The organism is Ferrovum sp. JA12 (genome assembly GCF_001431705.1).
Taxonomy (GTDB): Bacteria; Pseudomonadota; Gammaproteobacteria; order Burkholderiales; family Ferrovaceae; genus PN-J185.
This window is the reverse complement of sequence record NZ_LJWX01000002.1, coordinates 692,058-749,728: the sequence shown is the minus strand read 5'-3', so window position 1 is coordinate 749,728 and position 57,671 is coordinate 692,058. Positions and strand designations below refer to the sequence as shown.

Genomic DNA, 57,671 nt, shown 5'->3' with positions numbered 1-57,671 from the left:
CATGACGATAGGTTCTAAGACTTTGCCCATCTACCCAGGCTAAGGATACAGCATTTATAATCTCTTCCTTTGATAAGCCTAACAACTTAGCTACCACTGCGGTTGAGGCAACTTTAACCAATACCACATGATCAAGACCAACCCGATTAAAACTATTTTCTAAGGCCAATATGCCTTGGATTTCGTGGGCCTTAATCATGGCCTCTAACACCACACGCATAGTTAAAGGAGCTTTTCCTGAAGCCACTTGGTTACGTGATAGCCAATCAGCAACAGCAAGGATACCTCCCAAATTGTCCGAGGGATGTCCCCACTCTGCAGCAAGCCACGTGTCATTAAAATCTAACCAGCGAATCATGCAACCAATATTAAATGCCGCATGGATAGGGTCTAACTGAAATTGTGTTCCAGGTACTTTGGCCCCATGAGGAACAATAGTTCCAGGCACTATGGGGCCCATTAATTTGGTACAAGCAGGGTAAGAGAGAGCTTCTAGACCGCAGCCTAGAGTATCAATTAGGCAGCTACGAGCTGTGCTTAAGGCTTCCTCAGAAGAAATAGTATATTGATCGACATAGTTTGCAATATCCACTAACACTTGATCTGGTGCAGGCCTTTCATTTGAAATATGTGCTGACATAAGCGTTTCCTAAATTTAACGTAAGTCTATGGGGGTAAAGGTCTTAGCTTCTGGACCTATATAATTTGCACTGGGTCTGATAATTTTATTATCGATTCTTTGTTCCATAACATGTGCTGACCATCCGGCAGTTCTTGCTATAACAAAAATAGGCGTAAACATGGCTGTCGGGATACCCATCATGTGGTAACTGGAGGCGCTATACCAGTCAAGATTAGGGAACATTTTTTTCTCATTCCACATCACCTGTTCAATACGTTCGGAAATATCAAACAAGTTTAAGTACCCAGCTTCCTGACATAATCTTCTTGAGATTTCTTTAATGATTTGATTACGGGGATCGGAAATTGTGTAAACGGGATGACCGAAACCGATAATGATCTCTTTATTTGTAATGCGTTGCTGAATATCAATTTCGGCTTCTTCGGCACTGTGGTAGCGACGAATAATATCCATAGCTACTTCATTAGCGCCCCCATGTTTAGGCCCTCGTAAGGTCCCAATCCCGGAGGTGATCGACGAATAAATATCGGAGAGTGTGCCAGCGGTCACTCTGGCAGCGAAGGTTGAGGCATTAAATTCGTGTTCAGCGTAAAGGATCAGAGAAGTATCCAAGGCTTGAATATGGGAGGCGCTAGGTTGTTTGCCATGCAGTAAATGAAGAAAATGCCCTGCAATACTCTCATCGTTTGTTTCCACCTCTATTTGGCGCCCGTGATGAGAGAAATGATACCAGTATAGCAACATGGATCCAAAGGATCCCATAAGTTGATCAGCGATATCCCTTGCCCCAGTAATATTGTGATCATCTTTTTCAGGCAATAATGTGCCCAGCATTGAAACACCGGTTCGTAAGACATCCATAGGGTGAGCAGCCGCTGGAATTTGCTCTAAAACAATTTTTAGTTGAGCGGGTAAACCCCTCAAAGATTGTAATTTGTTTCGATATTGTTTGAGTTCAGACTTTGAGGGGAGATGGTCATGAATCAGTAAGTGAGCCACTTCTTCAAAAGTAGCGTGTTTTGCCAAATCAAGAATATCAAATCCTCGATAGTGTAAATCGTTTCCACTTACACCTACCGTACAAATACCTGTATTACCTGCCACAACTCCGGACAGGGCAACGGATTTTTTGACCTTACCTGTTGGCAAAAGATTAGTATCTGAACTCATTATATCTCCTCCTCCTTGTTAAATAGGGCATCGAGTTTTTGTTCATAAGAATGATAGTCTAAGAAATCATATAATTCCGCTCGAGTTTGCATGAGATTGACAACATTTTTCTGTGTGCCGTCATGGCGAATAGCTTCGTAAACCTTCAAGGCCGCTTTATTCATGGCTCGGTAAGCCCCGCAGCAATAGAGAACTATATCAACGCCCACTGATTTCAGTTCGGCTGTAGTGTAAAGAGGGGTTGCGCCGAATTCCGTAATATTAGCTAATATGGGTTGCTTTACTTTGTCTTTAAATTGTTGATACAAGCTCAACTCGGTAACGGCCTCAGGAAAGAGCATATCTGCGCCTGCTTCGATACAAGCTTGTGCTCTATCAATGGCAGCGTTGACTCCCTCCACAGCCAAAGCATCAGTTCGAGCCATGATCACGAAGGAATCATCTTGTCTTGCATCCACTGCAGCTTTAATACGATCCACCATCTCATGAAGACTAACAATGGCTTTATTGGGTCTATGTCCGCAACGTTTGGTTTGTATTTGATCTTCGATATGAAGTCCGGCGGCGCCAGCTTTTATCATACTTTTTACAGTACGAGCTATGTTAAATGCACCTCCCCAGCCAGTATCTGCATCCACGAGAAGGGGGAGAGTAGTGCTATCGGTAATTCTACGTATATCGATTAAAACATCTTCGAGACTAGAAATGCCAAGATCTGGCATGCCGAGTGAGTTTGCGGCAACCCCGCCTCCTGACAAATAAATAGCTTTGTATCCAACACGTTCTGCCATGCGAGCTGTATAGGCATTAATGGTTCCAACAATTTGCAAGGGCTTCTCTTGAATGATGGCGCTACGCAGTTTACTTCCCGGAGTAATATGTGCCATAAACTTTCACTTTTAGATAAAAAATATTGGATTTTTTTTTATAAATATATTAATGTATTAATGTTTTATATGTCAATTATTATATATCTTATATAAGATATATAATATTGAAAAATACTGCTCAAGCATGTTATATTCAAAAGGTGCCAAAGGAGCTGTAATGAATAGTCTAATGTCGCCAAGTTATAGGCCTCTTTACGATCAGATAAAAATATTAATAACGCAGAGTTTAATTGCGGGTGAATGGAAACCGGGTGATTCTATTCCAAGTGAAATTGATTTGGCTAATCGTTACAAAGTGAGTCAAGGTACTGTCAGGAAAGCCATCGATGAACTCGCAGCTGAAAATATTCTCATTCGTCGCCAAGGAAAAGGCACTTATGTGGCAAGTCACACCACGGAAATTTCATCAACCCGTTTTCTACGTATCAATCGTGATGATGGTAAAGTAGAATATCCTATTAGTCAGTTTTTATCAGTTACTCGTGAAAAAGCGCCTGAAGTTTCTGCTAATCTTCTTGAACTAAGAGTAGGTGCTGGTATCTACTGTATTAAGAGAATCTTAAGTTACAAAAATAAAGCACAAATATTTGATGAAATACATATTCCAGTTAATTACTTTAAGGGGTTAGATGAGAGTATGGTGAAAAGTTTTTCGGGTTCTCTTTATAGTTTTTTTGAAACCCGTTTTGGAATTACCATGATTCGAGCTGAGGAGCATATTAAGGCAGTGGCTGCCACCTCTGAAGTAGCGAAATTATTAATGGTACCTGAGCGCCAGCCCCTATTACAAGTTGATCGTGTCGCTTTTACTTATGGTGACAGACCAGTGGAATGGCGAAGAGGGCTGTGTAATACCGATAAATTTTCGTATGTGACAGAAATGAGCTAAGAGGATATTTATGTCAGTAATCACCAAGAAGAGACCTAAGAACTTAGATTTAACTACCATTAAACTTCCTGTGCCTGGGGTAGTTTCTATTTTGCACCGAATCAGTGGGGCGTTGTTGTTCTTAATCGGTATTCCCTTTCTTTTATGGGTTGTCCAGTCGGTAATTCATTCTGCGGCAGAGTACCAACAAATGGTTACATGGTTACAGCATCCACTGCTCAAATTATCGCTTTTATTAATGTTATGGTCTTTTTTACATCATTTTTGTGCAGGAATTCGTTATTTGCTCCTGGATTTACATATTGGTATTGAACTTGCAGGAGCTAGGCTCTCCAGCATGATTGTCTTGATGGTTAGTATTCTTTTAACCCTAATTATTGGAGTTAAATTATGGTGAAACGAGTTATTGTAGGAGCCCATTACGGTTTAAAGGATTGGATTATTCAACGTGTAAGTGCCGTTGTGATGGCCGTTTATGTGCTCGCTTTTGTGGCAGTTGTTTTTTTAATGGATACCTTTGGTTACCAAGAGATACATCAACTCTTCACTAATCGACTTGTCAAAGTTGTGACATTGATGTTTGTGATGTGTTTACTGTTTCATGCTTGGATTGGTGTTCGAGATATTTTCATGGACTATATCAAGCCCACATCTCTAAGATTCGCCTTACAAGTGAGTGTTGTTGTTGCCCTGATTGGCTATGGTGCCTGGGCATTACTGATTCTATGGAGTTAATGAATGGCCTTAACTAAACAAGTATTTGATACGATTATTGTGGGTGGTGGGGGGTCAGGTTTACGAGCCGCCCTTCAACTTGCCGAGGGTGGATACCGCGTAGCAGTATTTTCCAAAGTCTTTCCAACGCGTTCTCATACCGTAGCAGCACAAGGGGGAATTGGTGCTTCTCTTGGGAATATGCAAGAAGATAATTGGTTATGGCATATGTATGACACCATTAAAGGATCTGATTATCTAGGGGATCAGGACGCCATTGAGTACATGTGCCGAAAAGCCGCGGAAGTGGTTTATGAGCTTGAACACTTTGGTATGCCTTTTGATAGAAATCCTGATGGAACTATTTATCAAAGACCTTTTGGTGGTCATTCTCAAAACTTTGGTGAAAAACCCGTTCAACGTGCCTGTGCTGCGGCCGATAGAACTGGTCATGCCATGCTTCATACTTTATATCAACGTAATGTCAGAGCTCGCTGTCAATTTTTTGTGGAATGGATGGCCCTTGATTTGATTCGAGATTATGAGGGTGCGGTGGTGGGTATTGTGGCCATGGAAATGGAAACGGGTAATGTGGTGTTGTTCCAATCCAAAGCAGTGGTTCTTGCAACGGGAGGAGCTGGCAGAATATATCGTTCCAGTACTAATGCTTATATTAACACAGGTGATGGGATGGGGATGGCTGCCCGGGCTGGTATCCCTCTCGAGGATATGGAGTTCTGGCAATTCCACCCAACCGGTGTGGCAGGGGCTGGCGTACTAATTACTGAAGGGGTTCGCGGCGAAGGAGGTATTTTACTGAATTCACAGGGTGAGCGTTTTATGGAGCGTTACGCCCCTACGATGAAGGATTTGGCGAGTCGTGATGTGGTATCGCGAGCCATGGATCAAGAGATTAAAGAGGGTAGAGGTGTAGGCCCTGAGAAAGACTATGTGTTATTAAAACTTGACCATTTAGGCCCTGACGTCATTAATAAAAGGTTGCCCGGTATTCGTGAGATAGCCATTAAATTTGCTCACGTTGATCCAATCAAAGAGCCAATCCCTGTGGTTCCTACTTGTCATTACCAGATGGGAGGTATTCCTACCAACTATTATGGCCAAGTAGTGGTTCCAAAAAACGGTAACCCAAGTTCTATTGTCCCAGGGTTATACGCTATTGGGGAGTGTGCTTGTGTATCAGTGCATGGTGCCAATCGTCTGGGTACCAACTCATTGTTAGATTTATTGGTCTTTGGTAAATCTGCAGGAGACCATTTGGTTCAATGGTTAAAGACAAATCCACAGCATAGGGATTTACCTAAGGACGCTGGAGAGTTATCACTGTCACGTTTAGCTAGAATTGATGGTGCCACAAGCGGTGAGAGCGTTTATGAAGTGGGGCAAGATTTACGTCGTACTGTCCAAAATCACGCCGGTGTGTTTAGAACCAACGAGTTACTCACTGAAGGAGTTGAAAATATTAAGGAAGTGGCTGAACGTGTGCAAAGAACTTATGTGAAAGACAAGAGTAAAGTCTTTAACACAGCACGTATTGAAGCCTTAGAGCTTGAAAACCTGATCATTATTGCACAAGCGACTTTAGTGTCTGCCGAAGCGAGAAAAGAAAGTCGTGGTGCTCATGCTAGAGATGATTTTAAAGAAAGAGATGATAAGACTTGGCTGAAACACAGTTTATGGTATTTAGAACAAAACCGTATGGATTACAAGCCAGTTAACTTAAAACCACTGACGGTAGAATCCTTCGAGCCTAAAGTTAGAGTCTATTAATTTGGAGTGAACAATGAAATTTAGTATTTATCGTTTTAATCCAGAAGTTGATGAAAAACCCTATATGCAAGACTTTGATGTTGAATTGGCAACCACTGACAGAATGTTACTGGATGCAATTCTAAAAATTAAGTCTATTGACGACAGTATTGGCTTGAGAAAGTCATGCCGTGAGGGAGTATGTGGTTCTGATGGGATGAATATTAATGGTAAAAATGGTTTGGCCTGTATTACACCTCTTAAGGACTTAAAAGAGCCAGTGGTATTAAGACCGCTACCCGGTTTACCCGTTATTCGTGATTTAATTGTGGATATGGGTCAATTCTTTAAACAATATAATTCTGTAAAACCCTATTTGATTAATGATACACCGCCACCGCAAAAAGAGCGCCTGCAGTCCCCAGAGGATCGTGAAGAATTAAATGGATTGTATGAATGCGTGCTGTGTGCTTGTTGTACCACATCATGCCCCTCTTTTTGGTGGAACCCTGATAAGTTTGTAGGACCTGCAGGTCTGTTACAAGCCTATCGGTTTATTGCTGACACCCGAGATGAAGCCACTAACGAGCGACTTGACAATCTTGAGGACCCCTACCGCTTATTCCGATGTCATACCATTATGAATTGTGTGGATGTGTGTCCCAAAGGTCTTAACCCTACTAAGGCCATCGGTAAAATTAAGGATGCTCTGTTAAAAAGATCTGTTTAATATGACTTTAGACAGGAATAGAGTTGATAGAATCATTTGGCGCAGTCGTCGCGGATTACTTGAGATGGATTTGATACTTGAGAGATTCTTATCAAAGCATTTATCCTCCCTCACAGAGGAAGAAATTTTGGTGTATGACACTTTCTTATTACTGTCGGATAATGATCTTCTGGACTTGGCCATGGGAAGGCGTGAAGTTGAAGGTGCGGCAGAGATAGAGTTAATGAATAAAATAAGAACTTCTTAAGTTTATAGCGTATTTTGAATATTGGGAGAGTAATTCATGGATAGTACTAAAAGTGCAAAATTAATCACACCTGATGGCAATAGCGTTGATTTGCCTATTTATTCGGGATCAATTGGTCCTGATGTCATTGATATTCGTGCACTGGGCCAAACAGGGATGTTTACTTATGATCCAGGGTTTCTTGCTACAGCCAGTTGTAAATCTGAAATTACTTATATTGATGGCGATCAGGGGTTGCTCTACTACCGCGGTTACCCCATAGAACAGTTGGCTGAACATTCAGATTTTATGGAAGTATGCTTTCTACTCCTCAATGGTGATTTACCGACCCAAAAACAGCGTATTGATTTCGAACAAAATATTCGTCGCCATACTATGGTGCATGATCAGTTAACTAATTTCTTTAAGGGTTTCAGGCGCGATGCTCACCCCATGGCTGTCATGGTGGGTGTGGTGGGAGCGTTGTCAGCTTTTTATCATGATTCCCTCAATATCACCAATGCAGAACACCGTTCTATCTCAGCCACCAGATTGCTAGCGAAAGTTCCCACTATCGCTGCAATGTGTTATCGCTATAACACAGGTCTTCCTTTTATGTACCCAAGGAATGATTTAAGTTATGCGGCGAATTTTCTGCACATGATGTTTGCTACCCCCTGTGAAGAGTATGTACCAAACCCAATTTTAGTTCGTGCTTTTGACAGAATTCTGACACTCCATGCGGACCATGAGCAAAATGCCTCAACCTCCACTGTAAGATTAGCAGGGTCAAGCGGTGCCAATCCCTTCGCTTGTATAGCTGCAGGGATTGCTGCTTTATGGGGACCTGCTCATGGTGGTGCGAACGAAGCTGTATTAAAACAATTGGCGGAAATTGGTGACGTCTCTCAAGTTGGGAAATACATTGCCCGTGCCAAAGATAAAAATGATTCATTTAGATTAATGGGTTTTGGCCATCGTGTTTATAAAAACATGGATCCGCGCGCTGGGGTTATGCGCAAGACCTGTCATGAAGTATTAAACGAATTGGGCCTCCATGATGACCCTATGTTTAAATTGGCTCTTGAATTGGAAAAAATCGCTCTTGAAGATGACTATTTTATTTCCAAAAAACTTTATCCGAACGTGGATTTTTATTCCGGTATTGTTTTGAGAGCACTAGGGATACCAGTAAGTATGTTTACCGCCGTTTTTGCATTAGGTAGAACGGTAGGTTGGATTTCACAGTGGAACGAAATGATCTCTGATCCAGAACAAAAAATTGGTCGTCCACGACAGCTTTATATTGGCCAAGATAAAAGAGATTGGCAACCAATTGAAAAACGTAGCTAAGTTTTACATGGCAGGTTAATACACTTTTGAGGAATGATTATGTTTAAGGATGATCTCGATAGCTCATATCTGTTTGGCTCTAATGCCCCTTTTATTGAAGAACAATATGAGCTTTATTTAGATAATCCGGACAATGTCAAAGAAGATTGGAGACGATATTTTGATGAACTTCAAAAAACATCTCCCACTCAGGCAAAAGATGTAATACATAGTGACATTCTCGAACATTTTGCCCAGTATGCCAAACATAAACCATCTACCACCACAGTTAACCTCTCACACAATCCAAAACAAGTCGCCGTTCTACAACTCATTAACGCTTATCGTTTTCTTGGTAATCGAATTGCCGATTTGGATCCTCTTCAAAGACATGCTCCTGACAGTGTTCCTGAGTTGGACTACCATCAGTATGGTTTGGAAGATACCGATCTTGACGAGCAGTTTGATACAGGCTCTTTGGTGGGACCTGCCAGAGCGACTTTAAGAAATATATTAACGGCACTCAAAGAGACTTATTGTGGTCATGTCGGGATTGAGTACATGTACTTAACCAGCACAGAGCAAAAAAGATGGATTCAAGGTCGTTTTGAGGGGGCGCGATCTAAGATTATCTTAAGCCCAGAGGATAAAAAAAGTCTTTTACAACATATTACTGCAGCAGAGACTCTGGAGAGATATTTACATACCAGATATGTGGGACAGAAACGTTTTTCACTGGAAGGAGGCGAGTCGCTAATTCCTATTGTGAATGAAACAATTCAACGCGCTGGCGTGTTTGGTACAAAAGAAATTGTTGTTGGTATGGCTCACCGAGGTCGCTTAAATGTTTTGGTGAACTGTCTAGGGAAAATGCCTCGAGATTTGTTTTCAGAGTTTGAAGGGAAGCATTCCTCTGAACTTAGTTCAGGTGACGTGAAATACCACCAAGGCTTCTCATCGGACATCAAAACCTCAGGTGGACCTGTACACTTGACCTTGGCCTTTAATCCCTCCCATTTAGAGATTGTGAATCCTGTGGTGGAGGGGTCAGTGAGAGCAAGGCAAGATCGGCGAAAGGATGTCCATGGAGACCAAGTATTACCGGTGTTAATCCATGGTGACTCTGCCTTTGCGGGTCAAGGTGTTGTGATGGAAACTATGGCTCTATCCAAAACACGTGGTTATGCAACTGGTGGAACGTTGCATATAGTGATTAATAACCAAATTGGTTTCACAACCTCTGACCCCCGAGATACTCGTTCTACTACTTACTGTACTGATATCGCAAAAATGATTGAAGCGCCAGTATTTCATGTGAACGGTGATGATCCTGAAAGTGTTTTATTGGTCACCCAAGTAGCTTTAGATTACAGAAATACTTTTCACTCAGATGTCATCATCGATCTCGTCTGCTATAGAAGACTGGGTCACAATGAGCAGGATGAGCCAATGGTGACTCAACCTTGGATGTATAAAAAGATTAATGCTCTGCCCACCACAAGAAAACTCTATGCAGATTTATTAGAAAGCACCTCTATCCTTGAGAAAGGAGAGGGAGATAAGTATGTTTTAGCTTATCGCGATGCCCTGGATGCAGGAGTTCTTCTTGATCAAACCGTTATCCAAGGTTATCAAAGCCCCTTTACGCTCAATTGGGGTATTTATAAGCAAACAGATTGGCGCGCAAACTCATCAACTGCCCTCCCATTAAAGGTATTAAAACGTTTAAGTGAGAAAATTACCAGTATTCCCAATGAGTATAAGTTACATCCCTCAGTCCAGCGAGTGGTTGATAATAGAAAGTTGATGGGTAAGGGTGAGTTACCCCTTGATTGGGGAATGGGAGAGACTTTGGCTTATGCCTCACTGATTGATGAGGGATATGGTATTCGTTTATCAGGGCAAGATTGTGGTAGAGGGACATTTTCCCATCGTCACGCTGTAATTCATGATCAAAATCGTCAGAGTTGGGACTCGGGTATCTTTGTCCCGCTGCAGCATATCAAAGAAAACCAACCCGATTTTACGGTGATAGACTCTATTCTTTCCGAGGAGGCAGTGTTAGGTTTTGAATATGGTTATGCCACCACTGAACCCAGAAATCTGATCATATGGGAAGCTCAGTTTGGTGATTTTGCTAATGGTGCGCAAGTATTAATCGATCAATTCATTAGTTCCGGTGAAAGTAAATGGGGTAGACTGTGTGGGCTCACCTTATTACTTCCTCATGGCTATGAGGGGCAGGGACCTGAGCATTCCTCAGCTCGGCTTGAGCGTTATTTGCAACTGTGTGCTGAATATAACATTCAAGTGTGTGTTCCAAGTAATCCTGCGCAAGTCTTTCATTTGCTTAGAAGGCAAATGATTAGACCCATGAGAAAACCACTCATTGTGATTACACCTAAAAGTTTACTCAGACGAAAAGAAGCTACCTCTGAATTAAAGGAATTAACCATTGGTGGTTTTAAAACCGTTATAGCTGAAACGGAGACACTCAAGGATAGTCACGTTGAAAGACTGGTGGTCTGTAGCGGAAAAGTTTATTACGATATTATTGCTGAGAGAAAAGCGCGCAATATTGACAATATTGCAGTGATTAGACTTGAGCAACTCTACCCCTTCCCCCACGATGAGTTTGCAGCAGAGGTTAACAAGTATAGCCAAGCCAAGACTGTTGTATGGGCTCAAGAGGAACCTGGTAATCAAGGCGCTTGGCACCGGATACAACATTATTTAAATCGCCATTTATTACCGCATCAAAAATTATTGTATGCCTTGAGACCCTCCTCAGCATCTCCTGCTGTGGGCTATTTGGCCAAGCATAATGAACAACAAAAAGCATTGATTGATGCAGCCCTTACACTTACTGCTTGAATTTTGCGGAGAAAATCATGATCATTGAAGTAAAAGTTCCACAGCTTTCTGAATCTGTAGCCGAAGCCACCTTATTAACTTGGAACAAAGCTGTGGGTGAAATGGTAACCAGAGATGAGAATCTCATTGATGTTGAAACAGACAAAGTAGTCTTGGAGCTACCTGCGCCAGCGAGTGGAAAGCTGGTTTCGATATTAAAAAAACAAGGTGATCAAGTGGTGAGTGATGAAGTGATTGCCACTATTGATACGGAGGCTAAAACAGATCAGACAGAAGAACCTGCCTCAAATGCTGCTGTAATTGATACAAATGTATCGGACAAAAAAACCATTCAAGAAAAACCCGTTAAAACAAGTATTGCTATGCCGGCGGCTAAAAAAATGTTGGCAGAAAATAACCTTGATGTGCAGCAAACAGAAGGAACAGGCAGAGGAGGGCGTGTCACTAAAGCCGATGTGATTAGACAATTAACTCAACCTAAAGCAACCTCCGCTGTTGCGAATAATACGATTAATTCGGTAGGTGATCGAGTTGAGCAACGGGTACCCATGTCAAGGTTGCGGGCACGGATTGCAGAAAGGCTGGTGGAGTCCCAATCAACGGCGGCTATTCTCACCACCTTTAACGAAGTGAACATGCAGCCTGTTATGGATTTACGTAACAAATATAAAGATAAGTTTGAGAAGGAACATGGCGTTAAATTGGGTTTTATGTCTTTTTTTGTTAAAGCAGTTGTTTCCGCTTTGAAAAAGTACCCCATTGTTAATGCTTCTATTGATGGTAATGACATCATTTATCATGGCTTTTATGATATTGGGATTGCTGTAGGTAGTGCACGCGGGTTAGTTGTTCCCATCTTGAGAAATGCTGATCAAATGAGTATTGCAGAGATCGAAAAGCAGATTGCAGACTTTGGTAATCGCGCTAAGGATGGAAAAATTACCTTGGAAGAATTAACGGGTGGAACCTTTTCTATTTCTAATGGTGGAGTGTTTGGATCTATGCTCTCCACCCCCATTATCAACCCTCCTCAGTCGGCTATCCTGGGTGTGCATGCCACCAAGGAACGTCCAGTAGTGGAAAACGGGCAAATTGTTATTCGTCCTATGAACTATTTTGCCATGTCCTATGATCATCGAATCATTGATGGGCGAGAAGCCGTCCTAACCTTGGTTGCGATTAAGGAAGCACTAGAGGATCCTGCAAGACTTTTATTGGATATTTAGCCATGAAAAATTTTGATTTAGTGATTATTGGAGCAGGCCCTGGGGGGTATATTGCCGCCATCCGGGCCGCGCAACTCGGTATGTCAGTAGCTTGCATTGATAAGTTTGTTAATCAAGATAATAAGCCCAGTTTAGGTGGAACCTGTCTTAATATCGGCTGTATTCCCTCTAAGGCATTGTTAGAGTCCTCTGAGCTCTTTGCTAAAATACAGCATGATTTTATCGATCATGGTATCTCAGTATCCAAGCCCACTATTGATCTTGAAAAAATGCAATCGAGGAAACAAAAGATTGTGAATGATCTGACAGGTGGTGTGGCGTATTTATTTAAGAAAAATAAAGTTACCTCTATACATGGCCATGCTTCTTTTGTTGGGGAAAATGATTCCGGCATTATTCTTGCGGTCACTCACCATGAGAGCACTGAAGAGATTTGTGGTGAAAAAGTGATTGTTGCCACAGGATCAATGCCCAGAGCACTTCCTCATTTACCCTTTGATAATATTTCAGTGTTGGATAATGAAGGGGCCCTATCACTCACTTCTGTACCAAAGCGTCTCGGTATTATTGGCTCTGGAGTTATTGGTCTTGAGATGGGTAGTGTATGGAAAAGATTAGGTAGCCAGGTTACCATTCTTGAAGCGCAGAGTTCTTTGTTGGCGAGTGTGGATAAAGACATAGCTGCTGAAGCCCTAAAAATCTACACCAAAGATTTAGATTTGCATTTTGAGTTTTCAGTTAAATTAGGTGATATTTCCGTCAATGCTAAAGATATTACTATTCACTATCACATTGATGATATTCCCAAGAAAATCGTTGTTGATAAATTAATTGTCTCCATTGGTCGTGTACCGAATACGCATAATCTTCATTGTGAGAAAGTGGGCATTGCAGTGGATGAGAAAGGGTTTATTGCGGTCGATAGTCATTGTCAAACTGCTAACCCAAAGATATGGGCTATTGGTGATGTGGTTCGTGGACCCATGTTAGCACATAAGGCCGAAGAGGAAGCTGTGGCGGTAGTTGAGGCAATCAATGGTCAGTCAACTCATGTAAACTTTAACACTATTCCTTGGGTGATTTATACCTCGCCAGAGATTGCTTGGGTAGGTAAAACTGAGCAACAATTGCAAACTGAAAAAACTCTCTATCGTGTTGGAAAATTCCCTTTTGCGGCCAATGGACGTGCCAAAGGGCTTAATGAAACCCGAGGTTTCGTTAAGATCTTGGCTGATCACCATACGGATGAAATTCTGGGTATGCATATTATTGGTCCATTTGCCTCAGAGTTAATCACTGAGGCAGTAGTTGCCATGGAATTTAAAGCATCAAGCGAGGACATTGCTCGTATTGTTCATGCTCATCCATCCTTAAGCGAGGTTATCCATGAGGCAGCACTCGCTGTGGATGGCAGAGCTCTGAATATGTAAACGTGAATATTAGCGATTCTATTGCATCTCCCACGTTTACTGGTCCACTGGATTGGTATCAACATTTCAGTCAACGTGAAGACTTTGAGTTTGATCAAGATCAATTGCGTGTGGTCGAAAAACTTCAGCAATTGCATGACGAGCTCATGGCATTTAAGAAGTATCGTCAAACGCTCCTAGCCAAAACCTTCGGTAACAAAGCTCCACCAAAGGGGTTGTATCTGTATGGTGGGGTTGGAAGAGGGAAAAGTGCATTAATGGACGCTTTTTTTGATACTCTTCCGTATCGTCGAAAGAAACGTGTTCACTTCCATGAGTTTATGGCTTCCATTCAAGATAGATTAAAGGAAGTGCATCACCAAAAAGATCCTTTGAAAATTGTGGCAGCGGAGATAGCTGTTAAGAACAGAGTGTTATGTTTTGATGAGTTTCATGTTAGCGATATAGCTGATGCCATGATTTTAGAGCGTTTGTTTCAAAATATGATTCATTGGGGTGTGGTGCTGGTGATCACCTCTAACTATGCTCCAGATGAGTTGTATCAAGATGGATTACAACGGGAGCGTTTTCTGCCAGCCATTGAGCTCATTAAGGAAAAAACCGATGTACTCAATATCTCAGGCACACTAGATCACCGGCAACGCTCCCATGCTCTGTCAAAGAACTATTTATCACCTTTGTCGACTGATGTTGTTAATCAAATGGAACATATTTTTAGCGGTTTATGTGAGAACGCTGCGCATAGTCCATTAATTGAAATATGTGGTCGTTTACTGCCTGTTAAAGGTTTTGGTGAAGGGGTGATTTGGTTTGAGTTTACCGCCTTATGTCACGGTCCACGTTCGCAGTTAGATTATTTGGAAATAGCCCACAATTACCATACAGTACTCATATCCAATGTTCCCCTGATGAACCCTAGTCAAGCTGAAGAGGCAAGACGCTTTACGATGTTGATCGATATTTTGTATGATCAAAAGATAAAACTCATTATGAGTGCTGCAGGGAAACCAGAAGAGCTTTACACAGAGGGCCCTTTTATTAACGAATTTAATAGAACCATCAGTAGACTTATTGAAATGCAAAGTGTAGATTATTTAAAAAACTACAATTAATGGGGGAGATACCCAATGTCTTTTCAAGCATACCGTGTGTCGCAAGAGGGTGATCAGATTAAAGGTCACGTGTGTGATATAGATTTCAATGATCTTACCTCAGGAGAGGTTCTTATTGAAGCTCATTTCTCTAGTATTAATTATAAAGATGCGCTAGCTGGGACGGGTAGGGGCAAGATCATGAAATCACTCCCTTTAATAGGGGGGATTGATGTGTCAGGAGTGGTGGTTGAATCCACTGATAAACGTTTTATTAAAGGTGAGAATGTACTGGTTACTGGCTATGACTTAGGCGTGGGTCATGATGGTGGTTATGCACATTTTGTGAGAGTCCCTGCTGATTGGGTGGTTAAAGTGCCAGCCAACCTTTCTCTCAATGATGCGATGGTGGTCGGAACTGCGGGGTTTACAGCAGCTCTTGCAATTTTTCGTTTAGAACAAAATCTATTAAATAAAAACATGGGTAAAGTCGTTGTAACGGGGGCTACCGGTGGAGTGGGTAGCTTAGCAATAGAGTTTTTACATCATTTAGGCTATGAGGTCACAGCAATTACCGGAAAAAAATCTGAAAGTGATTATCTTAAATTGCTGGGTGCCAAGGAGGTTTGGGTTCGCGGTGAATTTGAAATGGGCGAACGACCCTTGGAAAAAGCGTTATGGGCTGGAGCCATCGATACGGTGGGTTCAGGTGTGCTGGCTTGGCTGACTAGAACTGTCAATACCCATGGATCTATTGCCAGTTGTGGTTTAGCAGCAGGAATTGATTTACACACCACGGTGATGCCCTTCATTTTAAGGGGGATCAATTTGTTAGGCATTGATTCTGTAGCGTGTCCCATGAAAACTCGATTAGAGGTATGGCATAGAATTGCCAACACCATGAAACCGGATCAATTTAAAACCAGTATTAAAGTGATAACACTTAACGAACTCAATTCTGTATTCGAGCAGATGATGAACGGTAAGACAATCGGGCGCTATGTAGTAAAAATAAAATAATTAATCTGTAGTACACCATAAGATACGGGGAGGGAGTAAGTTATGGGAGAGAGATTACAAGCTTTTTATACCTTATCCATTCAAGAACCAGAACAGTTTTGGAGTAAAGAGGCGGAGTCCATATATTGGCATGAGCCTTTTAAGCAGGTACTTGATTACTCGCGTCCCCCTTTTGCAAAATGGTTTGTGGGTGGGAAAACAAACATCTGTTATAACGCTATCGATCGTCATCTCAAGGACCGAGCAAATCAGGCTGCTCTGGTATTCGTCTCTACAGAAACCCAACAAGAAAAAATTTATAGCTTTTCTCAATTACATCATGAAGTAAATGTGATGGCATCTATCATGAGAGAGTTAGGGGTTAAAAAAGGTGATCGAGTGGTGATTTATATGCCCATGATCCCTGAGGCTCTTTTTGCTATGTATGCTTGCACAAGAATTGGCGCTGTACATTCTGTGGTGTTTGGTGGATTTGCCGCTCACAGTCTTGCCGCAAGAATTGATGATGCTAAGCCCCAATTAATGATAACCGCAGATGCTGGATCAAGGGGAGGGAAGGTGGTTCCCTATAAACCCTTGGTGGACGAAGCTTGTCAAAAAGCCAGTTTCCCACCAGAGCACGTGTTAATAATTAACCGTGGACTGGATCCGAATAGGACAGTTATCAAGCAACGGGATGTTAATTATGGGGACATTAAGGAAAAACATCTCAATGCCCAAGTTAACTGTGAATGGGTGGACTCTGAGCATCCCTCTTATATTCTCTATACTTCGGGTACTACCGGAAAACCCAAGGGAGTCCAACGAGATACTGGTGGCTATTTAGTGGCTATGAGTGCTTCCATACAACACATTTATTGTGGCAATGCCGGTGAAACTTTTTTTACGACCTCTGATATCGGTTGGGTAGTGGGACACTCTTACATTGTTTATGGCCCCTTAATCAGTGGCATGACAACGGTTGTTTATGAGGGCTTACCCATTAGGCCAGATCCTGGTATTTGGTGGGATGTGGTCAATAAATATCAAGTTAGTATCATGTTTAGTTCCCCCACAGCTATTCGAGTACTTAAGAAACAGGATCCAATTTATTTAGATAAAAACAAAACACGTTCTCTTCGTTATTTATTTCTAGCGGGAGAGCCACTTGATGAGCCAACAGCCCAATGGATTACACAATCACTAAATATTCCTGTGGTAGATAATTATTGGCAAACTGAAACTGGATGGCCTATTTTGTCTGCTATGTTGGGAGTGGACAACACGCCGAGAAAGTTTGGTAGCCCAAGCTTTCCCGTTTACGGCTACAACGTACAATTGATCAATGAGAGTACTGGTGAACCAGCAAAGGATAATGAGAAAGGATTGTTAGCTGTTATTCCCCCTCTTCCTCCAGGATGTTTGTCTACGATATGGGGGGACGATGAACGGTTTGTAAAAACCTATTTTTCTACATTTAAAGATAAATATATTTATTCTACCTTTGACTGGGGAGTTCGTGACACGGATGGCTATTACTTTATTCTTGGCCGCACTGATGATGTGATTAATGTGGCCGGGCATCGGTTGGGCACTAGAGAAATTGAAGAAGCTATTAGTAGTCATCATAATGTGGTGGAGGTTGCAGTAGTCGGGGTCAATGACCCAATCAAGGGACAAAAACCTTTTGCTTTTGTGGTATCCAAGGATAATGCCTATGCCAAAAGCAAAGCCGACAGGACACAACTTGAAAATGAGTTATTTCAAACCGTTGATCAGTTATTGGGCGCTATTGCACGACCTGCAAGAGTGTTTTTTGTATCAATTTTACCTAAAACAAGATCAGGCAAGCTCTTAAGAAGAAGTATTCAAGCATTGGCGGAGGGGAGAGATCCGGGGGATCTCACCACACTGGATGACCCCACTGCATTAGAGTCCATTAAAGAGTCTCTAATGCAGTAATGGCTTGAGACAATTAAAATATGACTGCGTCAACATCTATCTCAACCAGCATGTCAGGATCGATGAGACGTTTGACCTCAACCAAGGTAGTAGCAGGGCGAATTTGACTAAAGAATTTACCATGGGCTCGAGCAATTTTTTCCCAGTCATTGATTTGTGTTACGTAAATACGAGTTCGTACCACATGCTTTAATTCAGCCCCTGCGTTTTTTAAAGCATTTTCAATATTGGTTAATGCTTGGAGAGTTTGTGCTTCAGCGTCTTCTTTACCAACGATTTGACCATCAGGGCCTGTTCCTGTGGTTCCTGAGACGTAAACATTTTGACCCACTTTAACGGCTCTGGAGTATCCTATAATAGGTTCCCATGTGGATCCACTGGATATATTTTCGCGACTCATTCACTTAACCTCAACTAAAAAATTTATTATACTTGACTACAATGAATGCTGATCAAAAAAAAATGATACGTAAACAAATATTAACTGAACGTGATCAGTTAGACCCACAAGAGCGTCAAATCAATGAAAATCTAATTTTTAACCGGTTTGTAAGTGAGGAGTTATATTCACGCTTTAATTCGTTCATGGTGTATGCCTCCTTTGGGAATGAAGTTAATACCTGGCCATTGATAGATTATCTGTATCAACATACTACTAATATTATTTTTCCCAAGGTGGATGCAGAATTAAAAGTTCTTGAACTATATCGCGTGAAGGATAGAGAACATCTGGTACCTGGTATTTGGGGTATTTTAGAGCCCGATGAAAGTCGGTGTGAAGCCGTATTAATAGGCGATATAGATTGTATTTTGGTGCCCGGGCTAGCCTATGACAAGGAGGGATATCGGATTGGCTACGGTGGCGGGTATTATGATAAATTGTTAGCCAATCAACAAGGTCATAGTTATAAAATATCAATTGGTTTTGAATTTCAACGTTTAGAAAGAATTCCGCGAGAGAGCCATGATTGCCCTATCGATCTACTAATTACGGAAACTGAGTCTTATTACTTTTCTCATCCAGCCCATGAATAAACATCAATTTTTAGGACTTTGGTTAAACGGATTTCATCAGGTGAACTACTTTACTTGGGGAAATCCTAATTCCGACCGAACAGTTATTGCGGTACATGGATTAACTCGAAACGCCCATGATTTTGACTTTTTAGGACGCTACCTCAGCCCGTCCTATCATGTGGTATGTCCAGATATAGTTGGGCGAGGTGACAGTGATTGGTTGAAAAACAAAACAGATTATGGTTACCCAGTTTATTTATCAGATATGGCTTGTTTGATAGCTCGTTTATCTGTGAACTCAGTCGATTGGGTAGGAACTTCCATGGGTGGAATTATAGGGATGATGCTTGCAGCTCACACCAATAGCCCTATTAGAAAATTAGTGATTAATGACGTGGGAAGTCACATTACAGCTCACTCTCTGAATCGATTAGCACAATATGTGGGTACCGATCCACAGTTTGATCATTTGCAGCAAGCAGAAGAGTATTTCAGGAACAATTACAGTACTTTTGGAGCCTTAAGCGATGAGCAGTGGCGTCATATGACGATCCACAGTGTATTTAAAAATTCTCAAGGGGTGTATAAGTTAAAGTATGATCCAGCCATAGCAAATGTTTTTAATTCTAAACCTATTATGGATGTGGATTTAAGTTATTTTTGGTTGAAAGTTAACTGCCCAATCCTGTTAATACGAGGTAGTAATTCTGATTTACTGCCTAGAAATACGGTTAATTGGATGAAAATGACCAAGCCATCAATGCAGGTAGTGGAGTTTGAGGGTTGTGGGCATGCTCCCCATTTAATGTCAGATGAACACACGAAAATAATTAAAGATTTTTTAGATGAGTGAAGAATTAGTTAGATTGTCAAAAGTGATGTCTCAGCGTGGACTGTGTTCTCGTCGGGAAGCAGATGTTTGGATAGAAAAAGGGTGGGTGTATGTGGATGGTAATTTGATTAATGAATTAGGATACAAAATTCATCCTAGTCAACAAATTGAAATCAGTAAAAAAGCCATTCATGAGCAAAATCAACTCATTACCGTTCTGATTAACAAGCCCATTGGTTATGTGTCGGGTCAAGCCGAAGAGGGCTACATTCCTGCTATCAAATTAATTACCTTAGAAAATTATTGGACAGAGAACAATCCTAAGTTCGATGGGAAATTTAATTTTTTAAAAGGGTTAGCTCCCTGTGGCAGGCTTGATATTGATTCAACCGGTTTATTGGTGTTAAGCCAAGATGGAAGAGTTGCAAAAAATCTCATTGGTGAGAACTCTCAAATTGAAAAGGAATATTTGGTTCGCTATGAGGGCCACATAACTGGAGAGAAATTAAGTTTGCTTAACTTCGGATTATCCTTAGACGGACAGCAATTAAAACCTGCAACCGTCACTATTCTAAATGATGATCAACTGATGTTTAAGTTAAAAGAAGGAAAAAAAAGACAAATTCGACGCATGTGTGAATTGGTTGATTTGAAAGTAGTTGGTTTAAAGCGTGTTCGGATTGGTCATATTAAATTAGGTCAATTACCCTTAGGTAAGTGGCGTTTTCTGACGTCGCTGGAGACATTTTAGGAAACAGTACTATGCAAAACTATCAGCCACCTTTGCGAGATATACAGTTTTTATTACATGAAGTACTCGGGTATCACACACTATTAAATGCTTATGAAGAGGATTTAATTAATCCAGAGTTATGTAATTCTATATTAGAGGAATGCGCCAAGTTTACTAAAAACGTATTGTCCCCGCTCAATCAAGTAGGCGACAGACATGGTTGTAAACTAGAAGATGGTCAGGTAATAACAGCTCCTGGTTTTAAAGAAGCTTACCAACAATTTATTGATGCAGGTTGGAATGGTTTAATTTCCTCTACAGTATATGGTGGACAAGGATTACCCATCATGCTCTCTGCCGCCACGGAGGAAATGTGGCATGCGGCAAATATGTCTTTTACACTTTGTCCGCTGTTAACAAGAGGCGCTATCGAAGCGATTGATTATGCGGCACATGAAGAATTAAAGAAAAAATTCTTACCTCCTATGATAGCAGGGACATGGACAGGTACAATGAATCTGACAGAGCCTCAGGCTGGTTCGGATTTATCTGCCATAGCGACCAAGGCTGTGGAGGAGGGCGATCACTATAAAATCATTGGACAAAAAATATATATTACCTATGGGGATCATGATTTTACCGAGAACATTATTCATCTGGTTTTAGCGAGACTTCCCGATGCACCGGCCGGAATAAGAGGAATATCTCTTTTCCTTGTACCTAAATATCTCCTTAATCATGACGGTAGCTTAGGAGATAAAAATGATATTCATACCGTGTCTCTTGAACATAAGCTGGGTATACACGCGAGCCCAACCTGTGTTTTATCCTTTGGTGATAAAGGGGGAGCCATAGGGTATTTATTGGGAGAGAAAAATCGAGGTATTGAAATCATGTTTGTTATGATGAATGCTGCGCGATTTTCTGTAGGAGTGCAGGGGTTTGCTGTCGCTGAAATGGCCTATCAGGCAGCCTTAAGTTATGCTAAAGAAAGAAAGCAAGGTATCCCCTTAGGGGCCACGAGTTCTCTACCAATCCTACATCATCCTGATGTGGCTCAAACTTTATTAAATATCAAACTGATTATTAATGCCTGTCGCCATCTGTCTTATTATGGTGCGAAAATGTTAGACATGAGACGCTCAAAGGACACGGTTGAGCAAGGATATGCCAGTCAACGCTCAGATTTTTTGACACCGATTGTCAAAGCATTTTGTACAGAAATGGGTAATGAGTTGTGCTACCAAAGTATTCAAATTTTTGGTGGAATGGGTTTTATTGAAGAGACCGGAATTGCACAATATTACCGTGACGCTCGAATCACAACCATCTATGAGGGCACCACAGGTATTCAGGCTAATGATTTATTAGGCAGAAAGATATTGCGAGACAAAGGACAAGCAGCATTCGAGTTGTTTCAAGAAATAGATGAGGTGTTAATTCAAGCAGAGCAAATCTTAGTCAATAATAAGTCAGTTTACACACTCAAAAAGGCGCTCTTTGATACTCGGGAAATGTGTCAATATATACTAGAAAATGACAATCAGTATTATAAATTTAGCCATGCTAAAGATATCTTAATGACTTTTGGCTGGCTAGTATCAGGATGGTTATCCTTGAATGAGATCATGGTGTGCCACAATAAAATAAATATAGAAAAGAAGGAGGAGGTTTTTTATCTTAATAAAATGAAAGGATTGGAATCCTTTATTTTACAAAATTTACCACGTTGTGGAGCCTTAAAAAAAGCGATCATAGGAAATCAAACCCTTAATCATGTTGAGCAAATCTTAGATCTTCTGAGTATTTCTCACTGATCAGTAAAAATGATTTGTTAGATAATCATTTCTTTGGTTGTGAATGGTTATCACAAGGTAGAATGCATATTGCTTAATAAAATGAATAACCACAATGAAAAAATTACTTTTCCAATTAGATACAGATACTCACCCCAGCGCTTTTGATACGGTCGTGGCCTACGATGGCGGTGCAGATCATGTGGCTACTTACTCTGTTGTCAATTCAAGCAATGTTAAACCAATTGTTGAAGGGGCTATTTTTACACGATCTCCCAAGGACAAAAAAAATACTGCAATGTTTGTAGGAGGGAGTAATTTGGAAGAGGGGCAGACTCTTTTTTCTGCTATACAACAACAGTTTTTCTCAAATTTTCGAGTTTCCATCATGTTGGACAGTAATGGCGCTAATACCACTGCCGCTGCCTGTATTGCTTTGCTGACTAAGGACGTGAACGTTAAAGGTATGAATGCTGTAGTTTTCGGAGGCACTGGCCCCGTGGGACAGAGAGCGGCAATCATGTTAGCCCAAGAAGGAGTGAATGTATCCATTACTGGTCGTCAATTTGATAAAACCAAACATATTACTGACAGTATTGCACAGCGTTTTTCACTTTCAATTGAACCCTTGGCTGCTCCTGAATTAAGAGATCGGCAGCTCATTGCAGCGGATAGGGATATTGTTCTATCAACTGGTGCCGCAGGTGTTTTAATGTTGGACGCGCATACTTGGCAAAATGCGCCTCGCATTAAATTCTTGGTAGATGCGAATGCTACTCCTCCTTTAGGACTAGAGGGGGTTGAGGTGATGGATCGTGCCATGGATCGATATGGTAAAAAGACTTTTGGAGCGATTGGTTTTGGAGCCTTAAAATTAGCGCTTCATCGCCGTTGTATTGAGCAATTGTTCCATAGCAATACCCAAGTGTTAGATGCCAATGAGATTTATGGTTTGGCAAAAGAAATGGTAAAGGAATAATTTTATGATCAAAAATCAAATATTGGACAGTTTTTTAACAGATCTAGCCAGTGCTAAGCCCACCCCTGGGGGGGGGAGCGCTGCAGCTGTTTCTGGTGCGATGGGTGCGGCACTGGTTTCAATGGTAGCAAACTTAACCATTGGAAAAAAAGGTTATGAAGAAGTGGAGTCGGAGATGACCTTGCAACTTCAAGAGGCAGAACAATTGCGTTCTGAGTTAATTTTATTAATTAACGAGGATGTTGAGTCATTTAATCAGTTGATGGCCTCCTATAAACTACCTAAAAGCTCTGATGAGGAAAAATCCGTCAGAGTGACAGCCATACAAACTCATCTAAAGAATGCTACCCGTGCACCACTAAAAATTGCGCAATCTGCATTCAATGGTCTTAAACTATGCCAGCGCTCGGTAAAAACTGGGAATAAAATGGTCATCAGTGATGTAGGAGTTGCTGTAGAAATGTTGATAGCTGCCTTAAAAAGCGCTGCACTCAACGTATATATTAATGCGCCATCCATTAGCGATCAATCTTTTAAGGACATTGCTTTAAAAGAAATTGAAACCCTTTTACGAGATGGCGCCGAGATAGCAAATCAAGTTTTTGAGGATGTGAAAAATATCCTCATTCCAGCTTAGTTACATATTGGCATAATTCGGTCCACTGCCACCCTCTGGGGGAACCCATCTGATATTTTGCGTGGGATCTTTTATATCGCAGGATTTACAATGGATACAGTTTTGAGCGTTGATGATCAGTTTGGGTGAGGCATTGAGTTCATTGATGATCTCATACACGCCAGCAGGACAGTATTTTGTTTCAGGTGACCCATATAAATAGTAATTAGTTTTAATGGCGGTATCGTATTGCGCCAGTTTGAGATGAACAGGCTGATTCTCGCTGTGATGGATGTTAGCAAGATAGACAGAACTATTCTTATCAAAGGTAATTACTCCATCTGCTTTAGGATAGGAAATTGTGGGTTGGGATTTAATGGGTTTTAGTGCTAAGTGGTCGTAATGATTGGCAAATGTCCAGGGGCTTTTGCCTTTCAATAAATAAAATTCTATAGCGCTATACAGTAAGCCAAAACCTCTTCCATAATTGAACGATGGGCGTATGTTTCTGATACTGTAGAGTTCTTTTCCTACCCAACTGGATTTTACAGATTCAGTGAAAGTAGATAGTTCCTTTACGTCAGTATCTGATCGTTGTAAATAATTAAAGACTTGTTCAGCAGCTAACATTCCTGTTTTAAGTGCGGTATGAGACCCTTTTATTTTTGCAACATTTAGAAAGCCAGCTGCATCGCCAATGAGTAAGCCGCCTGGGAAACTTAATTTAGGGATAGACTGCCATCCTCCCTCAGAGAGTGCTCGTGCGCCATAACTCAAACGTCTTCCCCCTTGAAGGAGATTGCTAATATGGGGATGGGTTTTAAATTGTTGAAACTCTTCAAAAGGGTTTAAGTATGGATTTTGATAATCCAGCCCTACCACAAATCCGATGGAAATTTGTCTCTCATCGAGGTGGTATATCCAGCCACCACCATAGGTATCCGAGGAGAGTGGCCATCCTACGGTATGCGTTACTTTCCCTCGCTGATGAACGCTAGGATCAACTTCCCAAATCTCTTTAAACCCTAAGGCATAGGTTTGTGGTTGACAATCTTTTGTTAATTGATATGTTTTCTTTAATTCTTCCGTTAGTGATCCTCTGGCTCCCTCAGCAAAGATAGTTTGTTTCGCAAAAATATTGAGGCCAGGCTGGAATTGTTCTGTTGGGTTTCCTTCTTTATCGCGACCCATGTCACCTGTTGAAATGCCAATCACTTCCCTATTATCGTTGTAAATGACTTGGGCGGCAGAAAAACCAGGATAGATTTCAACCCCTAAATCCTCTGCTTGAGTTGATAACCATTGGCAGTATTCGCCAACACTACCAATAAAATTATTTATATTGTTAAGAGACGAGGGTATGGGTAGCGAGTAATAACGTGATTTTGTTAGATAGTAAAAATGATCTGATGTGACGTTAACGCGCAGAGGCGCACCTCTTTTTTGCCAATCTGGAAATAATTCGTTGAGAGCTGTGGGTTCCATGACGGCTCCAGACAAGATATGGGACCCTATGGAACTGCCTTTTTCAATAACACATACGCTGATATCAAGATTTTTTTCTTGGGATAATTGTTTAAGTTTGATGGCACAGCCAAGTCCAGACACTCCGGCTCCAACAATTACTACGTCGTATTGCATTGATTCTTTTTCAGACACCTTGTTATCCTCGGTATGATAAAAAATAAACAAATATTGTAACTGATAAAGACTCAGTTATAGCTTATTTAGGTTTGAGCGAATATAGAATAGAAGCTCACGGTAAGACATTCCTATGGTCCCACAATATTGATTTTGGTAATCCATCGCTGCCTGTCCGTGTATATTCACTGCATTGAGTAAAGCGAATTCAAGGTGAGTACATCTTGATATTAAAGACCCTATTACGCCACACAATATATCGCCGGATCCAGGAATAGACAATGCTGAATTGCCGGTGGTATTGATCCACCAACGTTGCTCTGGGGATGAGATGACTGTGCCTTGCCCTTTTAGAACAACCCAGGCTTTCAATAGTTGGGAGAGATATTTTGCATCCTCAACTCGGCTGATAACTTTTCTATTCAATATCTGACCGGCTTCACCTGGATGAGGAGTAATGATGGTGGGTTGACATCTGTGGGAGAGCTGCTCAATGAGTTGACTATCCTTTAAGAGAGGTAGAAACCCAGCGTCTAATAGTATTGGATAGGGAACATTAATCACTGAGTGAATGATTCGTTCATCAAAATCACTGGCATTTGTCCCTGGACCAATGATAAGACAGTCTAATTTAGAGTCGATTAACTCAAATAATGATTTAGTCATTATTTGAGGGTTGAACAGAGGAGCCATATTTTCTGCGGAATCATCAAGAGCCGATAGCCATACTCGTCCTGCCCCTGAGTGTAAGCAGGCTTCAGCCGTAAGAAAACTTGCTCCAATCATTCCTTTTGCACCGCCAATAATACCTATGTTGCCAAACATTCCTTTATGAGTATTTTTTTGTTGAGTACGCCAAGAGAAGTGGGTAATAGGTTTGCTGAGGGTAAAACCATCTGGAAGAACAGCTATATTTAAATCATCCTCAACGATTTCACCGCAATAATCCGGCCCATCTGCGGTATATAAGCCAATTTTTCCGGCAATCAATGAGTAAGTGTGATCAGCCTGAAAGGTATCGCTGTATGCAATGCCTGTGTCACACATTAATCCACTTGGTATATCTATGGCAATTTTTACGGTGCTGATTTGATTTGATAGTCTTAGCCAATTACTATAGGGTTCTGTTAGACCACGATTTAATCCAATACCAAATAACCCATCTAGAATCAGGTCAAATTGGTGAAATTCCCATTTTTGGATTAGCTTGATATTGCCATTATGTTTATATCGCTGAGACAATTGCCTAAAATTAGCCACATTTTCAGTGGTTAAAATCCATATGATATATCCTTGAGTGCTCAACAAATCAACTGCACACAACGCATCGAGTCCTTTATTACCCGGCCCGAGTAGTACTAATATTGTTGAATATTGAGTACATTTTTTTTTAATAAATAGGGTTAGTTGATGTCCCGCTTGCTGTACAAGGGGGAGGGTGTTATCTAAATCATTTTTTTTCTGAGCCTGACGTAACGACTCTTTTGTAAGTATAGGGATCACTGTGATCTTTTAAACTAAGTCTAAATTATTGAAAATAAAGTGAATGTTGAACTTTCTTTTGCATGCGTTGCCTTATTACTATGAAAACTAATTTATCTATAAAACCTAACTTATCACTGTATACTATACCTACTAATTTAGATGTAGTGGATATGTCCTTGGATAATGTATACAAACCATCCAGTGACCCCCGAGCTGATGGGAAATTAATGACTGACAGAGATATTGATCAACAGCTTGTTGAGCGAGCTCAAATGGGTGACAAGAGAGCTTTTGAGATGCTTGTGGTCAAGTATCAGAGAAAGCTTGCTCGCTTAATTAGTCGCTTGGTAAGAGATCCAGGCGAAGTCGAGGATGTCACGCAAGAATCCTTCATTAAAGCCTACCGTGCCCTATCCAGTTTTAGAGGTGATAGTGCTTTTTATACATGGCTTTATCGGATTGGTATTAATACCGCAAAAAACTATTTAGTCTCTATGGGTCGACGAGCACCCACAAGTACCCTTCTTGATAATGATGAAGCGGAAAATTACGGAGAAAGTGACCTGTTGAAAGATGTTAATACACCTGAAGCAGAGTTAATGAGTCGGCAAATAGCTGAAACAGTTAATAATAGTATGGATGCGCTTCCTGAAGAACTGAGAACGGCTATTCGTTTGCGTGAGATTGAAGGTTTAAGTTATGAAGAAATTGCATCCATAATGAGTTGTCCAATAGGAACAGTAAGATCAAGAATTTTTCGTGCGCGCGAAGCGATAGCAGAAAAATTAAGACCCCAGTTAGATATTGCAAAAGACAGGAGATGGTAATGAAGACAGAGAACATATCTGCCTTTATGGATAACGAGGCTGATGCGCAGGTTGAGAAGGAGATTCTTAGCCAATGGAAATCAGACAGTAGTGTTCGTGAAAAATGGAACCAATATCATTTGATAGGTGAAGTTGTTAGGGATCGTGAGGTTCATCATGTAAACTTAACAAACAGGATTTTTGATGCCCTTGCAGATGAGCCGACGGTGTTTGTTCCTCAAAAAAAACGCCAAGCGACTGCAAAAGATCCCTCCGTTAATAAATGGGTTGCTATTGCTGCAGCAATCTTTGTGGTAATTATTTCCACGCAAACATTTAAACAAGGTTCATTTAAGTTTTCTAACACGCAGGCAACTCAAGCTTCTTTAGATAATCCTGCTGTCACGCAATCTGTAGCAAGTGCTGATGCTCTACCTTCTAAGTATGTTAACTCCTACGTGAATCTTCATCGTCAGTGGTCTCCTTTCACTGATATTCAAACTGTTGACTATAATGCGGGAGTGGTTGTGTCAAAATGAAGTTGAAGTTCATGACAAGAATAATAAGTTTTTTACTTTTATTGATTATTACTGCGTATTCTACAGCTGATGAATTAAAAAAAAATCAAGAGTTTCTGAGGGATTCCAAGGCCTACTTGGAATCCGTTAGTTTGGCTGCACACCATTTAAGTTTCGAGGGGGTTTTTGTTGTTCAGCATGAAAATAAAATGTTGGCCTCGAAAATCGTTCATTGTGCAAATGGACAGGAAATGACGAAAATTAATACTCTTGATGGTTTACCCCGAGAAATTATAAGTGATGGTGAGCAAGTTAAATCTTTTTTCCCAGCTTATCATTCTATTCGCTTAGAGCAAGGTCAAATACGTCGGTTATTTCCTGATTTGATCACATCTCCTGTTGAAAGCTATCTAACTAATTACAAACTTAATTATTTAGGTGATGACCGTGTGGCGACAAGATCTTGTCATGTGATTGAATTTATACCTAAAGATAATTTACGCTACCCCCATGTTTTTTGTATAGATAATGAGACCAACCTAGTTTTACGTGCCTCAACACTAGGTGAGAACAATGAACCATTAATTACTTCGTTTTTTACAGAAATTAAACTGGATAAAAATGTTTCTCATGCCGAGGTAACTCCCTCTTACAAAGATACAAAAAACTGGCAAGTTGAAAATATAAAGCTTCAGAGTGAGGGGACTAATTTTAATGACATAAATATTGGACGTTTACCTGATGGGTTCAAGAAAATATCTGAATTTAGTAGGGAAAGTCCTCATGGCAGCGGTACCATGATTCATCAGATGTATACCGATAGTTTATCTTCCTTTTCTATATTTATTGAAGATGCTCAACCTAATTCAAAAACAGCTCACACCATAATAAGTAAAATTTTACAAAATTCCTTAAGCTTTTACTCGGCGCAGGTTAATAATCATGTAGTGACTGTGGTGGGTGATTTACCTTTGAATTCAATTAAAGAAATTGTTTCTTCTGTCACATTTTCACGGAGTTCTAATCGATGAAACGCTTATTTTATGTTTTCTTGGCTTTATTTCTTACTGTACAGGTGAATGCTGAGTCGCTCCCTGACTTTACAGGCTTAGTAGAAAAGCTCTCTCCGGCAGTGGTAAATATCAGTACCACAACCAAAGCGCGAGCTATGGGAAAAAATGACATGAATGGGAATATCGATCCCAATGATCCCATGTATCAATTCTTTAGACGCTTTGGTATTCCTATGATGCCAGGGATGCCTGGAATGCCAGGCTCTCCTAATCAGGGGGAGGTACCCGAATCCCACTCCATGGGTTCAGGCTTTATTATCAGTCCAGAGGGTTATATTTTAACCAATACCCATGTTGTAGAAGGTGCTGATGAGGTATTAGTTACCCTTAATGACAAGCGTGAATTTAAAGCGAAAGTGATCGGTACAGACGCCAAATCAGATGTGGCCGTACTCAAGATTAATGCTAAAGACTTGCCTTCTGTTAAGTTAGGTAATTCAGATAATGAGAAAGTGGGTGAGTGGGTAATTGCTATTGGATCACCTTTCGGATTTGAAAGTACCGTGACAAAAGGTATTATCAGTGCCAAAGGAAGATCTCTACCAGATGAAACACTGGTTCCATTCATTCAAACCGATGTTCCAATCAATCCAGGTAATTCAGGTGGGCCGTTGATTAATATGAATGGTGAAGTGATTGGCATTAATTCACAGATTTATAGTAAAACCGGTGGTTTTATGGGATTATCTTTCGCTATTCCAATCAATGTGGCTCAAAAGGTCGCCATGCAGTTACGATCCACAGGTCGAGTTAGCCGTGGTTGGTTAGGGGTGGTTATACAAGACGTCACTAAAGAATTGGCTGATTCCTTTGGTTTGAAAGAAGCTAAAGGGGCTCTAGTTTCTAATGTTCAAAAAGGCTCTCCTGCCCAACTGGGAGGCGTTAAGGTTAGTGATATTATCCTTAAATTTAATGGTTTACCTATTGTTACCGATGCTGATCTTCCTCGAGCTGTGAGTGAAGCCAAAGCGGGTTCTATGGCTACTCTAACGGTGTGGAGACAAGGTAAATTAGTTGATTTGCAGTTCAAATTGGGTGAAATGCCGTCAGACCACACTCTGGCAAGCAATGAGCCAGAAAGTCCCCACGCTAACCCGCATCATGCCATGAATAAACTAGGTCTTTCCTTGGCTAATTTGTCTCGTCAACAAAAAGAGCAGTATGGCGTAACCCACGGTGTTGCTGTAGAAGCGGTTAGTGGTCTGGCTTCAGATATAGGAATGCAGCCGGGAGATATTATTCTCTCAATTAATAATGTGGCCATTAAAAATACGCAAGAGTTCGATAACACATTATCGAAGATTGGAAGTAAAAAAGTATTAGCATTATTAATTAAACGTGGTGATACCTCTCAATTTGTCACCATTAAACTTGGTGAATAATTTCCTACTATTAATAAGGGATGGCTGTCATCTTTGCGATAACATGACATCATCCCTCACTCAACATCCTCTCTTCAATCGTATTAATTTGTCTTTCCTTGACATTGATAACAATGATGAACTCCACCAACAGTTTTTTGATAAAATTCCAGTCCTCCTAAAAAACAATCAAATTGTATGTCAAACCTTCTTTAATGAAGAACTATTTGCCAAAATGGTAGATTAACCTAGACAGGGCACAGTATTAATCGTGCATAGACTTGTTCTTTAATATAAAATGATCTGAGTAATGTTGTTTTTTAGTTTATAAATGGACACTTCTCATGGTGTCCTTTTTTCTACCTTATATATGAATTTAATTCGAAATTTTTCAATCATAGCTCACATTGACCATGGGAAATCTACACTTGCTGATAGGTTCATACAAGCTTGTGGCGGTCTCTCTGATAGAGAGATGGAATCACAGGTCTTAGATAGCATGGATCTTGAGCGTGAGAGAGGGATTACCATCAAAGCTCAAACTGCATCACTTCAGTATAAAGCCCAAGATGGGAACATCTATCAGCTCAATCTCATAGACACCCCTGGTCATGTTGATTTTTCCTATGAGGTATCCCGTTCTCTGGCTGCTTGCGAAGGAGCAATTCTTGTGGTGGATGCCTCTCAAGGCGTTGAGGCACAAACGGTCGCCAATTGCTATACAGCCATAGAGCAAGGCGTTGATGTGTTTCCTGTGTTAAATAAAATTGACTTACCCTCAGCCGAGCCAGATAGAGTCATTGAGGAAATTGAAGATATTATTGGTATTGACGCCCATGAGGCTGTCAAGGTGAGTGCCAAGACAGGTTTCGGTATTACTGATGTGTTAGAGGAGATCATTCATCGCTTTCCTCCCCCTATGGGGAATCCTGAGGGGCCTCTAAAAGCTCTCATTATCGATTCATGGTTTGATAACTATGTAGGAGTAGTGATGCTCATCAGATTGGTAGATGGGGTACTAAAGCCTAAAGACAGGATTTTGTTTATGTCTAGTCAACTAAGTTATCTCTGTGAGCAAGTTGGGGTATTTACTCCAAAGTCACAAACTAGATCGTTTTTGTCTGCTGGCCAAGTGGGTTATGTTATTGCTGGAATTCGGGAACTTGACTCAGCTAAGGTTGGGGATACCATTACTTTAGCAAGTCATCCCGCTCAGGAACCTCTGCCTGGTTTTAAAGAAATAAAACCACAAGTCTTTGCTGGACTCTACCCTGTTGAGTCAAATCAATACGATGCTCTGCGAGATGCACTTGAAAAATTAAGGCTAAATGATTCTTCATTGCAATATGAACCTGAAACATCGCAAGCCTTAGGTTTTGGGTTTAGATGTGGTTTTTTAGGTCTTTTACATATGGATATCGTTCAAGAAAGATTAGAGCGAGAGTACAATATGGACCTAATTACTACCGCACCAACGGTGGTCTATCAGGTGGTGATGAATGATGGAACTGTTCAGGAAATTGAGAACCCTTCACGGCTTCCTGAACCATCAAAGGTGAGTGAAATTCATGAGCCGATTATTACTGCCACTATTATTTTACCCCAGGATTATGTGGGTCCAGTGATTACTTTGTGTAATCAGAAAAGAGGTGTTCAAGTGGACATGCAATACTCTGGTCGGCAAGTGATTCTTACCTATTTGTTACCTTTGAATGAAGTGGTGATGGATTTTTTTGATCGACTAAAATCAGTGAGTAGAGGATATGCTTCCCTCGATTATGAATTCAAGGAATTTAGAGCATCGGATTTAGTTAAGTTAGATATTCTAATTAATAGTGAAAAAGTGGACGCTTTGTCGCTAGTGGTTCACCGATCCACTAGTCAATATCGTGGCCGTGAGCTTGCTGCCAAAATGCGTGAGTTAATACCCAGACAAATGTTTGATGTGGCTGTGCAAGCTGCCATAGGCTCTCACATTATTGCACGTGAAACCATTAAGGCTTTACGTAAAAACGTATTGGCCAAGTGTTATGGTGGCGATATTTCACGAAAGAGAAAGTTATTGGAAAAACAAAAGGCAGGTAAAAAGAGAATGAAACAGGTGGGCAGTGTAGAGATACCTCAAGAAGCTTTCCTTGCTATCCTTCAGGTGGAGAACAAATAATGGATTTGGTTAAAATTGCTTACGCAGGTCTCGCTTTATCAATACCGATTATTTTATGGGATTTGTTTTCAAAGAAAAATATCACCAAAGACGAGTCGCTATATTTTATAGTTCATTCTGCTTGGCTGGTGTTATTCATCTGTGGTTTTGGCTTACTTTTAAAAGTGACCGGTTTTTCGGAAATTCTATTGGCCGCTTCTTTCTTGACGGGACTAGTTTTACTCATGCATTGGTTAAGAGTGAAAAATAGAAATGTTAACACCAAAACTGAATCTCCATTAGTGGAAATATCACGTAGTTTTTTCCCTGTTATTGTGGCAGTTTTTGTGGTGCGTACCTATCTGTATGAGCCCTTTAAAATCCCATCAGGATCTATGATTCCTACTCTTCATATTGGTGATTTTATATTGGTAAATAAGTTTGTTTATGGATTGCGTTGGCCTTTCACTAACCATGCCTTCATTAACATTCAGGAACCTCACCGGGGAGATGTCATGGTTTTTCATTATCCAGAGGATCCTTCTGTTAATTACATTAAAAGAGTGATCGGTGAACCAGGTGATGTGGTCACTTATCAAGATAAGCGAATTACTATTAATGGGGTACCTCTTTATACAAAATCTGATGGTGTCTATAACTCTATGGAAGAGGATATTGCCATGGTTCAATTTGATAGGTTTGAAGAGAAAATTGGTACTCATACCCATTTTTTTATTACTGTTCCAACTCAACCCGCCATATTTAACTCTCAAGTCTTAAACTTTGAAGGGCGTCAAAACTGTACCTATAATTTAGATGGATTTACCTGCAAGGTACCGGCTGGACATTATTTTATGATGGGTGATAACCGTGATAGAAGCTCAGATAGTCGCTACTGGGGATTTGTTCCTGAAGACAATATTGTAGGTAAGGCAGTATTAATCTGGATGAACTTTAATGACTTTAGCCGTATCGGACATAAAATTCAATAGCCTATGTTTAAGGCCGTAAAGTTTAATTACGATATTTTGTATAGAACACTGGGTTATCAGTTTAAGTCCAAGAATTTATTAGTTCAAGCGCTTACCCATCGAAGCGTCTCTGCTGTGAATAATGAACGCTTAGAGTTTTTAGGCGATAGCTTGTTAAATTTAATTACTGCTGAATATTTATTTGATAAATATCCCCAATTGAAAGAAGGGGATTTGAGTCGAACTAGATCACAATATGTCAATAAAGATTCTTTGTACATGATTGCTGAAGCCCTTAATATAAAAGATTATATTCAACTCAGTGTTGGTGAAAGAATGGGAGGAGGGCATAATAGACCTTCAATTCTTGCCGATTCTATAGAAGCTATTATCGCTGCCGTCTATTTGGATTCCGACTACGTGATCACAAAGAGGTTTGTGATTAATTTATTAGAAAAATTTATTATCCCAAATATAGGAACTACCTCTAGTAAAGATCCTAAAACATCCTTACAAGAATTATTGCAGTGTAAACATAAAAGTCTTCCTATTTATCAATTGATTGAAACCACTGGTCTTGCCCATGACCAATCATTTACTATTGAGTGTACGATCACTTCATTAAATATTAGTACTCGAGGAAGCGGGAAAAGCCGGCGCATGGCAGAGCAACAGGCTGCACTCAGCGCTTTAGAAAAGATTAAAGGGAACAATGACTAATATTAGTACAGAGATGAATTTTCGTTGTGGGTCTGTGGCCATTGTAGGCAGACCTAATGTGGGCAAGTCTACCTTACTGAATCATTTAATTGGCCAAAAAATCAGTATTACCTCCCGTAAGGCGCAAACTACCAGACATCGTCTGCGTGGTGTTCTAACGGGGACTGATAGTCAATTTATTTTTATTGATACCCCAGGATATCAAAATAAGTATAGCAACATTCTAAATAAATCCATGAATAAATCTGTCACTAATACACTAACTGATGCGGATGTCATACTATTAGTTATTGATAAACTCAGCTGGACAGATGAGGATGAGGCTATTTTTAAAAAAATCACCCATAAACAACCTATTTTAATTATTAATAAAGTAGATTTAATTAAAGATAAACAATTACTGTTACCTTTTTTAGAAAAAATCACCTCACAGCATCATTTTTTGAGTGTTGTTCCTCTCAGTGCACAAAAAGACAGATCCTTTGATTCTTTACTCAATGAAATCAGAATAAATCTTCCTATTGCGCCTCCTGTTTTTGCGGAAGATGACATTACTGATGCCCATATTAAATTTTTAGCCTCAGAATTTATTAGAGAGCAGTTATTTCGTTTCTTAGGAGACGAGCTCCCCTATGCCACCACAGTTGTTATTGATAAATTCGAGGAAACTCCTACACTAACGCGAATTTATGCCACGATTCTTGTTAATCAAGCCAATCAAAAAGCTATTGTTATCGGCAATAAAGGTGAAAAACTCAAGGAAATTGGTACCCATGCGAGACAGAATATTGAAAAAATCATGGATGCTAAAGTTTATTTAGAGTTATGGGTGAAGGTTAAATCTGGTTGGGCTGATAGTGAATTATCTTTAAGACAACTTGGGTATGAAGTCTAATATTCACCAAATTAATGATCAAATGGCCTTTGTACTTCATGCTGTTCCTTGGCGAGAAACTAGCCAAATTGTAGAAGTATTTTCCATTAATCATGGCAGAATTCCGCTCGTTGCAAAAGGATCAAAACGTCCACGCTCGCCAATTCGTGGTCTATTAATGCCCTTTCAGCCTTTAAAATTGTCCTGGTCTGGTAACAATGAGTTACGCACTCTCAGAAATGCTGAGTGGTTAGGGGGGATTTCTCAATTATCCGCTCAGTACATTTACTGTGGTTTTTATTTAAATGAATTACTCATTAAGTTGCTGCCACGAGATGATCCTCACCAGTATTTGTTTGAGAAATACTACGAGACTGTGAAGGCATTATCTAATAAAGATGACATTGAACCATTATTGAGATCTTTTGAATATTCTCTGTTGCAAGAATTGGGATTTTCACCTTCACTAACCCATGATGGGAATTGCCACACACCTATTGATAAAGAAAAGGCCTATGTTTTTGATACTGAGAAGGGAATGATTGAATCGCAATCTTTCAATGAAAGTAAAGTACAATTTCAAGGTAAAACATTGCTGGATTTAAATCGTAGTGACTTTTCTGATACGAAAACATTAATAGAAAGTAAAATACTCATGAGATTACTGCTAAATCAATGTTTGGCTGATAACGATTTGCAAACACGAAGAATCCTACAGGAGCTACCTTTATTGTGATACAACTTGGCGTAAATATTGATCATATTGCAACCATCAGACAGGCACGTGGTACCAAGTATCCAAGCCCAGTTCAAGCCGCTTTACTCGCTGAATATGCAGGTGCTGACGCGATTACCCTACACTTACGTGAGGATCGTCGGCATATACAAGATAGAGACTTGGAGATTTTAAAGGAAGTTCTCACAACACGTATGAATCTTGAGATGGCGGTCACTGATGAGATGTTGAAAATTGCTACTCACACCATGCCTCAAGACGTTTGCCTAGTTCCAGAAAGACGCCAGGAAATCACCACTGAAGGAGGGTTGGACGTGGTGAAACATTTTGATAAGATAAAAAATGCCTGTGAGGTATTAAAAAAGCAGGGTATTCGCGTATCACTGTTTATCAATACAGACAAAGAACAAATTATTGCCTCAAAGGAAGTGGGAGCGCCGGTAATTGAGCTTCATACGGGCCATTTTGCTGAGCTGGAAAGTGAGGAAGAACAACGTGCTGAGCTTAAAAAAATCAATCAAGCTGTGGAATTAGGTCTGGGTCTGGGTTTGAGAGTCAATGCAGGACATGGACTTAATTATAAAAACACTCATCATATTGCCAGTATTGCAGGGATTAGTGAACTCAATATAGGACATGCCATAGTGGCGCATGCATTATTTGTAGGTTGGGAAAACGCGGTGCGAGAAATGAAGCAGATTATTACCCACAGTTGCCGCTAAAATGATTGTTGGAATTGGAATTGATACAGTTAAAGTTTCGCGTATTCAGCAAGCACTCATGAGGTTTGGTCAGCGTTTTGCTGAAAAAATTTTAACTACTGATGAATTAATTCGCTTTAGAAAACACGGTCAACCAGCGCGGTATTTGGCAAAACGATTTGCTGTGAAAGAAGCCTTTTCAAAAGCCATTGGTACGGGTATTCGAACACCCGTAACATGGAAAAACATTGGTACAAAGCATCATGCCAGCGGTGCTCCCTTTCTTCAATTTTCTGCAACTTTATCGGAATTAGTTATCGAAAAAGGTATTACTAAGACACATCTGACTGTGACTGATGAAGAAAATCTAGCCATTGCGTTTGTTATTCTAGAAGGAGATTAGTGTGGGTCCAGTCATGATTGATATTAAGGGCTTTGAGTTAGATCAACATGAAAAGTCCCTGATTAGTCATCCCCTCGTGGGGGGTGTTATTCTTTTTACTCGTAATTTTGAGAGTATTGAACAGATTCAGTTACTGATAAGTAGTCTTAAAGCCTTAAAACATGATTTGATTGTTGCGGTGGATCACGAAGGGGGTAGGGTACAACGTTTTAAAGCTGGCTTTACAGTGCTTCCTGCAATGGCAAGACTAGGTGAATTATTTGATCAAGAATCAGACCAAGCCTGTGATCTGGCTTATCACATGGCTTTTGTTTTGGCTTATGAATTAAAACGTATAGGGGTGAATTTATCCTTTACTCCTGTGCTGGATGTGAACTATGGTAGAAGTGAAGTGATTGGTAATCGCTCCTTTCATCATGATCCAAAAGTAGTGGCTATAATCAATCAATTCTTTATTAAAGGTTTGCATGCTTGTGGTTTTCCTGCCGTAGGAAAACATTTTCCCGGACACGGATTTGTGAATGCTGACTCCCATTTGACCTTACCCGTTGATGACAGAGATAAAAAGATTATTATCAATCAAGATGTTCTTCCTTATAAGTCTTTAATAATATCTGGTTTAGATGCGGTGATGCCGGCGCATGTGTTGTACTCCAAAGTGGATGATAGACCCGCTGGTTTTTCGCAGGTCTGGTTACAACACATACTGCGGGGTCATCTTGGATTTACTGGAGTGATTTTTAGTGATGACTTGGCTATGGAAGGGGCGGTGAAAAGCGGTAGTCCAACTCAAAGAGCCCTAGCAGCTTTTCATGCGGGATGTGATATGGTTTTACACTGTAACAAACCTGATGAGTATGAGAGTCTTTTGCACGGATTAGAGAGTTTTACTGTGGATCCGGTGAGCGAAGGCCGACTAATTGGTATGATGGATAAGGGATCGTTAATGATCAATGAAAATGATTACTTCACGAGTCTTAAAGCTATTCAACAGTGGATATAAAAAAATATGTTAGTGCATCATAAACATGAACCTCACATCCATCACGATCCTGCTGGACACAATCATCACGCCCATAAGCCCAAAACAACTCAAGCCATGTTGGCAGCGTTGATTTTCACCATAACCTTTGCTCTTGTTGAACTGATAGCAGGCTATTTTTCTAATTCGCTAGCACTGATCTCTGATTCTGGACATATGGTCTCTGATGCTCTGTCCCTCGGACTGGGCTCTCTTGCGGTATGGTTGGGTAAACGACCCCCTTCACAACAACACAGTTATGGCTTACAACGTGCCGAGGTGTTAGCAGCATTATTTAATGGAATTTTGTTGTTGGCAGTGATTTTGGGTATTGTGGTGGAAGCGTTTCTTAGAATATCGGAGCCCCATCAAGTGAATGCTGTTACAGTTGTTATTGTGGCAGCCATTGGGATGTTGATGAACATGGTGAATGCCTTATTTCTCTCTAAAATGGAGAGTGGGTTAAACTCACGGGCAGCCATGATTCACGTGATTGGTGATTTTTTTGGATCACTCGCAGCCTTAGTTGCAGGCGCTATTATCTGGTGGACGGGATGGATGCCTATTGATCCCATTTTGTCTTTAGTGGTGGCAGCCATTATGTTGTTTTCAACTGTTAAAATTTTAAATGAATCTATCCATGTACTCATGGAAGGTGTTCCCTCTGGTGTCTCGTTAGTGGGTATTGGTGAACAGTTATCTCACCTAGAGGGCGTTATTTCTGTTCATGATTTGCATATTTGGACCTTAACCTCTGGTATGGTGGCGCTCTCAGCTCATCTTGAAATTGGCTCATTAGAAAAGTGGCCTGAAATATTAAATCGTACCCTAATGATGCTTGAGCATGAACATAGCATTGTTCATGTTACCCTTCAACCTGAAGTGAGTGGAAATGTCATTTAGTTGTACTCAATGTCAAAGATTAGTCCAGTTTTTAACTGAAGTAAAACAACTTAATCCCACATACTTTTGTCAGCCCGTCCCTTCATTTGGTGACATGAACGCGCAACTATTAATTGTTGGTTTGGCCCCTGGTATGCATGGCGCCAACAGATCAGGACGGCCCTTTACTGGGGATTATGCGGGGGAGTTGTTATATCAAACTCTCTATGATTTTAATTTTAGTAATCTTAATCAATCTGTCAGTTCACAAGACTCCCTTAGATTAACTAACGTTCGAATTACTAATGCCGTGAAATGTTTACCGCCTCAAAACAAACCTTTACCTGATGAAATTAAACGATGTAACCAGTATCTTGCTCAAGAAATACGTTCTTTGACTTCTTTAAAAGTGATTTTAGCATTAGGTAAAATTGCCCATGAGGCGGTATTAAGAGTTTTTAATAAGAAAAACAGCGCACATCCTTTTAAACATGGCAGTGTTTATCTGTTAGAGGATACCTATATACTGATTAGTAGTTATCACTGTAGTCGTTATAACACGCAAACTCGGCGTTTAACGAAAGACATGTTCCAACACATTTTTAATGATATTGCAGGCCATTTAAGTAAATCTGATGAGCACTTTTGATCTTGAAAACTTTATTCGAACACTCCCCAATCTTCCTGGTGTGTATCGTATGTTTAATCAACACAATGAAGTGATTTATGTTGGAAAAGCCAAAAGTTTAAAGAAACGGGTGTCATCTTACTTTCAAAAAACTCAACTGCCCACAAGAACTGCAGCCATGGTCAGCCACATTCATCATGTGGAAATCACTATTACTTCATCGGAGTCTGAGGCGTTGTTGTTAGAGGGTAATCTTATTAAACAGTTGAGCCCTAAATATAACGTTCTCTTTAAGGACGATAAGTCTTATCCTTATATTCAAATCACTCAGCACGCTTTTCCTCAGATAAAACTCTATCGTGGACAAGGAAATAATCGTGATAATTTTTATGGACCTTATCCAAATTCTTGGGCAGCTAGAGAAGTAATTCAATATCTACAAAAATTGTTTTTGTTGAGAACTTGTGATGAAAGCGTGTATAACCATCGCTCCCGTCCCTGTTTGTTACATCAAATCAAGCGATGTTCAGCGCCCTGTGTTAGTCACATTTCCCAAAGTGACTATCAGTTACACATTAATAACGCAGTCAGCTTTTTAACTGGTCATGAAGATAGTGTGTTAAACGATTTACGTCACCAAATGAATCATCATTCCGATCAATTGGAGTTTGAGAAGGCGGCGCTTCTTCGCGATCAGATTGCATTAATGCAGCAAGTACTTTTAAAACAATCTGTTTCTAAATCCAGTAAGGACAATATTGATATTATCGCAGTGGCTCAAAATGATTATTTTTATACCGTCAATTGGGTCATGATTCGTGGTGGCAAACATATAGGCGATAAGTCTTTTTACCCAAGTAATACTGATCAAGTATCTGTGGGTGATATCTATGAAGCTTTTCTATCACAGCATTATGTTGATGAATATATTCCTGAGGCTATTGTGGTAAACCATTTAGAAGATACTGATCATTTAAGTGATTGGTTGACGGAGGTGGCGGGACATCCTGTTAAAGTGATTAGTCATCCTGTGGGCGAGAAAAAAATCTGGTGGAACAATGCCTATAAAAATGCAGAATTTGCTCTCTTGAATCGTTTAAATCATTTATCAACGGCCGAACACCGTCTACAGAGCCTGCAGGAAGCTTTAAATCTTGATTTCACCCCTCAGCGCATTGAGTGTTTTGATATTAGCCATACTCAAGGTCATGATACGGTGGCCTCCTGTGTAGTCTTTGAACATGGCGCGCCAGCTAAGCAGTTTTATAGAAAATTTAATATCAGTGGTATCACACCAGGTGATGATTATGCCGCGATGTCCCAAGCCCTTGATAGACGTTACTCAAGGATTATCAAGGAACAAGGACAAATCCCAGATCTATTAATTATTGATGGAGGAAAGGGGCAGTTAAATATTGCTAAGGAAGTTCTCGCTACTCTTAATTTAACTGATCTCTTTGTGGTAGGTGTCGCAAAAGGAGAAGGAAGAAAGGCGGGATTAGAAAAAATTATTCTACCCTTTGATAATACCGAGTTATTGTTAAAGCAGGACCTACCTGGGTTTCATTTGATTCAAGCAGTTCGAGACGAAGCTCATCGTTTTGCTATTACCGGTCATCGCTTGAGGAGAAGTAAAACCACGCAGCAATCTGTCTTGGATGAGATTGAGGGGGTAGGTCCTAAGAGGCGTAAACAATTATTAATTCAGTTTGGTGGTTTGAAGGGACTACAAAGTGCTAGTGTTGATGATATTGTGGCGGTACCCGGAATCGGGCTGGAGCTTGCTAAAAAAATATATAATCATCTACACTAGACAAATATTTATGAAATTAACCATTCCCAATATTCTCACCTTTATTAGGGTTTTACTTATCCCACTTTTTGTGGCGGTGATCTATTTTCCTGATCCATGGATGCACGCTAGCGACTCAGGGTTACTAGCCGCTGTAATATTTATTGTGGCAGCTATAACGGATGCCTTTGATGGTTTTTTGGCCAGAAAACTTAATCAATCTACAGCGTTTGGCGCATTTTTAGACCCGGTGGCAGATAAACTAATGGTGATGGCCGCCTTAATTGTTCTTGTGGATTTGCAACGTATTTCATCGGTCCTGGCCCTGATTATTATAGGTCGTGAAATCACTATCTCTGCCTTAAGAGAATGGATGGCGCAAATTGGTAAAAGCGCTAACATCGCCGTATCAACGTTGGGTAAAGTCAAAACCTCAGCGCAAATGGTGGCAATCCCCTTCTTGTTATATAACCAAGTGTTGTTTAATTTTATACCCTGCCACCTCATTGGAACACTTTGTCTTGTCATGGCAGCTTTATTAACGCTTATTTCTATGTTTTACTATTTAAGAGTGGCGGTAAAAGTCGGTTTTTAAAGGTTTTTTTCAATTCTCATTCTTGAAAGTGAGTGAAAAATATTGACGTAACTGACGTATCAGTTTATTATTTACGTCTTATTGCGGGAGTAGCTCAGTTGGTAGAGCGCAACCTTGCCAAGGTTGAGGTCGCGAGTTCGAGACTCGTCTCCCGCTCCAAACAAATCAGTAATTTTTCTTCCAAGGCGGGGTGGCAGAGTGGTCATGCAGCGGCCTGCAAAGCCGTCTACGCCGGTTCGATTCCGACCCCCGCCTCCAACTAGTGATGTTTTTTTAAGTAATTTTCTATTTGTCGTTGAGTGACTAAATAGGTTTTACGATGATGATTACTTTTTAATTTTAACGCGCGCTGTATAGTCAATAACGCAGATTGTCCTTGATGAAGTGCTAAATAGGTTTGCGCAAGATTATTCAGGGCGTCTCCAGAATTCGGATTGGCTTTGACTGCCAACTCAAAATATTTTAATGCCTCATGATAATTGCGATGGACATAGGCAATATCACCAATACCAATTAAGGCTACAATATTTTTTGGCCAACGCTCTAAGGTTTTCAAATAAGCCTCTCTCGCGGCTTGTGGAGCAATGGGTTCAATTCTTGAAATAGAGGTTAAATAACCAATCTCTCTGGCAGAGGCTGGAATCACATTAGGCGGGGTAATCGTTACCGCCCAATGTTGAGATTGTGCCCATTGCCGATCAAAACTATCCATGGAAATTTTCTTGTTACTAGTATTGCTGTCCATTATAGTTACCGTACGGTCTGTAAAATCATAACCATAGACCACGTGAAATGACCAATCATCTGGATTTTCAGGGTTTTTAAGTGTGACCACTACAGGGTGTTGTTGTGAGATTTCTAAAAAAATATCTTCAATCTGTTCTGTCAAGGGATAGACCACATAGCCCAATTTTCTTGCTGTTAAGGTAGCATCAAATTCAAGGGTTCCTTTTTGTGCGGGAATATAATTTCGCGTGAGTAGATTATGGGTAGTAACATTTTTTCCATAATAATTGAATACTGAAGCAAGAGTTGAGGGGGCTAAAAAATTTCTGGTTTCAGGATAATAAGGAATGCCCTTTATCAACGATGAATTTGGTAGGCTCGTGGGTTTTTCAATTTGCGTAATATGACTTAAAGGTGTTTCTAAACTCTTTGGCTTGTCTGCGCTATCAGTATTTTTAACGCTCTCTACAGGGACGCAACCCGATAAAAAGAAGAGAGAAGATATAGATAATATAAATATGGCATGCTTAAAAGACATAGTAACTATTTGAAAGTAACATTTATCGGAGAAAACCCTTTTATTGTACCTTGTATAGTACTGACGTATTCAATAAAAAAAATACCACTCAGGCTTCCTGTGGTAATCCAATGCGTTGGTTTCATTTCTCTTCTAAGTTTTCTTTGTTGCGCCACCAAACTAGGTAACAGGAGCCTTGGATCCCCAGCAGGATTTTTTCCAATCAACTGAGTTTTTTCCTCATTATTGCAAGTGAGGGAAATTGAGGGTTCAAGGAACTCTATAGAACTTGAATAAGGCCTTGGCTCACCGATCACTAAGGCTCCATTACTTTGTAAATCTGCCGCTTTGAGGTAAGCGGGGAGTTCTGGCCAATCAGGTAAACGAGTAGACACAATTTCAATGGCAGGGGCTACTTCTATAATATGTTCATCTAATTCTTGCAGCGTAGTAGCTTGATCAATAAGGTGTATATGCGTTAGCCTAAAAGCATATTCTAACTCTATCCCAATTAATGAATAGTTATTGAGTGAAAGGACGGTTGGGTTGTGATAGAGCCATTGACTTGGCAAAGGCGAAGAGAATACGCTATGAATGGAATCACCTGTTCCCACCTTCCAAGCAGCAATGTTGTCACCCATTAATTTAATTAAATCATTTTGGACATGATAGGCCTCTTCCAGAGAGTGAGGTTCTAAATCGGCCTCTCTGTGAATACGTTTTTTATCAGTAATGGCGGCAAATAAATGACGAGAGAGAGTGTTCATTTAGGTGAGCGAATGATCTTTTTTAATTAACAGGGATGCTCGTTCAGCCATCATCATAATTGGTGCGGCGGTATTGCCTGAGGTGATAACAGGCATAGTACTACCATCCACAACTCGAATATTTATGATACCGTTGAGTTTGAACTCGCTATCAACACACCGTGATGGATCATTTTTAGCCCCCATCTTACAGGTGGAAGTGGGATGGAAAATCGTTGTTCCAATGTTTCTTACCCCATCTAAAATTTCTTCATCGGTTTGTTTGGCAGATCCTGGTAAAACCTCTTGAGGTTGATAAGGTTTAAAAACAGGAGCGGAGATAATTTGTCGTGTGAGTTTTACCGATTCAATCGCAATTTTTTGATCTTCAATGCTAGAGAGGTAATTGGGCTTAATAATTGGTTTAGCGAAAGGGTCGCTGCCACTAATATGCACTGATCCTTTTGAGGTGGGTTGTAGGTTACATACACTGGCAGTAAACCCATTAAATGGATGCAAAGGATCACCAAACTTTTCCAAGGACAAAGGCTGCACATGATATTGTAAATTAGCACGAGGTTGATCCATAGTGCTCTTTGCAAATACGCCTAACTGCGAAGGAGCCATGGACATGGGTCCACGACGTGTGAGCAAGTACTGCAGTCCAATACGCATTTTGCCAAACCAATTATTAGCCAGAGTATTTAAGGTAGGTAGGTTTTCAACTCGATAGACATGTCTTAGCTGTAAATGATCCTGAAGGTTTTCACCTAATTGAGGAAGTGAATGAACGATGGGAATATTAAATTCTTTGAGTAGGTCAGCGCGACCAATGCCTGAACGCTCTAACAAAGTGACAGAACCAATTGCTCCAGCACACACAATAATCTCTTTAGTGGCTGAAAATTGGACTAATTCATTATTTTTCAGTACTTCAATACCGGTTGCTCTTCTATTGTCGTCGAAGAGAATTTTAGTCGCATGACTTTCACTTGAAATAGTTAGGTTAGTTCTGTAGGAAGCGGATTTTATAAAGGCTTGACCAGCATTAAGTCGTAAGCCTTTATACTGGTTCACATCAAAGTACCCTACACCAAAATTATCCCCGGTATTAAAGTCCTTAGTAAAAGGAATGCCGTTTTCAATACTGGCCTCTTTAAATACCTCTAGTACTTTCCAAGACAGCCTTTGCTTAGATACTCGCCAAGGTCCTTTGTTACCATGAAATTCATTAGCCCCTGAATGGTATCTTTCCATTTTCTTAAAGAGTGGTAATACGTTCTCCCAAGACCAACCCTCATCACCTGTTATATTTACCCAAGTTTGATAATCGGCCTGTTGACCCCTCATATAAATCATCCCGTTGATCAGAGAGCTACCCCCAATCCCTTTTCCCCTGGGATATTTAATCGAGCGACCGTTTAGACCTTCATCTTTTACTGTGTCAAAGCACCAATCTGTTCTCGGGTTACCAATACAATATAAGTAACCAACGGGAATATGAATCCATGGATAGTTATCATGTTTTCCCGATTCAATTAAGAGGACGCTCACATTGTTATCCTCAGACAAACGATGGGCTATCACAGAGCCTGCACTACCTGAACCTATAACAATGAAGTCGAATTGAGTGGGATAATTTAACATGCTAATTCAATTCCTTATAAATTTTACTTTCTCCAACCTTTAGAACAATAAATTTGTCTTGACTGATATGTTGATCTACTAATGCTTTATTCAAATCCTCGGGAGCTTGGGTGTAGGATTCATCAGATAATTTAAATACGCCCCAATGAATTCCAAACGCCTGTTTAGCATGTACATCTTGCATGACTTTAACTGCCTCGCTGGGATTAATATGATAATTAGCCATAATCCAACGAGGTTTATAGGACCCAATATCAATAGCGGCTAAGTCAAAATACTTGAAGCTCTCTCCAATATCAACAGTGTCCTTGGAGTAGCCAAGATCTCCTGAAAACCAAAATCTAAAACCCGGATGGACAATTGCCCAGGAGCCCCACAGAGTTTCATTTCTATCCCATAAAGACCTTGCGCTCCAATGGTGAACAGGTAAAAAAGTCAGAGTGAAGTTCTTGGTTCTACCCTGCACATGGATAGATTGTTGCCACTTAAACTCTTGCACTTTATTGCTATAGGCAGGAATATTTAGCTTGTCTACATTATCCATCATCCATGCTTTTACTTTGAGTGGTACTAAAAACAAGGGGGGGCCTCCTGTTTGGTCTGCTAGGGCTCTGATGGTGGGCAAATCAAGATGATCGTAATGATTATGAGAGATGACTACAACGTCGATATGAGGTAATTGATTAAAGGGTACTCCTGGTGGAACACGTCGTTTGGGGCCTAGGGGAGGCAGTGGGCTCGCGTAGTCAGAATAGATGGGATCAGTTAAAAAATTGACCCCATCATATTGATAAAGAATAGTGGAGTGCCCAATCCAGGTAACTAATACATCCTTCGGGGGATGATGAATCAATGTTAAGTCAGGTGATACAGAGGGGGTAGGGGGGATAGTGGTATTACTTTGACTATTAAACAGCTTTTGCCATTGCCATTTTAAAAAATTACCTTGAGGATAACGGTCTGGATAAAGATTAGTAAAATGTTCTGTTTGGTCAGACTGGCTATGGATAACTTCATTTGTTACAGGAGAGGATTCAACAGTGGCAGTAACAAAGTAAAGTAAAAAGATTGCGAGGGTTTTTATAATTCTTGCCATTAAGGTTTTATTTTGGTCTGCTGAAAGTGTTTAACAAGTCTGATGCCTAATAAACCACTTAATACTATAGCATAGAGTATAGGTTGGGTAAGATCGCGTTTTACTAACCACCAAAAATGAACAACTCCCAACAGGGGAATCAAGTAGGCCAGCTTGTGTAATCTTTTCCAGTTCTTTTTGAGTCTTCTTTGCGCATAATTGGTTGAGGTCACTACTAAAGGCAAGGTTAACAGTAAAGCTGAAAAACCCACATAGACAAAAGGATGTTTCAGTAGGTCATGACTTATTTCAGACCAATTAAAATGTAAATCAAGTCCACTGTAAGCAAGAAAATGAAGGGTTAAATAAAAAGAAGCAAAAAGACCTAACATACGTCTAAATTTCAAGGGTTGAACAATATTAAACATTGTTCTCAAGGGGGTCATAGCAAGGGTGATTAAGAAAAAATTCAGGGCCCAAAGTCCGGTAAAATGGATGATTTCAGATATGGGGTTAGCCCCTAGTTGATTTAAAAAAGTCTTATAAATCAAATAGGAAAAGGGCAAGAGACAAACTAAAAAAAGTATTTTTTTCATGGTCTTTAAAAATATTTTTTAAGGTCCATGCCAGTATATAAATGAGCCACTTGATCGGCGTAGCCATTGAACATAAGTGTTCTACGTCTGGCTGCAAATAAACCATCGCCAATTCTCCGTTCCGTGGCTTGGCTCCAACGAGGATGGTCCACCAATGGATTAACGTTTGAGTAAAAGCCATACTCGTTAGGATTGGTTATATTCCATGTCGTGGCAGGTTGCTGCTCCACAAACCTCACTTTAACAATACTTTTAATGCCTTTAAAACCATACTTCCAGGGGACCACAAGGCGAACTGGCGCCCCATTTTGGTTTGGTAATATTTTACCGTACATGCCAACAGCTAAAATAGTTAACGGGTGTGTGGCTTCGTCCATTCTTAAGGCTTCTGTATAGGGCCAATGGAGTATTGACGACTTTACCCCTGGCATCATTGTAGGGTCATCAAGTGATACAAACTCTATAAATTTGGCATTGCCTGTAGGTTCGCACCAATGAATAAACTTTTTTAAACTCAATCCTACCCAAGGAATCACCATACTCCATGCTTCTACGCAACGGTGATGGTATATTCTCTCTTCAAGAGGAAACTTATTGATCAACTCATCAATAGCTATTTGCTTATTTTTTTTGACTAATCCCTCAATTGTTATGTGCCAAGGACGAGTAATTAAGGAGCCTGCGTTTTGAGCAGGGTCGGTCTTATCAGTTCCAAATTCATAATAGTTGTTGTAATGCGTTGCATCTTGATAAGAAGTCATGGCATCAGCAGTGGTTATAACTTTAGGGGTATAGTTAAGTGAATTATTAAAAGAAAAGGCATTAATTGGTAAAAAGGCCGTTGGCAGCGCTATCCCCATGGCTTTAAGAAATTGTCGTCGATGAAGGTAGTTGCTTTCTGAGGTAATGTCAGAGGGTAAGAATGTTTTAGAGTCTGATTTCAAAATCATTTTTATTATAATCCTTAGTTAACCACCAATAGTAAAGGGAGGAAAATGGCCATAGAGCAACATTCTCACCTTTGCCATTTACGTACCAACTTTGACACCCCTTTTGCCATACGGTTCCAGGGTTTCTAACCTCTATCATTTGCTGATAAAGTTCTTGTTTGTGAGGTTTAACTGATACCTCCTTAACTTTCTGTTTTAAAAGATACTTAATGAATTTATTCAGATAACGGGTTTGCCTTTCTATCATAAAAACTAGGCTTTGATGTCCCAGTCCAGTATTAGGACCCACCAGAAGAAATAAATTTGGGAAATGTTTTACAAAGATACCAAGATAGGCACTACGTTTTAGGTTCCACACATCCTTTAATTGAAGACCATTGGCGGTAATTTTTTGGATAGGGATATGTTGATCGTGAATAAATCCAGTGGCGTAAATAATCATATCTGCCTCAATGTATGTGCCATCCACAAGCGTTATCCCCGTTTTTGTTAGCTGTTGAATAGCTGAAGTATGAACGCTAACATTGCTACTGCTGACGACTTGGTAATAGTGATCTGATAAAACAATACGTTTACAACCAAGAGGATAGTTGGGAGTAATCTTACTTCTGAGTTCTGGGTTATGGATTAAAGAGGCGATTCTTCTTTTTTGAATCAATTCCAATAATTTCATTAATACGGGGTTAATGAAGAATAAAACCTTTATTTCCTGTATACAGTAGTTAAATAAATAAAAAAAATTAAATAATAATTTATTTGTAAAAAAACGATTATTATGGAGAATAGGTTGATTCTTCTTACTCATCACCCAGCTTGCTGAGCGTTGGAAAATCGTTAAATGATTAACATGGGGTTGTATAGTTTCAATACATTGTATGGCAGAGGCACCAGAGCCTATAATCGCAACTTTCTTATCTTTATAATTAAGGTTTTCTGGCCACTGTGAGGTATGGAATTGTGGCCCGGTAAAATCTTCTCTTCCTTGAATGACGGGAATGTGGGGTTCAGCTAATGGACTCATACTCATGATTAAAAATCGAGTTATCCACGTACCCTTATTGGTTGTAATGAGCCAATGACTTGCTTTATTAATGAACTCTATACTGATTACTTTTTCTGATAATTTTATTTTATCTTTAATGGGTTCAGCAAGACTCTTTAGATAACATAAGATTTCTTTTTGCCCGGCATATTTGTGCGACCATTGAAGATATGGTCTTTGTTTTAATTGATACAGAATGCTGGGTACATCGCTGCCGCTTCCAGGATAAGTATTCTCTCTCCAGGTTCCTCCTACTTCACTTGCCTGTTCTAGGATCATCCAATCTGTTTCATGGGACTCGTATAATTCAAGTCCCATGGATAATCCTGAGAATCCAGCACCGACTATAATGACGTTATATTTGTGATACATAAAATATTTTTCTTGGCGTAGGAACTAAAAAAGTGCGATGATTCGAACTATTTTTCGATATCTTTATTAATATGACACATTATCTAGGATAAAACCGTGGCTTCATCTAAATATAACGAATCCAGTATTAGAGTCCTAAAAGGTCTTGAGCCTGTCAAAGAACGCCCTGGCATGTATACCCGAACCCAGGATCCAACACATATTATCCAGGAAGTGATAGATAATGCGGCCGATGAGGCGCTGGCGGGCTATGCTACCAAAATTTTTGTAGTTGTTCACAATAATCATTCCATTACTGTTGTAGATAATGGTCGAGGAATACCTGTGGGGATACATCCCGAAGAAGGTGAGCCCACTATACAATTGGTATTCACCCGCTTACATGCGGGCGGAAAGTTTGATAAAAAATCTGGTCAAGGTGCCTATGCCTTTTCTGGAGGGTTACATGGTGTGGGGGTTTCAGTGACTAATGCTCTGTCCAAACAACTGGATGTCATTGTCAAACGGGAAGGTAAAATTTATCAAATCTCATTCTCTGACGGCAACGTAATCGTTCCTCTGAAAGTGATAGGTCATTGCGATAAAAATGATACAGGTACACAGATCACGGTGACCCCTGATCCCAAATACTTTGATCAGCCACATGTATCCGTCAATGAGTTGGAGCGAGTCTTAAGATCAAAAGCCGTATTGTTGCCAGGCGTTGAAGTGAATTTACAATTTGAAAAGGATCTTGAGCACCTAAAAACCTGGAAGTATCCTGAAGGATTAAAGGGGTATTTAGATGAAATCTCTGATTATCAAGAACCTCTAGTCCCTATTTTCTCACTGGAGAACTATATTGACGCTACCACAGACAGTGAGATTTTCGCAGAAGGAGAGGGGGCTCAATGGGCTCTTGCTTGGTATGAGAACTCCTTTGGCGCCAACGAATCCTACGTTAATCTGATTCCTACTGCGGCAGGTGGAACCCATGAGGCGGGGCTCAGAACTGGGGTATATGAGTCAATTAAGAGCTTTATTGATCTGCATGGTCTGTTACCGAGGGGTGTCAGATTACAAATGGAGGACGCCTCAAGTAAGTTACATTTTGTTCTATCAACGCGCATTCTAGATCCTCAGTTTCAAGGACAAACTAAGGAAAAGTTAACGAGTAGAGATGCGTTAAAACTGGTAGCCACGATGATTAAACAACCACTAGATATATGGTTAAACAATCATTTGGATTATGCTAAAAAAATTGCTGAGTTGGTGATCAAACAAGCAATGAACAGGATGAAATCCAGTCAAAAGATTGAGAAAAAGAAGGGCAGTGGTATGGCTGTTCTTCCTGGTAAGCTGACCGATTGCGAATCTGACAATATCAATGAGAGAGAACTTTTTTTAGTTGAGGGAGATTCAGCCGGGGGCTCTGCCAAGCTGGCACGAAATAAAAATATCCAAGCTATCTTGCCACTGCGCGGAAAAGTATTAAACACCTTTGAGGTAGATAGAGACAGATTATTTGCTAATAATGAAATACACGATATCTCTGTGGCCATTGGCGTTGATCCACATGGTACAGACGATGAACCCGATTTAACAGGTTTGCGTTATGACAAAATTATTATTATGTCCGATGCTGATGTGGATGGGAGTCATATTAAAGTGTTGTTGTTAACCTTGTTTTATATGCATTTCCCAAAATTAGTTGAAACGAAACATATCTACGTGGCGAGCCCACCCTTATTTAGAATTGATGTGAATGCGTTAGGGAAAAGACCGGCACGTAAACTGTACGCTTTAGATGAAAACGAATTGTTAGCTATTGAGGATCGCTTATCTAAGGAAGGGCTAAAACCCACGCAATGGAGTGTTGGTCGATTCAAAGGCTTGGGTGAAATGAATCCTGAGCAATTATGGGAAACTACCATGAATCCGGATACCAGACGTGTCTTACCGGTTTTATTAATGGCTTTAGATCATCAACATACCCATGCTACTTTTTCCAAGTTAATGGGCAAAGGTGAAGCCAGTGCAAGACGGGAATGGATGGAAGAAAACGGCAGTAGTGTGGAGGTGGATATTTAATGGTAAAAAAAACACATATTGAACTTGATCAGGTGAGTGGAGATCTTTTTTCACACAACAACCCCGTACCACAAGAGCCAGAGGAACAATTAGAGTTATCCCATTTTATTGAACGCAGTTATCTAGAGTACGCCATGAGCGTTGTGATGGGGAGGGCGATTCCTGACGTGAGTGATGGTCAAAAGCCTGTGCAACGGCGAATATTATTTGCTATGCATGAACTTGGCCTCTATCGGCCAAATCGACATGTGAAATCTGCTCGTGTTGTGGGTGATGTGATTGGTAAATACCATCCTCATGGAGATTCTGCTGCGTATGAGGCGCTGGTTCGACAAGCACAGGATTTTACCTTACGTTATCCTTTGATTGATGGACAAGGTAACTTTGGTAGTCGTGATGGCGACGGGGCTGCGGCCATGCGTTACACCGAATGTCGTCTGACTCCCATTGCTGAATTATTGCTATCTGAAATTGATAAAGATACCGTTGATTTTACGCCTAATTATGATGGTTCATTCAAAGAGCCCAAATTACTACCTGCCCGTCTTCCCTTTGTATTACTCAATGGATCATCGGGTATTGGTGTTGGGATGGCCACGGAAATCCCTTCCCATAATATGCGCGAAGTGGCAAAGGCTGTTATTAGTTTAATTCAAAAGCCCGATACCACTATTTCTCAAATTGTTCGAGCTATTAAAGGACCTGATTTACCAGGGGGTGGACAAATCATCTCGTCCCACTCTGACATACTGAGCGCCTATGAAACGGGTAGAGGGTCTCTTAAAATTAGAGCCCGTTGGTCTATTGAAGAGCTTGCACGAGGACAGTGGCGTATTGTTGTCAATGAATTACCCTATGGCGTATCAACTAAGGATATTCTTGAGGATATTGAGAAAATATCCAATCCTAAGGTTAGGGACGGTAAAAAAACATTAACACCCGATCAAGCGAACTTAAAGGCACTGATTTTAGGAGCCTTAGATTTAATCAGGGATGAGTCAGATAAAAACTCACCAGTGAGAATTGTTATTGAGCCTAAATCGAGTCGTCAAAATCCGCAGGAGTTAATGAATTTTCTGCTAGTGAATACAAGACTTGAATCATCCATCTCTATCAATATGGTCATGCTGGGTGTGGATAATAAGCCTAAGCAAAAAAATATAAAAGATATTCTTAATGAATGGATTACTTTTAGATTAAATACTATTGTAAGACGTACCCAACATCGGTTAAATGAGGTTCTAAGAAGGATTCATATTCTTGAGGGCAGAGAATTAATCCTGTTGCATATTGATGAAGTCATCAAAGTTATTCGTGAGTCTGAGGAGCCGAAAATTGAATTAATCAAACATTATTCTCTATCGGAGACGCAGGCTGAAGATATTTTAGAGATACGACTCAGACAATTAGCAAAACTAGAGTATATTAAAATTGAAAAAGAACTTACAGAGTTACGGTCCGAAAAAAGTAACTTGAGTTATTTACTGGATAATGAAGAAGCCAGGCGAGAGTTACTTATTCACGAAGTGAATACTGATGCGGAGCTCTATGGTGATAAGAGGCGTACTTTAATAGAGTTCGTGGAGGAAGAACTGATTGCCCCCACTGTGTTGGATGAAGCGGTGACTGTGACCCTGTCAAAAAATGGCTGGATTAAGTCACGACAAGGTCATGCTTTGGATGCCAGTCAGTTTTCATATAAATCAGGAGATCATGCTCATTGTGTTATTGAGTCTCGTACCATTCACTCATTAATTCTGCTGGATTCAAAGGGTCGAGTCTATACGATTAAAGTCTCTGACATCCCATCAGGCAGAGGGGATGGAGTACCTGTTAGTACGCTTGTCGATCTACAAAATGGAGCGCGAGTGATTGGACTGATGAGTGCATTACCTGATGTGCGTTATCTGGTATCCAGTTCCTCGGGGACCGGATTTATGGTTAAACCTCTTGATCTGATCTCGCGGGTTAAGGCAGGTAAAGCTTTTATGAGTATTGAAGAAAACGATTACCCTTTATTCCCACGTTTAATAGATAAAGACGCTACCCATGTGGCAAGTTTATCTGAAAAGGGACGGTTGTTGATTTTTCCAATGAGTGAATTAAAAGAATTGCCAAAAGGAAAAGGGATTATTTTGATGGGCTTGGATCATGATGAGAAGTTACTTTCTTCTATAGCAACGAATCTATCTCGTTTGGTTATTCTGGGAACAAACCGAGCGGGTAAGGAAGTTCAAGCACAGTTAAGTGGCGCGGAACTTAAGTCTTACATTCACGGTAGAGCTAGAAAGGGAAGCCAAATTGATTACAAAATGACCGTCACAGGTTTCGCATAAACCACTCAACTGGGGAGTTTATTGTTAATTATTCTAAAATAGCTCCCCAAATGATGGTCAGAAAGCCACTTATGATGAGCACTAAAATGGATTGTTTGTTTTTCTTCCAATCACCGATGAAGCCAGTGTATATGGCCTTTAGTAATCCGTTGCTCCCTGCCGCGATTAAAAAAGCACCAGAGATTAAGTGATCCGACAAATTAGGATAAGAGCCGTTTAATAACGATAAAATAAAGGGATCTATATCTGTGAAACCTGTACCAAAGGCTAAGATTTTTAATCCTAAGGCACCAAACTTTTCTGTAATCACTTCAGTTAAAAATAACATAAGAATAAATAATCCAGCAAATAATATTGCTGTACCAAATTCTAGGGGGTTTTTATCTTTCTCTTGTTGGTCAGTGACTGATGACACATTTTGTTTATTGAAAATATAAGAAATTATTAATGTGGTAAAGAAAAATAATAACAAGGGAAGTGCTAGGGTACTTAATAAATGAGTACTTAGAATGCCTACTAAAATCATCAATCGCAAATACATCATAGCAGTAGCCGCTACAATGGCAGCTTGAATGCCCCCATTAGTCGTAGGGAAAAGCTTTGAGTGCCGAGCTAACACCACGGTAGCCGCTGTACTTGAATAAATACCCCCCAACAAACCCGTTAAAAATGTTCCGCTACCTAATAGAAAGTATCGTCTCAGTAGATAGCCTAGATAAGAAATAGAAGAAATGACCACCACAGCCATCCAAATATGAAAAGGAGAAGAGGGCAGGTATGTACTAATAGTATTCTTTGGTAAGAGTGGAAGAATGACTGCGGAAACTAAAAGAAATTTAGAAAAAAGTATTAATTCATCTTGATCCATTTTTTTCGTGATTTGTAAGGCAATCGGTCGTGCACTGATGGTGAAAATGATCATGACAAAAACCAAAATGAGAAACCATAATGGCGTATTCAGGCTTAAAGGACCAAAGGTATATACGATCATAGGAATCACTAGTTGCAAGATGCCAAATTGTTGTTCCTGGAGCTTTTTTTGGTAAAACAAGAAAATTAATGAAGTAATAAAGAGCATGCCAACTATAAATAATTTATAAGTTGGGTCAAGGGTAAATAAGATAAAGCCAAAAGCCGATAATAGAGTATAAGTTCTCGTAGAACCTATCCTGATACGATTTGGTGAACTAGACCAGTAGCCCCGAATTTCAAGACCGGTTAGGAACGCAAGGGAGAGTGTTAATGTAAATTTAAACCACAATTGATTAGTAACTTGGTTAAAAAACATATCAAGCATTATTTAATGCCCCCAGTTATTCTAATGTTGTGGTGCCCGGGGCCGGAATCGAACCGGCACAGCCTTTTCAAGCCGAGGGATTTTAAGTCCCTTGTGTCTACCTGTTTCACCACCCGGGCTAATTTTCTATTTTACCTTTTTTCAGAACTTTTTAAAAGTGATTTTATTGTTTAAAATTTTAATCTTTAATCGAGTTTTGTTTGTTTAGAATATTTTATAATGAAATGTTTTCAATTCTTCACTAACTGACAATGGAGCTTTTATGAATGGTCAATGGCTGGAAATTAATAAGGATGATCAATCTACTTTTAGTGGGTATTTAAGTCTTCCACCCACTGGTAAGGGGCCTGGAATTATTTTGATTCAGGAAATATTTGGTGTAAACGAGCATATACAGCAAGTGGCTGATCAATATGCCATGGATGGTTATGTTGTTTTTGCTCCTGATGTTTTTTGGCGCCAAGAGCAAAAGGTTACATTAGGTTATGATGAAGTGAGTTTCAAAAAGGGCTTAGAGCTCTATAACCATTGCAATATGCAAACCGCCCGTGATGACCTCATTAAGGCCGTTAACTTTTTACGTCAACGTTCAGAAGTTACCCATAAAATTGCTTCGATAGGTTATTGTATGGGTGGTTTATTATCATACATGGTTGGTGCAGAAAATGCTGTGGATGCTGCAATTTGCTATTATCCAGGGGGTATTGATCAGCAACTGAGTACGGCTAGCGAAGTTAACCTTCCTTTGTTGTTTCATTTTGCAGAAAAAGATCAATATATTGATGATAAAGCTGTCAAAACTGTGACGAAGACCTTTGCTAAGAAATCAAATGCTTGGGTTTTAACTTATCCTAATGTAGACCATGGATTTAATTGTTGGTCTCGGAGTATGTATAACCAAGAGGCAGCCTCTCTTGCACGTGGCCGAACGCTTGAGTTCTTATCTATTTTTTTGAATAAATAATACACCTTGAAATAAACCGAAATGCCCTCATCTGATGAGAAAAAAGGAACTTATAAATGATTGTTTATGACTTAAGTTGTCCATACTCCCATCAGTTTGAGGGGTGGTATGATTCCTCGGAAAGCTTTGAAAAACTACAAAGCCTAGGACTGCTCGCTTGTCCGATTTGTCAATCCCAAGAAATTAATAGAATACCTTCTGCACCATTTATTGGTTCCTCTATTACAAAGAATACCGATTCTCCTGCGGTTAAAGAAACTCCCGGTCAGCACACAACAACAAACAATATTGCCGTGCAAGGTGATTTAGAACAGTTGCGTCAACAAATTTTGCGGCTTATAAATTTAAGTTCTGAGGATGTAGGAAGTCAGTTCACTGAAATAGCAAAGAAAATTCATTATCAAGAAATTCCACAAAAGAATATACGAGGTACAGCCTCACTTGATGAACTACAAGAACTATATGAAGAGGGAATTGAGGTCATGCTGATTGGTAATCCTGGCGACTCTGAAGTTAAGCATTAACTTGACCATGATAAGCTCATCATACTGATACTAGATAAATCTACTCCTTCGCAAACAACTGATAAATTATCTTCCACCACACTCGCTCCAAAGGCTACAGACAAGGGAAGTAGATGTTCCAATGTGGGATGCGCCCACTTAGTTAGTGAGGGATAATCATTGAATAGATTAAAAAAGGAGTGATAATCTCGCCTTGTTAAGATAGAAAGGAGAATATGATCAAATTCAACTGCTCTAGGATCTGGCTTGGCGTGGATTGCCCAATTGGCAGCATAAAGATTATGCACACTATTGCCACTGGCAAGGATTAATATATTCTTTTCTCTGAGATGAGATATGGCTTGCCCTAGTTTGAAATGAAATTCTAAACCTTCATTTTGTTTGAGTGATAGTTGCAGTACTGGGATCACAGCCTGGGGGTAAATATATTTTAGTACAGCCCACGAACCGTGATCTAAGCCCCATGAGTAATCAAGAGAACAATTGAATTGAGCCAAGGCTTTACTCAACTCCACTGCCAGTTCAGGCGCACCTGGGGCAGGA

The 57,671-nt window shown here is 40.2% G+C and carries 55 protein-coding genes and 3 tRNA genes (2 of these 58 cut by a window edge); 42 read left to right on the top strand and 16 right to left on the bottom strand.

Going from position 1 to position 57,671, the window contains the following annotated elements; translation table 11 throughout:
• The 3 genes in view from FERRO_RS08635 to prpB are tightly spaced (at most 15 nt apart) and all read right to left on the bottom strand, a layout consistent with a single transcriptional unit that may run on beyond the window.
• Window positions 1–640, bottom strand: the 5' portion of a protein-coding gene (locus tag FERRO_RS08635) for a bifunctional 2-methylcitrate dehydratase/aconitate hydratase (protein WP_056930448.1). The gene continues 803 nt to the left of window position 1, outside the view; 640 of the gene's 1,443 nt are visible here — the first part of the coding sequence; the start codon lies at window positions 638–640; its stop codon lies off the left edge, out of view.
• A gap of 15 nt (window positions 641–655) precedes the next feature.
• Window positions 656–1,813: a bifunctional 2-methylcitrate synthase/citrate synthase gene (prpC, locus tag FERRO_RS08630; protein ID WP_056930447.1), complete on the bottom strand. Its 1,158-nt coding sequence runs from the start codon at window positions 1,811–1,813 to the stop codon at window positions 656–658.
• The gene (gene prpB, locus FERRO_RS08625) at window positions 1,813–2,700 is read right to left on the bottom strand and encodes a methylisocitrate lyase (RefSeq protein ID WP_056930446.1); all 888 of its coding nucleotides are present in this window, start codon (window positions 2,698–2,700) and stop codon (window positions 1,813–1,815) included. Before prpB ends, prpC begins: the two co-directional genes overlap by 1 nt.
• Before the next feature lie 160 nt (window positions 2,701–2,860).
• Between prpB and FERRO_RS08620 the strand changes: the two genes are divergently transcribed.
• From FERRO_RS08620 to FERRO_RS08560, 13 genes are read left to right on the top strand one after another with little or no spacing between them, the layout of a single operon-like run.
• A complete protein-coding gene (locus FERRO_RS08620) occupies window positions 2,861–3,592 on the top strand; it encodes a GntR family transcriptional regulator (RefSeq protein ID WP_056930445.1) in 732 nt (243 codons plus the stop codon).
• Between the two features lie 10 nt (window positions 3,593–3,602).
• Window positions 3,603–3,989, top strand: coding sequence for a succinate dehydrogenase, cytochrome b556 subunit (sdhC, locus tag FERRO_RS08615; RefSeq protein ID WP_056930444.1), 387 nt, complete (start codon window positions 3,603–3,605; stop codon window positions 3,987–3,989).
• Complete coding sequence (gene sdhD, locus FERRO_RS08610) at window positions 3,983–4,327, top strand: succinate dehydrogenase, hydrophobic membrane anchor protein (protein WP_056930443.1); 345 nt, start codon at window positions 3,983–3,985, stop codon at window positions 4,325–4,327. Before sdhC ends, sdhD begins: the two co-directional genes overlap by 7 nt.
• A gap of 3 nt (window positions 4,328–4,330) precedes the next feature.
• Window positions 4,331–6,094, top strand: a complete 1,764-nt coding sequence (gene sdhA, locus FERRO_RS08605) for a succinate dehydrogenase flavoprotein subunit (protein ID WP_056930442.1) — start codon at window positions 4,331–4,333, stop codon at window positions 6,092–6,094.
• A 13-nt stretch (window positions 6,095–6,107) separates the two neighbouring features.
• On the top strand, window positions 6,108–6,803 hold the full coding sequence (locus FERRO_RS08600; RefSeq protein WP_056930441.1) for a succinate dehydrogenase iron-sulfur subunit: 696 nt from the start codon (window positions 6,108–6,110) through the stop codon (window positions 6,801–6,803).
• A 1-nt stretch (window position 6,804) separates the two neighbouring features.
• The gene (locus tag FERRO_RS08595; protein ID WP_056930440.1) at window positions 6,805–7,050 is read left to right on the top strand and encodes an FAD assembly factor SdhE; all 246 of its coding nucleotides are present in this window, start codon (window positions 6,805–6,807) and stop codon (window positions 7,048–7,050) included.
• Window positions 7,051–7,086: 36 nt separating this feature from the next.
• Complete coding sequence (gene gltA / locus FERRO_RS08590) at window positions 7,087–8,382, top strand: citrate synthase (protein ID WP_056930439.1); 1,296 nt, start codon at window positions 7,087–7,089, stop codon at window positions 8,380–8,382.
• A gap of 39 nt (window positions 8,383–8,421) precedes the next feature.
• Window positions 8,422–11,235 (top strand): 2-oxoglutarate dehydrogenase E1 component, encoded by a 2,814-nt coding sequence (locus FERRO_RS08585; protein ID WP_056930438.1) that lies wholly within the window; start codon window positions 8,422–8,424, stop codon window positions 11,233–11,235.
• 14 nt (window positions 11,236–11,249) lie between these two features.
• Window positions 11,250–12,461, top strand: a complete 1,212-nt coding sequence (gene odhB, locus FERRO_RS08580; protein WP_152975750.1) for a 2-oxoglutarate dehydrogenase complex dihydrolipoyllysine-residue succinyltransferase — start codon at window positions 11,250–11,252, stop codon at window positions 12,459–12,461.
• Window positions 12,462–12,463: 2 nt separating this feature from the next.
• On the top strand, window positions 12,464–13,891 hold the full coding sequence (lpdA, locus tag FERRO_RS08575; protein WP_056930436.1) for a dihydrolipoyl dehydrogenase: 1,428 nt from the start codon (window positions 12,464–12,466) through the stop codon (window positions 13,889–13,891).
• 2 nt (window positions 13,892–13,893) lie between these two features.
• The gene (zapE, locus tag FERRO_RS08570) at window positions 13,894–15,003 is read left to right on the top strand and encodes a cell division protein ZapE (protein ID WP_056930435.1); all 1,110 of its coding nucleotides are present in this window, start codon (window positions 13,894–13,896) and stop codon (window positions 15,001–15,003) included.
• A gap of 15 nt (window positions 15,004–15,018) precedes the next feature.
• Window positions 15,019–16,002 carry an oxidoreductase gene (locus tag FERRO_RS08565; RefSeq protein ID WP_056930434.1) on the top strand — a complete coding sequence of 328 codons (984 nt, stop codon included), beginning with the start codon at window positions 15,019–15,021 and terminating at the stop codon, window positions 16,000–16,002.
• 42 nt (window positions 16,003–16,044) lie between these two features.
• Window positions 16,045–17,943: a propionate--CoA ligase gene (locus FERRO_RS08560; protein WP_056930433.1), complete on the top strand. Its 1,899-nt coding sequence runs from the start codon at window positions 16,045–16,047 to the stop codon at window positions 17,941–17,943.
• 13 nt (window positions 17,944–17,956) lie between these two features.
• On the opposite strand, the gene FERRO_RS08555 is transcribed toward FERRO_RS08560, so the two are convergent.
• On the bottom strand, window positions 17,957–18,343 hold the full coding sequence (locus tag FERRO_RS08555; protein WP_056930432.1) for a RidA family protein: 387 nt from the start codon (window positions 18,341–18,343) through the stop codon (window positions 17,957–17,959).
• Between the two features lie 62 nt (window positions 18,344–18,405).
• On the opposite strand from FERRO_RS08555, the gene FERRO_RS08550 reads away from it, so the two are divergent.
• The 6 genes from FERRO_RS08550 (at window position 18,406) to FERRO_RS08525 (ending at window position 23,937) form a co-directional block, all read left to right on the top strand.
• Complete coding sequence (locus tag FERRO_RS08550) at window positions 18,406–18,978, top strand: 5-formyltetrahydrofolate cyclo-ligase (protein ID WP_160318130.1); 573 nt, start codon at window positions 18,406–18,408, stop codon at window positions 18,976–18,978.
• A complete protein-coding gene (locus FERRO_RS08545) occupies window positions 18,971–19,813 on the top strand; it encodes an alpha/beta fold hydrolase (RefSeq protein WP_056930430.1) in 843 nt (280 codons plus the stop codon). Before FERRO_RS08550 ends, FERRO_RS08545 begins: the two co-directional genes overlap by 8 nt.
• Window positions 19,806–20,543: a pseudouridine synthase gene (locus tag FERRO_RS08540; protein ID WP_056930429.1), complete on the top strand. Its 738-nt coding sequence runs from the start codon at window positions 19,806–19,808 to the stop codon at window positions 20,541–20,543. Before FERRO_RS08545 ends, FERRO_RS08540 begins: the two co-directional genes overlap by 8 nt.
• Before the next feature lie 11 nt (window positions 20,544–20,554).
• Complete coding sequence (locus tag FERRO_RS08535; RefSeq protein WP_056930428.1) at window positions 20,555–22,342, top strand: acyl-CoA dehydrogenase; 1,788 nt, start codon at window positions 20,555–20,557, stop codon at window positions 22,340–22,342.
• A gap of 94 nt (window positions 22,343–22,436) precedes the next feature.
• The gene (locus FERRO_RS08530) at window positions 22,437–23,300 is read left to right on the top strand and encodes a methylene-tetrahydromethanopterin dehydrogenase N-terminal domain-containing protein (protein WP_056930427.1); all 864 of its coding nucleotides are present in this window, start codon (window positions 22,437–22,439) and stop codon (window positions 23,298–23,300) included.
• Between the two features lie 4 nt (window positions 23,301–23,304).
• On the top strand, window positions 23,305–23,937 hold the full coding sequence (locus FERRO_RS08525; protein WP_056930426.1) for a cyclodeaminase/cyclohydrolase family protein: 633 nt from the start codon (window positions 23,305–23,307) through the stop codon (window positions 23,935–23,937).
• On the opposite strand, the gene FERRO_RS08520 is transcribed toward FERRO_RS08525, so the two are convergent.
• Both FERRO_RS08520 and FERRO_RS08515 read right to left on the bottom strand, forming a co-directional pair.
• Window positions 23,938–25,557 carry an electron transfer flavoprotein-ubiquinone oxidoreductase gene (locus tag FERRO_RS08520; RefSeq protein ID WP_056930659.1) on the bottom strand — a complete coding sequence of 540 codons (1,620 nt, stop codon included), beginning with the start codon at window positions 25,555–25,557 and terminating at the stop codon, window positions 23,938–23,940.
• 75 nt (window positions 25,558–25,632) lie between these two features.
• The gene (locus FERRO_RS08515; protein ID WP_056930425.1) at window positions 25,633–27,060 is read right to left on the bottom strand and encodes an NAD(P)H-hydrate dehydratase; all 1,428 of its coding nucleotides are present in this window, start codon (window positions 27,058–27,060) and stop codon (window positions 25,633–25,635) included.
• Window positions 27,061–27,269: 209 nt separating this feature from the next.
• Here FERRO_RS08515 and rpoE point away from each other — a divergent pair, with 209 nt between their 5' ends.
• From rpoE to FERRO_RS08420, 19 genes are all read left to right on the top strand, one after another.
• Window positions 27,270–27,869, top strand: a complete 600-nt coding sequence (gene rpoE / locus FERRO_RS08510; RefSeq protein WP_056930658.1) for an RNA polymerase sigma factor RpoE — start codon at window positions 27,270–27,272, stop codon at window positions 27,867–27,869.
• Window positions 27,869–28,387, top strand: coding sequence for a sigma-E factor negative regulatory protein (locus FERRO_RS08505; protein WP_056930424.1), 519 nt, complete (start codon window positions 27,869–27,871; stop codon window positions 28,385–28,387). The genes rpoE and FERRO_RS08505 overlap by 1 nt, the downstream gene beginning before the upstream one ends.
• A gap of 11 nt (window positions 28,388–28,398) precedes the next feature.
• Window positions 28,399–29,397: a MucB/RseB C-terminal domain-containing protein gene (locus FERRO_RS08500; protein ID WP_160318129.1), complete on the top strand. Its 999-nt coding sequence runs from the start codon at window positions 28,399–28,401 to the stop codon at window positions 29,395–29,397.
• On the top strand, window positions 29,394–30,821 hold the full coding sequence (locus FERRO_RS08495) for a DegQ family serine endoprotease (protein WP_056930422.1): 1,428 nt from the start codon (window positions 29,394–29,396) through the stop codon (window positions 30,819–30,821). Before FERRO_RS08500 ends, FERRO_RS08495 begins: the two co-directional genes overlap by 4 nt.
• A complete protein-coding gene (locus FERRO_RS08490) occupies window positions 30,778–31,047 on the top strand; it encodes a glutaredoxin family protein (RefSeq protein WP_342586495.1) in 270 nt (89 codons plus the stop codon). Before FERRO_RS08495 ends, FERRO_RS08490 begins: the two co-directional genes overlap by 44 nt.
• Window positions 31,048–31,170: 123 nt before the next feature.
• Window positions 31,171–32,964 (top strand): translation elongation factor 4, encoded by a 1,794-nt coding sequence (gene lepA, locus FERRO_RS08485; RefSeq protein ID WP_056930420.1) that lies wholly within the window; start codon window positions 31,171–31,173, stop codon window positions 32,962–32,964.
• Complete coding sequence (gene lepB / locus FERRO_RS08480; RefSeq protein ID WP_204374812.1) at window positions 32,964–33,935, top strand: signal peptidase I; 972 nt, start codon at window positions 32,964–32,966, stop codon at window positions 33,933–33,935. Before lepA ends, lepB begins: the two co-directional genes overlap by 1 nt.
• Window positions 33,936–33,938: 3 nt before the next feature.
• A complete protein-coding gene (rnc, locus tag FERRO_RS08475; RefSeq protein WP_056930419.1) occupies window positions 33,939–34,634 on the top strand; it encodes a ribonuclease III in 696 nt (231 codons plus the stop codon).
• Window positions 34,627–35,529: a GTPase Era gene (era, locus tag FERRO_RS08470; protein ID WP_056930418.1), complete on the top strand. Its 903-nt coding sequence runs from the start codon at window positions 34,627–34,629 to the stop codon at window positions 35,527–35,529. The genes rnc and era overlap by 8 nt, the downstream gene beginning before the upstream one ends.
• On the top strand, window positions 35,519–36,244 hold the full coding sequence (gene recO, locus FERRO_RS08465; protein WP_056930417.1) for a DNA repair protein RecO: 726 nt from the start codon (window positions 35,519–35,521) through the stop codon (window positions 36,242–36,244). The genes era and recO overlap by 11 nt, the downstream gene beginning before the upstream one ends.
• Entirely contained in the window at window positions 36,241–36,966 is a 726-nt protein-coding gene (pdxJ, locus tag FERRO_RS08460) for a pyridoxine 5'-phosphate synthase (protein WP_056930416.1), read from the top strand. The genes recO and pdxJ overlap by 4 nt, the downstream gene beginning before the upstream one ends.
• A 1-nt stretch (window position 36,967) precedes the next feature.
• Window positions 36,968–37,348, top strand: coding sequence for a holo-ACP synthase (acpS, locus tag FERRO_RS08455; RefSeq protein WP_056930415.1), 381 nt, complete (start codon window positions 36,968–36,970; stop codon window positions 37,346–37,348).
• A gap of 1 nt (window position 37,349) precedes the next feature.
• Entirely contained in the window at window positions 37,350–38,351 is a 1,002-nt protein-coding gene (nagZ, locus tag FERRO_RS08450) for a beta-N-acetylhexosaminidase (RefSeq protein WP_204374811.1), read from the top strand.
• Window positions 38,352–38,357: 6 nt separating this feature from the next.
• Window positions 38,358–39,272 (top strand): cation diffusion facilitator family transporter, encoded by a 915-nt coding sequence (locus FERRO_RS08445; RefSeq protein ID WP_056930414.1) that lies wholly within the window; start codon window positions 38,358–38,360, stop codon window positions 39,270–39,272.
• Window positions 39,262–39,900, top strand: coding sequence for a uracil-DNA glycosylase (locus FERRO_RS08440; RefSeq protein WP_056930413.1), 639 nt, complete (start codon window positions 39,262–39,264; stop codon window positions 39,898–39,900). Before FERRO_RS08445 ends, FERRO_RS08440 begins: the two co-directional genes overlap by 11 nt.
• Entirely contained in the window at window positions 39,887–41,692 is a 1,806-nt protein-coding gene (uvrC, locus tag FERRO_RS08435) for an excinuclease ABC subunit UvrC (protein WP_056930412.1), read from the top strand. The genes FERRO_RS08440 and uvrC overlap by 14 nt, the downstream gene beginning before the upstream one ends.
• Before the next feature lie 10 nt (window positions 41,693–41,702).
• Window positions 41,703–42,266 (top strand): CDP-diacylglycerol--glycerol-3-phosphate 3-phosphatidyltransferase, encoded by a 564-nt coding sequence (gene pgsA / locus FERRO_RS08430; protein ID WP_056930411.1) that lies wholly within the window; start codon window positions 41,703–41,705, stop codon window positions 42,264–42,266.
• Window positions 42,267–42,349: 83 nt separating this feature from the next.
• A tRNA-Gly gene (locus FERRO_RS08425) sits at window positions 42,350–42,425 on the top strand.
• Between the two features lie 25 nt (window positions 42,426–42,450).
• A tRNA-Cys gene (locus tag FERRO_RS08420) sits at window positions 42,451–42,524 on the top strand.
• A 1-nt stretch (window position 42,525) separates the two neighbouring features.
• On the opposite strand, the gene FERRO_RS08415 is transcribed toward FERRO_RS08420, so the two are convergent.
• From FERRO_RS08415 to FERRO_RS08385, 7 genes are read right to left on the bottom strand one after another with little or no spacing between them, the layout of a single operon-like run.
• Window positions 42,526–43,530, bottom strand: coding sequence for a PA2778 family cysteine peptidase (locus tag FERRO_RS08415; RefSeq protein ID WP_056930410.1), 1,005 nt, complete (start codon window positions 43,528–43,530; stop codon window positions 42,526–42,528).
• A 5-nt stretch (window positions 43,531–43,535) separates the two neighbouring features.
• Window positions 43,536–44,276, bottom strand: a complete 741-nt coding sequence (locus FERRO_RS08410) for a hypothetical protein (protein WP_056930409.1) — start codon at window positions 44,274–44,276, stop codon at window positions 43,536–43,538.
• On the bottom strand, window positions 44,277–45,902 hold the full coding sequence (locus tag FERRO_RS08405) for a GMC family oxidoreductase (RefSeq protein ID WP_056930408.1): 1,626 nt from the start codon (window positions 45,900–45,902) through the stop codon (window positions 44,277–44,279).
• Window position 45,903: 1 nt separating this feature from the next.
• Complete coding sequence (locus FERRO_RS08400) at window positions 45,904–46,998, bottom strand: MBL fold metallo-hydrolase (protein ID WP_056930407.1); 1,095 nt, start codon at window positions 46,996–46,998, stop codon at window positions 45,904–45,906.
• A complete protein-coding gene (locus tag FERRO_RS08395; RefSeq protein WP_056930406.1) occupies window positions 46,998–47,573 on the bottom strand; it encodes a sulfite oxidase heme-binding subunit YedZ in 576 nt (191 codons plus the stop codon). The genes FERRO_RS08400 and FERRO_RS08395 overlap by 1 nt, the downstream gene beginning before the upstream one ends.
• A 5-nt stretch (window positions 47,574–47,578) precedes the next feature.
• Window positions 47,579–48,520, bottom strand: coding sequence for a protein-methionine-sulfoxide reductase catalytic subunit MsrP (gene msrP, locus FERRO_RS08390; protein ID WP_446718624.1), 942 nt, complete (start codon window positions 48,518–48,520; stop codon window positions 47,579–47,581).
• Window positions 48,501–49,937 carry a flavin-containing monooxygenase gene (locus FERRO_RS08385; protein WP_082601257.1) on the bottom strand — a complete coding sequence of 479 codons (1,437 nt, stop codon included), beginning with the start codon at window positions 49,935–49,937 and terminating at the stop codon, window positions 48,501–48,503. The genes msrP and FERRO_RS08385 overlap by 20 nt, the downstream gene beginning before the upstream one ends.
• 96 nt (window positions 49,938–50,033) lie before the next feature.
• Between FERRO_RS08385 and parE the strand changes: the two genes are divergently transcribed.
• A complete protein-coding gene (gene parE / locus FERRO_RS08380) occupies window positions 50,034–52,007 on the top strand; it encodes a DNA topoisomerase IV subunit B (RefSeq protein WP_056930403.1) in 1,974 nt (657 codons plus the stop codon).
• Window positions 52,007–54,343: a DNA topoisomerase IV subunit A gene (gene parC, locus FERRO_RS08375; RefSeq protein ID WP_082601256.1), complete on the top strand. Its 2,337-nt coding sequence runs from the start codon at window positions 52,007–52,009 to the stop codon at window positions 54,341–54,343. The genes parE and parC overlap by 1 nt, the downstream gene beginning before the upstream one ends.
• Window positions 54,344–54,371: 28 nt before the next feature.
• Here parC and FERRO_RS08370 read toward each other — a convergent pair whose 3' ends face one another.
• On the bottom strand, window positions 54,372–55,640 hold the full coding sequence (locus tag FERRO_RS08370; protein ID WP_082601255.1) for an MgtC/SapB family protein: 1,269 nt from the start codon (window positions 55,638–55,640) through the stop codon (window positions 54,372–54,374).
• A gap of 30 nt (window positions 55,641–55,670) precedes the next feature.
• Window positions 55,671–55,759, bottom strand: a tRNA-Leu gene (locus FERRO_RS08365).
• 143 nt (window positions 55,760–55,902) lie between these two features.
• Here FERRO_RS08365 and FERRO_RS08360 point away from each other — a divergent pair.
• Window positions 55,903–56,604 carry a dienelactone hydrolase family protein gene (locus tag FERRO_RS08360; protein WP_056930402.1) on the top strand — a complete coding sequence of 234 codons (702 nt, stop codon included), beginning with the start codon at window positions 55,903–55,905 and terminating at the stop codon, window positions 56,602–56,604.
• Window positions 56,605–56,660: 56 nt separating this feature from the next.
• Entirely contained in the window at window positions 56,661–57,128 is a 468-nt protein-coding gene (locus FERRO_RS08355) for a DUF1178 family protein (protein ID WP_056930401.1), read from the top strand.
• Here FERRO_RS08355 and ygiD read toward each other — a convergent pair.
• A protein-coding gene (ygiD, locus tag FERRO_RS08350) for a 4,5-DOPA-extradiol-dioxygenase (protein ID WP_152975733.1) crosses the window boundary here: on the bottom strand, window positions 57,125–57,671 show its 3' portion. Its footprint extends 230 nt past the window's final position; 547 of the gene's 777 nt are visible here — the last part of the coding sequence; its start codon lies off the right edge, out of view; the stop codon is at window positions 57,125–57,127. The genes FERRO_RS08355 and ygiD overlap by 4 nt on opposite strands.

Bases quoted from the DNA above. Each gene is read 5' to 3' on its own strand.
- pgsA (WP_056930411.1), top strand. From the start codon at position 41,703: ATGAAATTAACCATTCCCAATATTCTCACCTTTATTAGGGTTTTACTT.
- FERRO_RS08500 (WP_160318129.1), top strand. From the start codon at position 28,399: ATGACAAGAATAATAAGTTTTTTACTTTTATTGATTATTACTGCGTAT.
- recO (WP_056930417.1), top strand. From the start codon at position 35,519: ATGAAGTCTAATATTCACCAAATTAATGATCAAATGGCCTTTGTACTT.
- FERRO_RS08370 (WP_082601255.1), bottom strand. From the start codon at position 55,640: ATGCTTGATATGTTTTTTAACCAAGTTACTAATCAATTGTGGTTTAAA.
- FERRO_RS08495 (WP_056930422.1), top strand. From the start codon at position 29,394: ATGAAACGCTTATTTTATGTTTTCTTGGCTTTATTTCTTACTGTACAG.
- acpS (WP_056930415.1), top strand. From the start codon at position 36,968: ATGATTGTTGGAATTGGAATTGATACAGTTAAAGTTTCGCGTATTCAG.
- prpB (WP_056930446.1), bottom strand. From the start codon at position 2,700: ATGGCACATATTACTCCGGGAAGTAAACTGCGTAGCGCCATCATTCAA.
- FERRO_RS08385 (WP_082601257.1), bottom strand. From the start codon at position 49,937: ATGTATCACAAATATAACGTCATTATAGTCGGTGCTGGATTCTCAGGA.
- lpdA (WP_056930436.1), top strand. From the start codon at position 12,464: ATGAAAAATTTTGATTTAGTGATTATTGGAGCAGGCCCTGGGGGGTAT.
- sdhD (WP_056930443.1), top strand. From the start codon at position 3,983: ATGGTGAAACGAGTTATTGTAGGAGCCCATTACGGTTTAAAGGATTGG.
- FERRO_RS08585 (WP_056930438.1), top strand. From the start codon at position 8,422: ATGTTTAAGGATGATCTCGATAGCTCATATCTGTTTGGCTCTAATGCC.
- FERRO_RS08395 (WP_056930406.1), bottom strand. From the start codon at position 47,573: ATGAAAAAAATACTTTTTTTAGTTTGTCTCTTGCCCTTTTCCTATTTG.
- lepA (WP_056930420.1), top strand. From the start codon at position 31,171: ATGAATTTAATTCGAAATTTTTCAATCATAGCTCACATTGACCATGGG.
- FERRO_RS08410 (WP_056930409.1), bottom strand. From the start codon at position 44,276: ATGAACACTCTCTCTCGTCATTTATTTGCCGCCATTACTGATAAAAAA.
- FERRO_RS08620 (WP_056930445.1), top strand. From the start codon at position 2,861: ATGAATAGTCTAATGTCGCCAAGTTATAGGCCTCTTTACGATCAGATA.
- uvrC (WP_056930412.1), top strand. From the start codon at position 39,887: ATGAGCACTTTTGATCTTGAAAACTTTATTCGAACACTCCCCAATCTT.
- rpoE (WP_056930658.1), top strand. From the start codon at position 27,270: ATGACTGACAGAGATATTGATCAACAGCTTGTTGAGCGAGCTCAAATG.
- FERRO_RS08445 (WP_056930414.1), top strand. From the start codon at position 38,358: ATGTTAGTGCATCATAAACATGAACCTCACATCCATCACGATCCTGCT.
- era (WP_056930418.1), top strand. From the start codon at position 34,627: ATGACTAATATTAGTACAGAGATGAATTTTCGTTGTGGGTCTGTGGCC.
- gltA (WP_056930439.1), top strand. From the start codon at position 7,087: ATGGATAGTACTAAAAGTGCAAAATTAATCACACCTGATGGCAATAGC.
- FERRO_RS08405 (WP_056930408.1), bottom strand. From the start codon at position 45,902: ATGTTAAATTATCCCACTCAATTCGACTTCATTGTTATAGGTTCAGGT.
- FERRO_RS08400 (WP_056930407.1), bottom strand. From the start codon at position 46,998: ATGGCAAGAATTATAAAAACCCTCGCAATCTTTTTACTTTACTTTGTT.
- prpC (WP_056930447.1), bottom strand. From the start codon at position 1,813: ATGAGTTCAGATACTAATCTTTTGCCAACAGGTAAGGTCAAAAAATCC.
- FERRO_RS08540 (WP_056930429.1), top strand. From the start codon at position 19,806: ATGAGTGAAGAATTAGTTAGATTGTCAAAAGTGATGTCTCAGCGTGGA.
- FERRO_RS08595 (WP_056930440.1), top strand. From the start codon at position 6,805: ATGACTTTAGACAGGAATAGAGTTGATAGAATCATTTGGCGCAGTCGT.
- FERRO_RS08550 (WP_160318130.1), top strand. From the start codon at position 18,406: ATGATACGTAAACAAATATTAACTGAACGTGATCAGTTAGACCCACAA.
- lepB (WP_204374812.1), top strand. From the start codon at position 32,964: ATGGATTTGGTTAAAATTGCTTACGCAGGTCTCGCTTTATCAATACCG.
- sdhA (WP_056930442.1), top strand. From the start codon at position 4,331: ATGGCCTTAACTAAACAAGTATTTGATACGATTATTGTGGGTGGTGGG.
- FERRO_RS08440 (WP_056930413.1), top strand. From the start codon at position 39,262: ATGTCATTTAGTTGTACTCAATGTCAAAGATTAGTCCAGTTTTTAACT.
- FERRO_RS08530 (WP_056930427.1), top strand. From the start codon at position 22,437: ATGAAAAAATTACTTTTCCAATTAGATACAGATACTCACCCCAGCGCT.
- FERRO_RS08600 (WP_056930441.1), top strand. From the start codon at position 6,108: ATGAAATTTAGTATTTATCGTTTTAATCCAGAAGTTGATGAAAAACCC.
- rnc (WP_056930419.1), top strand. From the start codon at position 33,939: ATGTTTAAGGCCGTAAAGTTTAATTACGATATTTTGTATAGAACACTG.
- FERRO_RS08525 (WP_056930426.1), top strand. From the start codon at position 23,305: ATGATCAAAAATCAAATATTGGACAGTTTTTTAACAGATCTAGCCAGT.
- FERRO_RS08560 (WP_056930433.1), top strand. From the start codon at position 16,045: ATGGGAGAGAGATTACAAGCTTTTTATACCTTATCCATTCAAGAACCA.
- FERRO_RS08505 (WP_056930424.1), top strand. From the start codon at position 27,869: ATGAAGACAGAGAACATATCTGCCTTTATGGATAACGAGGCTGATGCG.
- FERRO_RS08415 (WP_056930410.1), bottom strand. From the start codon at position 43,530: ATGTCTTTTAAGCATGCCATATTTATATTATCTATATCTTCTCTCTTC.
- FERRO_RS08555 (WP_056930432.1), bottom strand. From the start codon at position 18,343: ATGAGTCGCGAAAATATATCCAGTGGATCCACATGGGAACCTATTATA.
- parC (WP_082601256.1), top strand. From the start codon at position 52,007: ATGGTAAAAAAAACACATATTGAACTTGATCAGGTGAGTGGAGATCTT.
- FERRO_RS08535 (WP_056930428.1), top strand. From the start codon at position 20,555: ATGCAAAACTATCAGCCACCTTTGCGAGATATACAGTTTTTATTACAT.
- FERRO_RS08360 (WP_056930402.1), top strand. From the start codon at position 55,903: ATGAATGGTCAATGGCTGGAAATTAATAAGGATGATCAATCTACTTTT.
- FERRO_RS08565 (WP_056930434.1), top strand. From the start codon at position 15,019: ATGTCTTTTCAAGCATACCGTGTGTCGCAAGAGGGTGATCAGATTAAA.
- FERRO_RS08520 (WP_056930659.1), bottom strand. From the start codon at position 25,557: ATGCAATACGACGTAGTAATTGTTGGAGCCGGAGTGTCTGGACTTGGC.
- FERRO_RS08355 (WP_056930401.1), top strand. From the start codon at position 56,661: ATGATTGTTTATGACTTAAGTTGTCCATACTCCCATCAGTTTGAGGGG.
- sdhC (WP_056930444.1), top strand. From the start codon at position 3,603: ATGTCAGTAATCACCAAGAAGAGACCTAAGAACTTAGATTTAACTACC.
- FERRO_RS08545 (WP_056930430.1), top strand. From the start codon at position 18,971: ATGAATAAACATCAATTTTTAGGACTTTGGTTAAACGGATTTCATCAG.